Origin of the sequence: Pseudoalteromonas sp. SR43-2 (assembly GCF_014163885.1) — a bacterium.
Taxonomy (GTDB): Bacteria; Pseudomonadota; Gammaproteobacteria; order Enterobacterales; family Alteromonadaceae; genus Pseudoalteromonas; species Pseudoalteromonas distincta.
The window spans coordinates 230,243-287,913 of record NZ_JACJED010000003.1 but is presented as its reverse complement, the minus strand read 5'-3'; the positions used below and the strand labels follow the sequence as shown (position 1 = coordinate 287,913).

The following is a 57,671-nucleotide window of genomic DNA, read 5'->3' as shown; positions in this document are numbered from 1 at the left end:
TACGCTTACTGTTAGACACCCAGACGGTACAATAGATAACAAAGTAATTGGTTCAATGATCGACTTTTTGTTTGCTCCAGAGGACAAACAAGCGGTAATTAATAAGCTAGCGCACAGCGATACTAAAATTGTGTCGCTTACTATTACCGAAGGCGGCTACAACTTTAACCCTGCAACGGGCGAGTTTGATTACAGTAATCCAGATATTATTAACGACATTAATAACCCGAACGACCCAATTACAGCGTTTGGTTACATTACTGCTGCGTTAAAACTGCGTAAAGAGCAAGGTTTAGGCGCATTTACAGTGCAGTCGTGCGATAACATTCAGCACAACGGTAACGTAACACGCAAAATGCTTTTAGCCTTTGCTACAGAGCAAGACAAAAACCTAAGTGAGTGGATTGAGCAAAACGTATCGTTTCCAAATGCGATGGTTGACCGTATTACACCGGTATCTAAAAAGAGTGATATTGATTACGTGGTTGATGCATATGGTGTTAGCGACGAGTGGCCAATTACTTGTGAGTCGTTTACACAATGGGTAATAGAGGACACATTTAGTGACTCTCGTCCAAATTGGGATTTTGTTGGTGCTCAGTTTGTTACTGATGTAACGCCTTATGAGACCATGAAAATACGTTTACTTAATGCAGGTCATTCTGTACTTGGTTTATTAGGTTCAATCCATGGCTATGGCACTATTGATGAAACGGTATCGGATGAATTATTTGCCACATACCTACGTGCTTTTATGGATAAAGAAGTAACGCCAAATCTTGAACCACTTGAAGGCATTGACCTTGAAAGCTACAAAGATACGTTAATAGAGCGTTTTGCTAATCCTAATATTAAAGACAGCCTAGCGCGTATCTGTAGTGAAAGCTCAGCTAAATTGCCTAAGTTTTTAATTGCCACAATTAACGAAAACCTAGTACAAGGTCGAGATGTATCACTGGCAACGCTTGTTATTGCTACTTGGTGTTTATACAGCGATAAAGGTTTAAGTGAAAACGGCGAGCAACTTGAAATTCAAGATGCGATGCACAAAGAGCTTAATTCTTACGCGCAAGAGACTCAAACTAGCCCGATTGCATTTTTAAAGTTAACGAGCTTGTTTGGTAAACTTGAGCATAACGAAACGTTTACTGCTGAGTATAAAAAGTCGGTTGCTGCGCTGTATGCACCTAATAGTAAAATTAAAGCCATTATGCAGGCTGTACTTGATCAAAAGAGTAACTAATTATGAGCATTTTAATTAATCATAAATCAGGCGAAAACGTAAGTGTTAGCTGTTTTGGCGAAGTACTGTGGGATTGTTTTGATTCAGGTAAACGCTTAGGTGGCGCGCCACTTAACATGTGTGTGCGTATTAACTCACTTGGCATTAAAGCCGACATGATCAGCGCTGTTGGTAACGACGAGTTAGGCGCTGAGTTACTAGGCGAAATTACTAGCAAAGGCGTAAGCTGCGAATACATTGCTATTAATAGTGACAAAAAAACTAGCACGGTTGAGGTAACGCTCGCCAGTGGTGGCTCTGCAAGTTATGAAATAGTGGCAGACACTGCGTGGGATAATATAGCGCTTACAGATGAGTTGCTTAGTAAAGTTAAAAGTAGCGATGTATTTGTATTTGGCAGCCTAATTGGGCGAAGCGAAGCGTCTTTAGCAACGTTAAATCAACTAGTTGATGTAGCAAACTTTAAAGTATTTGACGTAAATCTACGTGCACCGCATTACAAGCTAGAAACACTTGTAGATTTAATGAATAAAGCAGACTTTATTAAGTTAAACGATGAAGAGCTATACGAAATTGCAAAAGCGATGGGTTGTAAGTTTCATTCGCTTGAACAAAATTTAGCGTTTATAGCACAGCAAACAAATACCGATTACTTATGTGTAACCAAAGGTAGCCACGGTGCTTTATTAACAATCAAGGGCGAGAATTTTTATAATTCAGGTTATTTAATTAGTGTAATTGACACTGTTGGCGCAGGGGATTCGTTTTTAGGTTCGTTAATTTATCAGCTTTGTAGCAACGACGACGCGCAATATGCCGTTGACTTTGCATGTGCCGTTGGAGCAATGGTCGCCGAAAGTTCTGGTGCAACACCTACTTTAACGCATCAACAAATTAGTGAGTTTATGAACCCACTTTAAAAAAACATTGTGTGTGAAAGCGGTTATACGTAAAAGTTTAACCGCTTTTTTTGTGCCTAAAATAAGACATAGGCGATAAGTGAGTGTTAAGTGCGCAGGTTGCATAAATAGTGGCTTATATCGATTATTGTATTAGCTAAACGTCTTATTGTTTGAGGGTTAAAGCTTTGTTATCGTTCGTCGATTATTCACGGATTGAAAAGGCGGGGCGACACACAATGCGCTCTATAACTAAAATACAAAAAGAGAAACGTGCTATATGATCATCTTTTTTATCTGCCTCACTATTTTAATACTGGGCTATAAGTTTTACAGCCCATTTGTTGAAAAACAAGCCGGTTTGGATTCAACTGCTGACACACCACAAAAACGCTTTAGCGAAGGTGTTGATTACGTAGCTATTCACCCTGTAAGAGCATTTTTAATTCAGTTTTTAAACATTGCTGGCGTAGGCCCAATATTTGGCCCGATTTTAGGTGCTTTATACGGACCCGTTGCACTAGTATGGATTGTACTTGGTAATGTTTTAGGTGGCGCTGTACACGACTTCTTCTCAGGTGTAATGAGTATAAAAGAAGACGGTAAAAGCCTACCAGAAATCGCAGGCCATTATTATAACGTCGTATTTAAAGGCTTTATGCTTGTATTTACTGCCATGCTACTGTTTTTTGTAGGTGTAGTATTTATTATGAGCCCTGCAGGTTTGCTAAGTAACCTTGATTTTTTTGAAGGTACAATACTGGCAAATAACACCTTTTGGGTACTTGCTATTTTAGCGTATTACTTTTTAGCGACCTTGCTACCAATTGATAAAATTATCACTAAGTTTTACCCAATTTTTGGTGCGCTAATGATTGTAATGACGGTGGCAATTGCTATTTCATTACTTATTAATGCGCCGCACTTACCGGTACCAAGTGACTTTTTAGCTTACTTTGAAGCTGACCACGCACATGACTTTTTAGAGCCAAACCCAGATGGATTACCAACATGGCCACTGTTATTTATAACAATTACCTGTGGTGCTATTAGTGGTTTTCACTCTACTCAAGCGCCTATTATTGCGCGTTGTTTAACTAACGAAAAATACGTACGTCCAGTTTATTACGGCGCTATGATGTGTGAAGGTATTGTAGGTTGTGTATGGGCACTTGCTGGTATTGCAGCGTTCCCAGATGGTTACGCGGGCTTAAAAGCATTGCTTGACCAAGGTGGTCCAGGCTTAGTTGTTAACCATGTAGCTAACAGTTACTTAGGCGTATTTGGCGGTATAATGGCAATTATTGCAGTAGCCGTATTCCCAATTACTTCTGGTGATACAGCGTTCCGCTCATTACGTTTAACTGTTGTTGATGCGTTTAATATTCCGCAAAGCATACGTAATCGCTTACTAGTGGCGGTGCCTATACTTGCTATAGCGTACTTTATGACGAAGCTCGATTTCTCATTAATTTGGCGCTACTTTGCATTTTCAAACATGCTGCTTTCTACAAGCGTATTATGGCTTGCCACTAAGTACTTGTTTGACCGTGGTACATTCCATTGGATTGCCAGTGTTCCTGCTGTTATAGCAACAGCGGTAACGGTTTCTTATATTGGCACTGCAGCAATTGGTCTTAACTTATCAAGCGATTTAGGTAAACCTATTGGCGCTGTAGTAACAGTGATTGGCTTAATTGTTTTAGCTATTGTGCACTCTAAGCATAAAGTTAAACCAACAGCGGTTTAATAATCACATAAGTTATTTCAAGCATTAAAAAAGCGAGTTATTGATTATCAATAGCTCGCTTTTTTTGTGTACTAAATTTAGGTATTACTGAGTTGCAAGTTCAAAGTAACTATTATCATCGAGCGTTTTGCTTATCATCATAGCGCCCTCAAGCAGGCTCACTGTTTGAATAGCTGCTTGAGCGGGGTTAGGCTCACCATTAGTTAAGTGTGCAGCGCTAAGCCATATTAAGTTTTGATTAAAAAAGCGCTTTACTTCAAGGCGTACTTTATCTGGAAGGCTATCGCTTTCGGCTCCTAGCAACCCGCATAAACACATTTTTTTATCGGTTACTAATGCACGTCTAAAAAGCTGAGTGTACACATCAATAGGATTTTTACCGCTTGCTTTAAGTTCGCTTGGCTCGCCTAACGCTGCTAAAAAAGAATTAGTATATTGATGAGCAAGCTCTGCACCTAAATCGGCCTTAGTCGGAAAGTGATAGTGCACACTGGCGCTTTTAATGCCGACTTCGCAGGCTAGCTCTCTAAAACTAAAATTACTGTACCCGCCAAGTCGCACCTTGTTTTCAGCGGCTTTTAATAAAGCTTCTTTTTTACTCATTTTTAATATTTCCTATCTGCAGTAATACCAGTTTTATTAAAAACATGATCATTGTATCGCATTAAATAACACACTAACTGCGTTAAAAATTATTCATACAGAACAACTGCATGTCATAATTTTCGTCTTTTTCATTGCGCTATATTCTTAGCGTAATAATGGATCACTTATTTAATGCAAATGGTACAGCAAAATTATCGACCAGTAGGTAGTTATTTACAAGCGTTTTACTATTAAGCAACCCCCTAATTTTATTATGAATTAAGTTAAATCCCATAAATCAGAAAAATTTAAACGTTGACTTAAATTTAGTTTAACATTATAAATTACCTATCGGTAGGTAGGTTACGCCGTTAATCCACTTCTAAACAATAAAGATAGAGATTGCTATGAAAATTTATGATGTAGAAAACTTTCCAAATCCACTTCGTGTTCGTATCGCTTTAGCTGAAAAAAATGCCACTTCAAATGTTGAGTTTGTACCTGTTGATTTATTAAATGGTGAACACAGAACAAAAGCCTTTTTAGCTAAAAACCCCTTAGCAGGTGTACCCGTATTAGAGCTAGATGACGGCACGTTTATATCAGAAAGTACCGCTATTACTGAGTATATTGATACCGCATTTGAAGGCCCATCTTTAATGGGTGAAACCGCAAAAGAGCGTGCAGTAATTAACATGATGCAAAAGCGTGCAGAATCTATGGTGCTTGACGCTGTGGCAACTTACTTTCATCATGCAACTGATGGCTTAGGTCCTGAACTTGAAACATATCAAAATGTGGCTTGGGGTGAAAAACAAGGCGAAAAAGCGCGCCAAGGGTTTAGCTATTTTAATGATGTACTAGCGCAATCGGCGTTTGTTGGCGGCGAGCAGTTTAGTATTGCTGATATTACATTGTATGCTGGGATGGTATTTGCTGGATTTGCACAAATAGCAATCCCGAATGAGTTAACCCATTTAGTTGCATGGCAAGAAAAAGTAGCAAAACGCCCAAGTGTTGCGGCTTAATTAGGTTATTAGTTTAAAATTTAAGTGAAGTTACGCTTAGGAGCCAAATATGAAAATAGCTGCCGATTTTAGTAAACGAGTTGTGGTACATAGCGAATCCCTCCCGTGGGTTGCATCGCCGATGGCGGGCGTTGATAGGCGAGCGCTCGATAGAGTGGGCGACGAAGTTGCTCGCGCAACGACCATTGTTCGTTATGCACCTGGCAGTGAATTTTCGCCGCATGTACATACAGGCGGTGAAGAGTTTGTTGTGCTTGAAGGGGTATTTCAAGATGAGCATGGTGACTTTGCGGCAGGTTCTTATATCCGTAATCCACCGCAATCAAAGCATAAGCCGGGGTCTGAAAATGGCTGCGTTATATTTGTAAAGTTATGGCAGTTTCAGCCAGATGATCGAACCCACGTGCGTTTACAAACAAACTTGATGCAAAGTACGGTGCATCCTAGTTTTAAAAATGTTGCCGTAACCCCTTTATACAAAGACGACTTTGAAGAGGTAAGCTTGTTGCACTTTAAGCCCAACGCCTGCATGGTTATAAACGCAAAAGGCGGAGCTGAGCTGCTAGTACTTGAAGGCTCATTTGATGAGCAAGCCGATACCCTTGTAAAAAACAGTTGGTTAAGAGTGCCTATTAATAGCTCCGTTAACGTTAAAGCGGGGAGTAATGGTGCAAAAGTATGGCTTAAAACGGGTCATTTAAATGATGTAGAAAACCAGATATCTCGCGTACAAAATGCGTGATTGAGTCGTTTATTTGAGATTATTTATTAATTTAGTTCAAGACTATTTATTGATTTAGTTCAGGACTAATTAATTTTAGAAGGTGTACTTTTACCACTCAGCCTATTTAAGGAGAGCAGTAATGGTACACACAACACATGGTTTATCTATTGGTCTTGAACGTGCCGGAAGAGAGTTTTTTTTAAAACTTAAAGCCGTTGGTACGCTTACTCACGACGACTACAAAATAATTACCCCAATGATAAACTCAGCTCTTGGCGAAGTTAAGCACCCAGTGGTGAATGCATTAATAGACGGTAGTGAACTTGAAGGTTGGGAATTACGTGCAGCGTGGGATGACTTAAAGTTAGGTGTTAAACACTCTAAAGAATTTAAAAAAGTAGCTATTTACGGTAATAAAGAGTGGCAAGCTCGAATGGCAAAAATAGGTAACTGGTTTATATCGGGTGAGGTTCAATACTTTGAAAATGCTACCGCTGCCATAGATTGGTTAGACGAATAATAAATCCCTTCTTTCAAAAAATAGCGCTTACAAAGCGCTATTTCAACTCTCAAATAAAGGACTTATAGCGAACGTTTAATAGTTTTCGCTTATTGTTAAGTATCAATCTTATCAAAATACGTTACTAAGCTATCAATAAATGAACGAAGTGCAAGAGACTGATGTTTCCTGGAGCGGTAAATACCGTATATGCTCAAAGTTTGTGGTTTAAGGTGTGGTAGTAAATGTATTAACTTTCCATTATTTATATATTTCTGCGCAGCAAACTTAGGTTGTAGAGTTATTCCTTGATTATTAAGAGCAGCTTTTAACAGTAAGCTCGAATCATTAGCACTGAAGTTACCAGCAATCGCTACAGATACGGGTTTTTCAGGGTGTGAAAAATGCCACATACTTTTTTCAAACCGTGAATAGTTTAAACAGTTATGGCGACTCAAATCATCCGTAGTTATAGGCTTAGAGTTTTTTTCTAAATATTCTGGGCTTGCACATAATACTGAATGGCATTTCCCAAGTGGGCGAGCAATTATATTAGGATCTAAGTCATTGGTAATTCTAATTGCTAAATCTATTCGCTCTTCTACCAAATTTGTAACGTGATTACTAATTTGTACATCAATACTGACTTCGGGATGAGCGTGTAAGAATTGTTGCAACATATCTGGTAGTACATCATGTGCTAAAAAAGGCGAGCACGACAACCTAATTTGCCCGTTTAATCTGTTATTACTTTCTATTGGCGCACTGATGTTTTGGGCGATGGCAATGAGCTCTCGGCTATGATTAAGTACTTTTTCACCCTCTGACGTGAGTGTTATTTTTCTTGTTGACCGATGGAGTAGTTGGGTATTTGCCCACTTTTCCATTTGATTCAAATACCGTGTAACCATAGATCTAGACATATCTAAAGCACGGGCAGCACCGGCTAGACTTTTCTGCTCTACAATTTTTATAAATACATCAGCTGCAATAATTCTATCCATTCACTTTGCCTATATGTTCGATTTATGCAACAGATAGTTGCATTCTGCCTAGTTTTTCATTCTTAAATTGCAACATACAATAGCCTCATCTTAACGAAATAACAAACAGGCTACTGAGAATGAAAAAAGTTAAACACGTATTAGCAGCAACAGCTTTATTAGCAAGTACATTAATGCAACCGGTATTAGCGCAAAGTGAATTAGATGTTGATGTATATAACCCACAAGACAAAAGTATTTTTGCTGTTTCATCAAGCATTATAAGTGGTGATAACGAAGTGTTATTAGTGGATGCCCAATTTCAGCGTAATGATGCACAAGCATTGGTTGAAAAAATAAAAGCGAGCGGTAAAACATTAACAGCTGTTTATATTAGTCACAGCGACCCTGATTTTTACTTTGGTTTAGATGTAATTAAAGCTGCTTTTCCAAAAGCAAAGTTATTAGCGACTAAATCAACAGTAGAGAATATTAAACGCTCAATGCAAGGAAAGTTAAATTATTGGGGGCCTATTTTAAAGAGCAATGCACCTAAAGAACTTATTTTGCCAGAAGTAATGCTATCAAATAGCCTAACTATAGATGGGAAAGAAATTATTATTAAAAATTTACAGCATGATCCAAAGCATACTTACCTTTGGATCCCTTCTATAAAAACAGTGCTGGGTGGGGTTGTAGTATTTGATCAAATGCATGTGTGGTTGGCCGATTCGAGCACTGCTGCAGAGCGTCAAACTTGGCAGTCAACATTAGATAACATCGAGAATTTAAAACCACAGACTGTTATTCCAGGTCATTTTTTACAGGGCAGTAAACAAGACCTTTCTGGTGTGTCATTCATGAAAGGATACTTAAATAAAGCGGATAGCGCTGCAAAAAATGCAAAAAACTCAACTGAATTTGTAGAGATAATGACTCAAGCTTACCCTGATTTAGGCGCAAGAAGCATTTTAGAGTTGGGCTCAAAAGTGGTTATGGGTGAGATGCAATGGCACTAAGTGCCCTTGCATTAAGCAATTATTTAGATAGGAAATATTAATGAAAAACGTAACGTTACATATAATTGTTGACCCTTTATGTGGTTGGACTTACGGCAGCGTGCCCTTGATCACCGCTGCTGAAAATATTGATGGTTTAATTGTAAAAGTACACAGTGGAGGCATGCTAACAGGTGATAATGTAAAATTAGTGACTCCTGCATGGCGTGAATTTGCACTTAAAAACGACAGTGTCATAGCGAAGAAAACCGGTCAGGTATTTGGTAGTAACTATACTGATGGGCTTTTAAAAACCAACGATATTATACTCAACTCGGCTCCGGCTATTACCGCTATATTGGCAGCGCAAAAGCTTGGTATATCAGGTGGGGAAATGCTTAATAGTATTCAACATGCTTATTATGCTCAGGGTAAAAACATTATGCAGCTGCATGTACTGACTGATATTGCATTGGAGCTGGGTTTAAACAAGGCCTTATTTGAAACCCACTTTAATGCGCTAGAAGGCGGTGCAACAGATCAACATATAGCACAAAGCCGAGGCTTATTGCACAATATTCATGGGCAAGGTTTTCCTAGTGCAGCATTTGAATTTAACACAGGTAAGTGGCAAAAAGCCGATATAGCCCATTATTATGGAAAAACTGAGCAGTGGGTTACCTACTTACAGCAATCAGTTGCGCTAGTATAGTGTGATGAAATTTCTAAATAATAAAGCTGTTTATATTACAGCTTTATTGAGCTTCCTTTTTATAGTGCAAGGGTGTGCAAAAATGAACAACATAGACATAATTAAAAGTACGTATGAAGGCAAAACATCACAAGAGAATGGGCAAAATTTAGTTGCTCATGCAAGTGATACTATTACTTGGAAAGAGGCTGACGGTTTTGCTTATGCTGGTACATACCATGGTATGAATGACATTACTGAACATGTTTTTCAAAAGCTTGCAAGCGAGTGGTATAACTACACGTTTACGCCACAAAACTACTTATCCCAAGATGATACTGTTGTAGTGTATGGCACGTACTCTGGTACTTATATTAAAACGGGTAAAAAAATGCAAGCTAGGGTCGCGCATATTTGGCAGCTTAAAAATCAAAAAATAACGCACTTTGAACAAATAGTAGATAGTAAAATGGTGTTTGATGCTATGCAGTAACTACGCGTTACTGCATATATTTGAACTTAAAAAACATTAGGCCTATTAAAGTACATCAGCCAGCACAGGTAATGCCGGAAATGCCCCTTTAGCTAAACACGCTTTAGAGCCACATTTAAGAGCAAAGTTCAGAGTGCCTTTTACGCTCGCTTTATCATTTAGTTTATCTGCTAGTGGTAAATCACTTCCTAAGTTATTTAAGTAGTATAAAACCCCCGCTATAAATGCATCACCTGCGCTTGTTGTATCTACGGCGTTTATTTTTGGTGCCGATTCGTTAAGTGTAAATGCGCTGTGGTAAACCGTGGCAGGCTCTGGTCCATCGGTTAAAAACACCAGTTTTACTCCGGTATTTAATAGCATTTGAATGTAATCATCGCTCGTTGTATCGCTATGCTGAGCTAAAAAATTAAGCTCATCACGCGAGAGTTTTACTATGTCACAATAGGTGTAACAGGCTTTTACATTGCTTGCTATATCGTTTGTGTTTTCCCACAAGCTGTAGCGTAAATTCACATCAAAACTGACGAGCTTATTATTCGCTTTTGCAAGTTCTAGCGCTTTAACCGTTGTGTTGGCAATTGCTGATTCGGTTAATGTGTTTGAACAAAAGTGTAGTGTGCTTATTTCTTGCCAATTTATATGCGCTAAATGCGCCTGGGTTAATAGTACATCGGCTGTATTATGGCGATAAAAGCCAAAACTACGCTCGCCGGTTTCATCAAGGCTTACTATAACCATGGCGGTTTGTGAGCCTGCAATGGTAAATAAATAGTCTGTATTTACATTGTATTGCGCTAATGCATTACTTAATTGATTGGCGAAATGATCGTCCCCTTTACCTCCACAAAATGCAGCCTCTGCGCCAAGTTTTGCGTAGCCAACAGCTACATTGGCAGGCGCGCCACCTGGTATAGGTAAATAGGCTGAGTTATTAGCATCTTGTGGCAGCATATCAATTAATAGCTCGCCTAAGCACAGGAGTTTAGTCATTTGGAATATCCTAAAAAGCCTAGCAAGGCTAGGCTAAAAAACGTGAAGGGTGTTATTTATTCATACTTTAAAAGGCGCTACAGTGACTACTCACCGCAGCGCAATACACACATTTAGTTAAAAGCGTACTTTAAAGTTACCGATGTTGTGCGGCCGTTAATAGTACGGGCACGAATAATGTTATTTTCAGGTACTGAACCTTCTTCTGCTTCTGTAATACCTACTGTATCAAATAGGTTATTCACATTAAGCGCAATATTAAGGTTTTCAGATAAGTCATAGCTTACAAAGCCATTTACCTGTGTGTAGCCGTCAAATTGTAGATCGTTATTATCTTGAGCGTATGCATCGGTAGTACCAATGAAACTTACCCCTGCAGCGCCTTTTTCATAGTTGTAACGTGCCATTAATGAGTAAATTAAATCGGCTTGACGACGTGGTGTATTACCTACAACATCTGGGTTAAGCGCATCTTTTGCTATTTCTGCATCGGTCCAGGTTAAATTACCGCGAAAATCCCATGCATCAATAAAGTAAGTAGATTCTATTTCAATCCCTTTTGCTTCGTATTCACGGTCAAAAAACGTTTGTGATGTTGCTTCAAAATTTTGCTCTTCAGTTTCGGCAAAAAACGCAGTAGCAAACACTGATAATGAATCAAAGCGCTTTTTAACACCAAACTCAAACTGGTTTACTTCATCAACAGCGTCTTCTTTTGCAACAGAGCCGTCGGCGCGTACTTTACCAAATAAAAGACGGTCAGCATTTGCACGCCCACCTTTACTAATACGTGCAAACGTAGCAAGGCTTGGATCAATTTGATAATTAGCACCAATTGAATAAGAAGAATAGTTCCAGTCGTAATTTACTGGGCTGGCGTTGGCAGTATCAATACCTGCAACGTTTTGTTCCGGGATTGATATTTCACCGTCGCGGTTCATATCTACAGTTGATGTTACAGCACCTGCATAGTTACCGCGAGCTTCGCCACTGTCGTAACGGGCACTTGCATCAATGCTTACGTCGCCTAATTTAGTAGAGAATGCAACGTATGGTGCACGGGTGTCGTACTCTGTGTCGTAATCACGTTGGCAACAGTTTCCCCAGTAAGGTGTGCCATATGCATATAAACCATTTTCCGAAAACTCAGTACCGTCAGCTGCAGTAACATTTAATAATGCTGCATTGTCGCCTTTAAGCTCCATAAGGTATGAATTCCATAACCACGACATAGCAATGTTTTGTGTTGACGCGTAATAACCAAAAGTAATGCTGGTGTCATCATCAAACGATTTAGTTAGTTTAAAGTCGTTAACTAATGAATCGAAGTCGTTCATTGTTACGTCAAAGGTATGAATTCGCATAGCGAGGTCGTCGTTAAATGCAGCGCCCGTGTTTGCGTTACTGAGTGTTGCGCCTACACCACCAATGCTCTGTGCAATAGATGATGCGCTGCCAACCTCAGCAGGAATAAGCGAGTTAAAGTTGCCGCTTATTGATGATTTACGAAAACGGTTTTCGATACGCCAATCGTTATCTAAATCAAATACAGCTTCAAACCCAACAGAGTCAACTTTTGGATTCATACCATCGCGAATATCGCCGCTGCTGATTTGGTTTTCACCATTTAAACGCACTGTTTTAGTAAATAATGCTGAGTGAGGTGTGTCTGATTGCGCATCAAAGCCAGCAATAGAGTCACCATTTGAGTACATTGGCATAGGAAGGTAGCCAACACTCTTATCGTCTAAGTGTTTGTAATAAAGGCGAACGTAACCGTTGTCGAAATCTTTAGTAAGATTAGCTTTTATTTGGCCACCTTTATTAGACGTGTAACCTGTTTCGCGCGGGCCTTCGCCTTGTCGAACAAAGCCACCAACATGAAAACGCACGCTATCGGTTAAGTAAGTGCCGTATTCAAAGTCTGTACGAACGCTGTCGTAATCTAAGCCAAGTGTTGTAGATACACTGCCAGATTCGTTTTCGCCATTTTTAGAGATAAAGTTAATAATGCCACCAGGTGCATTACTTGCTGCAGTAGATGCTGAGCCACCACGAATCGATTCGATAGTTTGCACAGTGTTATCTAATCGCATAAAAATATCTGAATTACCAAAAGCGATATCACCGTATTGCAGTACAGGTAAACCATCTTCTTGTAATTGTAAAAATTTTGCACCGCCCGAAGCAACTGGCAGGCCACGAACAGCAATATTTGCATTGCCTTCGCCACCTGTAGATTCTGCACGAATACCAGGGATGATTCTAAAAGCCTCGGCTGTTGAGCGAGGAGTAGACACCTGAACTTGTTCAAGTGATACGCTACTAACTGATACGCTTGAAGCCATGATTGTTGTTCGGCGTGGTACGCCGGTTACAACTATTGTTTCAAGACCTTTGTTTTGTGATGCTTCAGGTGTTGCTTGGTCTGTTTCTTGTGCGTTAACGCCTTGACTTACGGCAAGTGCTAAAGCGCTGATTAAATATAAAGGTGTATTGTGTGTAGTCATGTGAACGCCTCGTTGTGTTGAACCCAGTAGGATTTGTTATTTTCACTTAATCGATTAAGTAAAAATAACAAATATTTTACAATAAGCAAATTATTTTGTGTTTAATTTGCTCTTTTATTATTCATATATTGATTTTAAAAGTATTTTTTATTGTATTGAGATACAAGTTTTTAAGCTGTTGGGTTATTTTCTTGTAAAGCACTCATTGATGGGTCGCGTAAATAATTGAACAACATAGCTACAAATAAAATCACGGCAAACCCTGTTGCTAAGTAAAAGCCATAGCGCACATGGCCAAAGTAATCGCTGATCATACCCATAAATAAAGGAGCTAAAGCAGCCGATAATGCGGTAAAAAATAATATAACGCCGGCTACGGCTCCATGGCGCTCAGCAGGAAAACACGATATACCTTTAGAGTTTAAAGTTGGGTAAACCATAGACATAAATAAACCTGAAAGAGGTAGTAACCCTACAGCCCAGTCAACGCCACCAATAAGTGTACCCACATAACAAAGCGCAATACCTAAGCTTAAATAAGCCATAACACCTTGCCAGCTATAACGATTTAGTAACCATACGGCAATAAAACGACCTGCAGCACGTAGTATAAAAAATATAGTAAGTGCATAAGTGGCAAGGAGTGGCCAAGAGCCTGTGTAGTCCTTTAATAGCGTTGGCATCCATACATAAATAGCCACTTCAGTCGCTACATAAAGTGCAATAGCTAAAGAAAAACCAAGTGCATAAGGGTTTTTTACCATTTTCATGGTGGTGGCCAAAGAGGCTGGCTTTTCTGTTGTTTTAACTACGTCAGGGTAGTCTGCGCGCCATGCTAATAAAGCAAGGATTAAACACATTACGCCCGCAGTAATATACAGGTATGTCCAACTAACGTTTTGCACTAATAAAACACCAACTAGGGCAGGGCCTACAATAGCGCCAATGCCAAAAAAGCCCTCAACCTTGTTCATGGTTTTAGTATGGTCGTCGTTACTATGTGAAATATCGCCAAGCAATGCCAGTGCGCCGGTTTTAAATAAACCAATGGCCAGGCCTATGCAGCAAAGCAATACTAAAAAGAAGGTAAAGCTGGTGCTAAATGCAAATAAAAAACAACTCGCAGAAAATATTAATAGACCTAGCATAATGGTTTTTTTACGGCCAAGGCTGTCAGCTAAAAAGCCTAAAAATAATCCACTAAAGGCAATGAGTGCCATAGGAGCGTAATGAAATGCACTAGCTTGAGTCATGCTCAAACCGAAATCTTTTATAAGTTCGGGGATTATCATGCCGACTGCGTCAGAGGTCATGGCAAACATAAAAAACATCATGTATGTAAGCCAGCGTATTTGTTGCAGTGGGTCGCTGCTTACGTGTGTGTGTGATTTTATCATGTGTTTATTCCTCGTTAAATTCTCTATTAATACTTCGTAAGTCAGTCAGTTGCTTACTGTAGTATTACGTGAGACACGAAATTTGTATGTAAAATTATTAAAAATTACTTGTAAATTCTTACTCGCTAGTTAAAGATATATCTTAATCGATTAAGTTTCAACATGGTAATCACACAATGATGAAGAATAAAGTTCAATTGATCACATATGCTGATCGAATCACTGGCCAAAATATAGGCGCGCTAACCACACTTTTAAACGGCCCTTTAAAAGGCGTATTTGGTGGTGTGCACTTATTGCCATTTTACAATCCTATTGATGGCAGCGATGCTGGCTTTGACCCTATTGATCATAGTGAAGTTGATTCTAGAATAGGCACTTGGGAAGACATACAAGTATTAGGTAAAGATCTCGACTTAATGGCTGATCTAATTGTTAACCATGTATCGGCACAGTCTTTTCAGTTTCAAGATGTATTAGCGAAAGGTAAGCAATCAGAATTTTGGGATTTGTTTTTAACCAAAGATGATGTATTTCCAAATGGTATGAGCGAAGCTGAGCAAAAAGCAATTTACCGCCCACGCCCAGGTAGTTGCTTTACGCCAATGCAGTGCGGCGACGGCCAAACGTATGATTTTTGGACCACTTTTACCGATAACCAAATTGATATAAACGTAAAAGTAGAAGCCGGTGTTGCGTATTTAAATAACGTACTTACTAAATTTTCGGCTAACAATGTAAATATTATTCGTTTAGATGCGGCGGGTTACGCCATTAAGCAAGCTGGCACTAACTGCTTTATGCTTGATGAAACGTTTGGCTACCTAGATAACTTATCTAAGCAAGCAAACGATTTAGGCATGGAAACCATTGCAGAAATTCATAGCCATTATCAAACTCAGGTAGAAGTGGCAAAACGCGTAAATATGGTTTACGACTTTGCGTTACCACCGCTTATTTTACACAGCTTATTTAACAACGATGTAGATGCACTACTCAAATGGTTACAAATTTCGCCACGTAATTGCTTAACCGTACTTGATACACACGACGGTATTGGCATTATTGACGCAGGTCCAATGGGCGACAAACCAGGGCTATTAAATGCACAGCAGATTGATAACCTAGTAGAAACTATGCACGCTAACAGCAACAACCAAAGCCGCCAAGCTACGGGCGCTGCGGCGAGTAATGTCGACTTATATCAAGTTAACTGTACGTACTACAACGCATTAGGCGCTAAAGACTTTGATTACTTACTGTCGCGTGCAATTCAATTTTTTGCACCAGGTGTACCACAAGTATATTACGGCGGCTTATTTGCTTGCGAAAACGACATGGAATTACTGACAAATACAAATGTAGGCCGTGATATTAACCGCCCATATTTAGATGCAAATATAATCGACAAGGCCTTAAATAAGCCTGTAGTAAAAGGTTTAATTGAATTAATTAAAATTCGCAATTCACACCCTGCATTTGCAGGTGAATTTAGCGCCCAAGGTGAAGGCAGTATGTGTTGTTTATCGTGGCAACTAGATGAGCAAACTATTTCACTTACTGTTGATTTTAAATTACGCCATGCACTTATTACGCAAGTAAACGGTGATGAAGAAACAACGATTAACTTAAATTCATTTTTAGCTTAATGTTAAAAGAGTAATTTACAAACGTCATGTAAAGCAAAAGCCAAGCTACTTAAGCTTGGCTTTTTAACACATAAAACTATTACAAGGTTTGTAAGCTAACTACTCGCACCAATCTCTAATTCGTAACTGACTTCCTTAGTTTTTTCTTCTTTAGAAATAAATAATTCAGCGGCTATAACGCCTTTTTCTTGGCTGTTTTGATGAATAGTGGTGAGGCGAGGTACAAACCGGGCTGCTTCATCAATACCATCAAAGCCCACAATACGCAGTTCTTCACCTATTTTTATGCCTTGTTTTATTGCTTCTCGCATTGTGGCAAGGGCAATTAAATCACTCATACAAATAATAACGTTAGGACGAGGGGAGGCACTTAAAACCTCTTTGGCAGCAATAATTGCAAAACGCTCGCTACTTTCAGGAATGTTCCAAATGCGATCGTCAGCCACCGTAATATTTGCCTCGCTTAAAGCGCGTTGATAACCACGTAAACGTTGATGCGAAATAGATTGTCCGGTTTCAAATTCGTGATGCTCATACACGCGGCATAATACGTTTTCATCAAGTAACCTAAGCCCTAATATAGCCACTTTATCGCTTTGATTATGTAGTACGTGTTTAGCAATTTCGTAACTTGCTTGCTCGTTATTAATATTTACAGAGGCATTGCGAGCAATATCAAAATCAATAGTCACTACATGTTTAGACACTGTTTTTAACTGCTCAACTAACGCGTTATTACGAGGGCGGCCATAACAAATAAAGCCATCTACAAAGTCGACCACGTTATTAAGGTTATCGCTATTACCTGAAAACAATAAAATATTAATACCATTTTTTTCAAGCACCGAGGTAACACCGCGCATAAAGCTACTAGCCACAGGGTCCGACACCATGTATTCCACACTATCGGGCAACACTAAAGCCACAATATTAAATGTGCCGTTACGCAATGATTGCGCGGCCTTATTAGGCCCGTAATAGCCCAAAGTTTTACACGCTGCAAGAATATCGTCTCGGCGTTTAGCCGATAGCTGATCAGGGCGGTTAAACGCATTAGATACTGTCGCGTTAGAAACACCTAACTCTTTAGCAATACTTTTTAGGGTCCAGCGGGTTTGCTTACTCATACCAATTCTTTACTCAATACTCATGTTAATAAACTAACATATTCAGGGCGTTAGCAAAGGGCAAATTTGCAAAATAGTCTTAATTGTTGGTGATTACACTTAAACTAAAAAGCCTAACTGCTTTAAAGCTATGCTAATACAGTGCTATATGACTTAAATAACATTATTAATTTTTGTGACACTTGGCTGATTGACGATTTTTAATTGAGGCGCTAACTTCATCTATAATTTGTGTTTACGCTTCTTTTATTAGGGCCTTATATAGGCTAAATAAGTGATTGCTAAATTAGGCTATGTATATCCACACACAGCCTAATATCACCTACAAGTCTCTTAAAGCTTGCTGAATAGGGGTTTTAAGTAATTTAACTAAAGGCGACAAAGTTGCAGTTACACACAATATTAGTGTGGTTAAAAGTGCGATGAATAATGCAAGTAAGTCAAAGCCAAGTAAAGTTGATCCAATCAATTTATAAAAAATAAAACACGTAATGAGCGCCAATATAAAAGCAAAGAGTATTTGTTTGCAGCGATTAAAAACGATAAAACCGTCAGTAGCCCCTATAGCTAACAATACACAAATAGATTGTTTATCTAGCCTAAGTTGCGCGAGTACTTGATACCATAAGCCACTAAAGATCCCTGCAAGAATGATCAGTGTAATTATTAATCCAAACCAAAGTAAATCAGTTGATTGTTGATCAAATTTGGCCAAAATATCTGCTAATGTTGCTGCTTTATGGATATTAATATTTGAGGCTTGTTCGCTTAACCAACGATTAAAGTCACTGTTGTTACTAAGTGCGTCAATGTTGCTTGATAGAATTGAAAAATTTTTTAACACTTCCTCATCATATATATTCAAGGGTAAATATAAAGTGGGCATAATGCTTTGCCTGCGACCCCAATGAGGAATATCCTCACCGATCCCAATAATTGTGAGTTGCTGGTTTTCTAAACCGTAACTAATCGTCGTGCCAATGAGTGAACTCAGCTCTTGCGTACTACTTAAATGCTTAGCAAGGGCGTGGTTGATGATCACACCATTTTGCCAATTAGCTAATTGTTTCCCTTGAACATCCACATCAAGTAAATCAAAAAAATGGCTACTCACATAGCTTGTTTTGATATCCATAGCTTCCTTTGCACCTTGCCCAGCAAGCGTATACTGTTGTAATTTTTCAAAAGGGGATGACAAAATTACTGCTTGCGGGTCTACTTGCTGTATCTTATTTAAGGCTTGGCGCCAAGAAATCGCAAAGTGTCCAGAGTCTACACTTACCTGAGCAACAGATAAGTTAATATTGCTGTGTTTATATTTTTGCCACTGAGAGAGAGCAACATTACTCAGCGCATAGGTGGCTGTTAGAGCAACGCTTAATTGAATGACTAAAATTCCTCCGGCTAACGCCTTTTGAAACAACGACACTCGCGTATTTGCCATACGAGTAAACAATGATCCTTTGAGCAAATTTACAAGGGGTATGAGTGAACATAAAATTACGCTCACAGTTATCATTGCGATTGCACTGATAAAACTTACACTATCTACAGACAAGTATTTATCAGTAAATAATAATTGGTAGCTGGTACTGCTAGTTATTAACTGACTAAGTAAGTATAGACTTAATACACTAAGCAAACTTATTACCACGATTTTCAGACATGAAAAAAGGAGCGCAGGTCGAATAAAGTCGTTCGATTGTGCGCCTAACAACTGTAAGGTTTTATACTCATCGGCAAACACAATTGCTTTACTGCTGGAAATTGAAAACAAACTAAATGTTAAAATAAAAAACAGTGTAACAATTAAACCTAATAATAACTGCCATAGTAGTACCATATGCTGATATGATTTAGGGTCAAAATTTATGCCCGAAAAAATAACTAGCGGCAATGGTGATTTACCAAAAGACATACCTTTAACACTTAAATCTATACTCTCCAATTGTTTTTTTGTTTGCTCAGGATCAAAAGACATTTTTGCAGAGAACACGCCATAATATAAAGGTGCAGCTTGTAAAAATCGGTCTACCATTGAGTCATTGGTAAAAGGAGTGGAATAGCGCAAAATATCTTCTGGTAGCCATACATCGACATGATTAACTCCCACTTGATTATATTTTTTATTTAAAACACCAAGAATTTGTATACCTCGCTCAAGGCGTTTATAGGAAAGTATTTTTCCTTTAATATTGGCATCACTTTTGAGTGTTTCTCGCCAAAACTTTTCAGTGATCCACGCACCAGACACTTTGTTATTTTTTAGCACGTCAATCGCTAAATTGTCGGCCATATTAGGTGAAAAAATAGCACTTCTGACATTGCTTAACTTTGCGTTATCAACCGAAAAGTTGAACTCTTTAAACACGAGCCATGACACATCTTCAACCATTGGTAGTGTTTTTAGCTGATCAAGCGCTTGTTTACTAACTGCACTTAAACGGTTATCTTCACTTAATCTACCTAATGTATACAAAGGCTTATTTGTATTGGTCCAGCTTGGGTTTTCATAAAAAAGCATACTGCCTAAGCGCAACGCGATACTTAAAAGGGCGGCGGTTAAAGCAAAGCCTAATAATAATATAGCCAGTTTTAAATATTGCCCACGCCAACGTCGCCATTGTGTCAACAGCTCAAAGCCTAGATTACTTACCATCATAATCTATCCGCCCATCTAAAATTCTGATCCGGCGCTTGCAGCGTTGTGCAACGCTTACATCGTGTGTAACGACTATGAGTGTGCTGCCTTTATCACATAGCGTCTGTAATAACGCAATTACTTCATCACCCGTAGCTTGATCAAGGTTTCCCGTCGGTTCATCCGCTAATATCAGCGCAGGTTTATTTACCAGAGCCCTTGCAATGGCAACACGTTGCTGTTGGCCACCCGAAAGCGTATCTGGCGTGGTGGCGTGTTTGTCTAGTAACCCCACATCATTAAGCGCCTCTTTTGCACGGTCAATGTACTCACTAGATTTTATGGCTTTATTAAAGCGCATAGGCTGCACTACATTCTCCAGCACTGTCATACTGGCTATTAAATTAAAGTTTTGAAATATCCAGCCTATGTGGGCATTGCGCACCAAACTCTTTTGTTTACGGGTCAACGCTGTAATGTTTTCACTACGCAGTAAATAGTCACCAGCCGTTGGTTCATCGAGTAAACCAATAATAGATAATAGAGTTGACTTACCACTACCAGAAGGGCCCAAAATGGCGATTGATTCACCATCATTAATTGTTAAATTAATGTCTTCCAATACAGGCTTGGCATTGGCTGAAAATGACTTTGATACTTGCTCTAACGTAATTAACTGCTCCACTGTGCGCTCCTTAGCTGGGGTTGTTGTTTTTATTGTTATACCTATTTTTATTTTTACATCGCTTTTATAATTCAGTTAAATCATTTGGAAGTGTGCTTAATACTAAATCCCCTTCATTTAACCCAGCTAAAATTTCAATATATTGCTCACCCTGTAAGCCTATTGTTACTTCTTTAGCAAAAATTTCTCCCTCTTCGTATATATATACATTTTGTGTTAGTTGGCGAGGGTTTAAATAAATGGGTTTGGCGATACGTAATGCGTTTGCTTTGTCTGCTACTAATACGTTGGCAGCAATAGATAAGTTACTGATTGCAGATGTAGGTACTTGCTGTATAAATGCAGCTTCTAGTTTTATTTGATTCGCCTCAATACTTGGAAACACCCGCACAACTTTTGCGTTATATAAAGTACCTTTAATTTCAACCTTCACAGGCATGCCTATTTTTATAGTATCAGCTGCGCTTGCGGGGGCGAGTAATTCGGCATAAAGGCTATTTTTATCTGATAGTTTAGCCAGTACCGTTCCTTTACTCACGGCTTGCCCAACATCAATTTCATCAAGCAACTCTGTTAAAATACCACCTTGTGAGGTTTTTATTTCAAGATTTTGTACATCACTGTATGTGAGGGCGAGCTGTTGTTTTTCAGATTCAAGGGTTAGGTCTAATGCTTTTTCCTCATACTCACGCGCCGTTAAAAAAGCTTTTTCACTGCGTTTTGTTAAATCTAATTTTAAGCGAATTTGTTCAAGCCGCGTTTTAGCTTTTAAAAAATCAAGCTCACTTAGTAGCTGTTGTTTATGTAATACATCTAAAGTGGCAATTTCTTGCTCTGCAAATTTTAGTTCGCTTTGCGCCATAGCAACGTCGTTAGCCAGTTGCGTTGCTTCGCGCTGTAATTTAGCTAGTGCTGATACATGCATTGCTTGTGCTTTTTGCCAGTTTAATTTTGCTATATCGTATTGGCGTAATAACTGCGGGTTAGATAACGTAAGTACAACGGTATTGCTGGCTAAATGACTACCCGGCAGCACATTTAATTGGCTTACATGGCCATCAATTTGTGCCACTAAACTACTTGACACGCGGGGTTTTAACCGACCAAACACGGCAACTTGCTGCTGTACTGCACCTTTTTCTACCGCTGAATATTTGATTTCGTAAGCTTTATCACTAAATAATACCGTCAGCACAAGCCAAATTGTTGCCACTAATAACAATACACCCAAAGCAAACAGTAAAACAGTTCGCGATTTTATTAAGTTAGAATCTTGCTTTGGAATAGTTAACATTTATTGCCCTTTTAGCTACTAAGCACGCATGGCGCTAAAAAATTAAACACTATTGCGGGTTGAATCCTATTAATGGGATCTCAATTAAATACCACGGGATAGTTGCATGCTTTTTCAGAGTAAGTGCAGCACTTTTTCGTCTTTTATTGGCTTCGATTAATAATTTGGTAAAAGCTCCACCTTCTGAATACAGATAAGTGCCGTCTTTTGGGTCAGTTGGTGTATCAAAGTATAAATACAAATAGTGGGCGTTTGCAGGTACTTGTATATTTGTAAAAGCGAGAAACTCTTCACGGGTGATATTAACGTTGAGTTGCTCATTGTTTAAGACACTTTTTAAATCAGGGGCGACTTTAATTGCTTCTTCATAACTGAGCCAATGCGTGTTGCGAATATCAAAAAGGTAGCCGGTTTGGTAAGTTGCGTAACCGCCAGCATTTAAAAAAAACTGTTCGAAGGTGTCAAAGCGCTTGGTAGTACCGCGTTGCCATTGTTCTAATTTATTGGCTTGGTCAGTAAAGCTTTTCATTTCTTCAGTGATCTGTATATCGGCAAAGCTGCTTGTATGGGTAAAAAGCAACCCAGCAAAGGCAAGTTTTAGAAGGTGTTTTATCATTTTAATCTCCATTTAAAATATCAAAACTCTATTGCGGCTTAAACCCGATTAATGGGATCTCAATTAAATACCACGGGATAGTCGCGTGTTTTTGCATGGTCAGTGCAAAGCGTTTACGTCGCTCATAGTTTTTTATTAATAGTTTTTCAACTGCAGGGTCGACAGAATATTGTTCAGCAAACATATACGTCTTTTTTTTGGCGTCAACAGGTCTATCAAAATATAAATATACATAGAGGGTGTTTGTAGGTACTTGTATATTTGTAAAAGCGAGTAATTCTTCGGTGGTGATATTAATTGTATACTCTTGGTTAACTATTAGGTCTTTTAAATCAGGGGCAACTTTAATGGCTTCTTCATAGCTGAGCCAATGATTGTTTTTGATATCAAATAAGTATCCAGCTCCTGTGTAAGCACTGCCTCCGGCATTTAAAAAAAACTGTTCAAAGGTATCAAAGCGCTTAGTTGTACCACGTCGCCATTGCTCTATTTTATTGGCTTTATCTGTAAAGCGGATCATTTCTTCAGCGTCGTTAACCTCGGCAACACTGGTTGTATGGGAAAAAAGCAGTGCAGTAAAGGCAAGTTTTAGAAGGTGTTTTATCATTTTAATTTCCGTTTAAAAACAGTAACGACTGCATACACACCAATACTCACACTGCTTACGAATACACCAATAATTACTTTTTTGATGGTTTTAGTTATTATTTAATCTCCATATAAAATGTAAACCCTGAATTGGGTACTTTTTATATTATCGAACTGTTTTTATTTTGTAAACATAATGTTTTTTCAGGTTGTAGGAAATTATTTTTTGTTTTAACTAAACGCGTTCTATTTGATGAGGTTAAAATTTTTGCGGCTTAAGCCCGATTAATGGGATCTCAATTAATATTACTTTGTAAAGACACTCAATTGTTTTTCAAGCCAAAGCATAAATGCACTTACTCGTTTAGGTAAGTGGTGCCTATTCGGGTACAAAATATTGATTGGTAGGTCGGGCATCGCGTATTGAGGCAAAACTTGGACAAGTTCGCCAGATTCAAGGTATTTACTTATACCGTGAATAGGTGATTGAATAAGCCCGAAACCACTCAGTACTGCGCTTAAATATGCCTCTGAGGAGTTAACAGTAAGCTGGCTTTTCATCGTTATTGATTGCAATTGATTATTGCTATCTAAATATTCGAAACCCGGATCAGGGATACCAAGTGTTTGACTGTAGCGAACAATGTAATGACTTTTTAAATCGTTAAGAGTTTTAGGTAAACCATGATTTTTTACATAATAACGGCTTACGCAATTTAAAACTTTAAAGCTACCCAAACGTCGTGCAATTAACGATGAGTCGGTAAGTTCGCCCACTCTCACTACGCAATCAAACCCTTCTTTAATGACATCTACTCGTCTATCGGAGCTGCCAAGTTCTATTTCAAGATTTGGGTGCATTTTTAAAAACGAACTTAAGTTTGGAATTATGGTATCTCGACTAACAGCTTGTGGCATATCTACACGTATTCGGCCTGTTAAACCTTTATCTTCACTTACAAATAAATTTTTTAAATCGTCAGCGTCGCTAATAATTCCCAGTGCACGTTGATAAAATAGCTCACCGTCTGAAGTCATATTTACAGTGCGTGTAGTACGGTGTAATAAACGCGTATTTAATGTACTTTCAAGCATGGTTACTGCTTGCGATACACTTGACTTAGGAAGATTTAAGCTTGTTGCTGCTTTAGAAAAACTACTGAGTTGCGCTACTTTAATAAAAATACGTATTGCGTTTAGGTCTTTCATAACACTGTTTATTGTTCGTTTATTTTGAACAGTGTAACTCTTTTCAGCCTGTTTATCTTTGTTGCTTGAAAAAATATACTGGCTTGGAAGTTATTTAACTCCCCGCTTTTATTTTCAACAGGATATAACAATGAACAAACGAATTGCAGTGATCACCGGTGGTAATCGTGGGCTTGGTAAAAGCACGGTGCTTTGCCTTGCAAAGCAAAATATCGATTGCATTTTTACTTACCGTCGTCATGAAAAAGAAGCAAAAGAGGTTGTAAAGCAAGTACAGGAGCTAGGCTCTAAAGCGATTGCATTGCAATTAGATGTAAGTGATATGCTCGGCTTTGAGGATTTTGCACAACAACTACAAAATGTCCTGCAGACTCATTGGCAACAAAGTGAGTTTGATTACTTAATTAATAATGCAGGGGTGGGGCTTACTAGCAGTTTTGCAGACACAAGTGAATCAACTTTTGATACGTTAATAAATATTAACTTAAGGGGAGTATTTTTTGTTACCCAAACATTGTTGCCCTTTATAAAAAACGGTGGTCGTATTATTAATTTATCAAGTGGTTTAACGCGTTTTTCATTACCCGGTCATATTACTTATGCAATGACCAAAGGTGCAATAGAAGTAATGACAAGGTATTTAGCTCAAGAACTTGCACCTAAAAATATTACGGTAAATGTTGTAGCCCCTGGTGCAATTGAAACCGACTTTGGTAATGGTGTCGTTCGTGATAACGATGAAGTAAATGCGTTTATTACATCACAAACGGCAATGGGCAGGGTTGGTGTAACAGACGATATAGGGCCTATGATTGCTAACTTATTAGCGGACGAAAACCGTTGGATGACAGGTCAACGGCTTGAGGTATCGGGCGGTATGTATATATAATCATACTAACCGGCATGAATCTTTGAGCAATTTAGTGAATTAAATTGCACTATAACGTCGCTGAAATTTTTATTTAGAACAACTAGGTACAAAAATTTTTGTCTAGTTCTAGCGTAATTTTCTTAACGTTAAGTAGTCCCTATATATAAACAGATTGGTACCATTTATTAAAAATTATAACTTGAGACAATAAAAAAACCGCTCAGTGAGCGGTTTTTTGCATTTTTTACTAAAGGAAATTTAGTTAGAACGTGTAACGAGCACCAATTGAGTAACGAGGACCGTATTGATTAGCAAATAAGAACTGCTCTTCGTAACGTCCGTAACCTTCTTCAGTGGCATTATTTAAGTTTATGCCATCAAAAAATACCGTTACGTTTTCGTTTACATCGTAGTTAACGCTCATATCCCACTGGCCATACGCTTTAGCATATTGCGGAGGCGCATCAGCTGAACCTTGCGCTTGGCCTACACCAATTAGATACGAGTCGCGCCATGCGTAAGTAATTTTAACTGATAGGCCGTCTTTTTCGTAAAAGCCTTGGAAGTTAGCTGAGTCACTTAAGCCCGTAAGCGGTGCTTGTTGATCAAGGCTTTCGCTATCAAATTCAACGTCGCCATCTACAAACGTTGCGTTAACACCAACACCAAAACCGGTTTCACCAATTAAGTGCTGAACAGCTACTTCAAAACCATCTACCGATTTACTGTCGGTGTTTTGTGGTTGGCTAATATTCCATGTAATTAGCGGATCGTCGCTGTTTGGTTCAATAACGCCATTTGCATTGCCGTAACCGCTGGCAATCATTTGTGCAAAAATAGCGTCGGTTGTTGCTTGCTCACCACGTGATTCAATATCGCTTACGGCTTGTAAGTAACGAGGGCCGTTTAAAATATCGTGCAAGCCATCAATAGTAGTTTGCGTAATGGTGGTTTGAATAAAGTTATCAACGTCTTTTTTAAAGTAACCAACAGATGCGTAGCTGCCTTCTGCGTAGTAATACTCAAGTGATAAATCAAGGTTTGTTGATTCAAACGGCAATAAGTTTGTATTACCTTGGCTACCTGTGCGAGAACCTGGTTTTGGGCTGCCTGTTAAGCTGCGGCCACCGGCTAAATTACCTAGTGGTGCACGCGACATTGTTTTACCCCAAGATACGCGGGCTACTACGTCTTCAGTTAAATCAACACTTACGTCGATTGAAGGCAGTAAAACATCGTAATCACCTTGTTGCTCTAAGAAGTTATCATCGCCGCCAGCAGCGTATTGCATGATCCACTCAGAAGCGCTGATCCAATTAACTTGATCTTCAACGCGTTGACGTACAGTACTGGTTACGTCTGTTTGCTCATAGCGTAGGCCTGCATTTACTTTTACGTAGTAGTTACTTACGTCAAATTCCCAGCTTGATTGAACGTAAAAGCTATTAGTGATTTCTTCTACGTAGCTTTCGCTGTCAATACCATCCATATATGCATTTGCGGCGTATGCATCGCCACCGGTTACATCAGCTGTTAAGTAAGCAATTTGGCGCGCAACAGCTTCGTCAAAATCGTAGGTATAGTAGTAACCAGGTTGTAAGTCGCTGCCGCCGCCTTCAAATTGATCTAAAAGGCCCGATGTATCGTGGCGAGTGAACATGCTATCTGGGAATATTTCTGTATACGATGGGTTAAAGCCTGGACCACCTACTAAACCACTCCATGCGGTGTAACCACCGGTGTTTTGTTCTGTACGTGATGCGCCAAATTTTACTTTAACTAAACCAATGTCATAACTTTCGTTATACCATGTTGTATGTAGCTGTAATTGTTCAATGTTTGACTCACCCGGTGAGTGAGTAAACTGACTAAAGTTTGAATCAATTTCGCCAGGCGTTAATTCACTTGTGCCATTTAACCAATTAACTTGTGCACTGGGTACTTCGCCCGTGCGGTAATCATAAATTTTATTAGCTAGCTGATCAGAACCTAAAATTACTTGGCCGGCACTTCCCAGCCCATTGTCGGCGCCGTTATCAGTTTCGTTTTTAGAGTCGTGGTAATCAAGCTCTACGTGCCACGTGTCACTAATTTCCCAATCTAGGTTTAAACCAAGTGAGCGTGCTTTTACTTCTGTAGTGCCTTTATTAGCAGTGAATGACGCATCGTTACCGCTAATATCAGCATAAACAGCTGTACCATTTTCATCTAGTTCGTAGCCATTTATATTGCTACCAAAGTCGTTCCAAATACCCCAACCAATACTCTGTGAACCTGTAACTGCTTTACTTGCTGTGTAATCAAGTGTTGCTACAAAGCCATCTACCGGTGCGTATTGAAAGGTAACTTGTCCGTTTGTACGTTCACGTTCTACATCTTCAATAGAGTAGTTCATGTCTTTAGGGAAATAGTAGTTACCTGCAGGGTCTGTGCGGTTATCAACGACGTTGCTGCTATCTAATTCAGGTAAGTCTACGTTTGCCTGCCAGCCTTGAATATTTGCACTTTGTTTTTGAAAGTCACGCTCTTGGTGCGAAAACGAAAAACCAAAGCCAAAAGTGTCATCTACAAAAGTATTGCTGTAAACAGTAGAAAACTCTGGTGTTACGTCATTGCCAGCTTCGTTTGACGAATCGTGGTTTGCTTTAACGGTAGCTGAAAAGTTTTGACCCGGCTTTTGAAAAGGGCGTGCAGTAGAAATATTTACAGTTGCACCTAAGCCACCGCTTGGCACGTCTGCACGTGCTGTTTTAAACACTTCAAGGGCACTTACTCCCTCAGAGGCGATGTTTTCAAGGTTATACGAGCGTGTATAACCTGTGCCCGGCATTTGGCGGCCATTTAAGGTTATTAAGTTAAACTCAGGGCCAAAACCACGTACTGTAATTTGGCTACCTTCACCGTTTGCACGGCTCACCGATACGCCGGTAATACGTTGTAATGATTCTGCTAAGTTGGTATCTGGGAATTTACCCATTTCTTCAGATGAAATAGCATCTACAATACCAGAAGAGTCGCGTTTCATATCCATAGAACGAATAAGTGAACCGCGAATACCTTTTACTTCAATAACTTCTACATCAGATGAAACGCTTGTTTCTGCTTCTGCCGCAATAGCTGTGTTTAATGTGCTCGCAGCAATGATGAGAGACACAGAAGCCGCAAGTTGGCTCTTTTTAAAATTGAATGTGTTCATAATAGCTCTGCTTTATAAAATGTTGTTGTGTAGCAATAGGCGCTAAGCGCCTATTGCTGTGTGTTTTATGGATTTGCAATAATCACGTTGTCTATACGGTAAAGCGCGCCATCGCCCATGTCCCAGCTAGGAAAAACCATAATTACGTTTAATGCGCTAATGTCTAAGCCTGCATCAAACAATTGCTGAAGAGGGAAGGTGTATGTTTGCCATTCGCCCGTTACAGGTACTTGGCCTTCAACACTGCTAGATAAAGCAAGCTCTACGGCACTCGATGTACCAATTGATTCAATTTTAAATAGCCATTGTGCGTCAATATCTGAAGGCGCTGATACAACTTTCATATCAAATTGAACTACACCATTTTCAAGTATTGCAGAGGCATCAAACGATACGTCTTCATCAGCAATAAAGCCCATTACTGTAGCAGTAGAACCAATGCTAAATTGCGCTACTGCGCCATGCGCGTCATCATCGGTTTCTGTTGTTGGTGTAGAGCCACCACAACAATCCCAAATACTCCACTGCTCGGCCGCTGCATCTTTAAATACAGTAAGCTCACCCGTTGCAGCTGGCGCTGCATTTGGATTATAAATCTTAACGTTATCTACACGGTAAACAGAGCCTTCACCTGCCCCCCACGCTGGGAAAATCATTAATACATCTATAGTACTTACATCTAAGCCAGCAGCTGCAAGATCAGAAAGTTTAAATGTATATGTTTGCCACTCGCCAGTAACTGGTGCTACGCCTTCAACACTTGCCGTTAATTCAAGCTCTACTGCAGAATCGCCGCCATTCGACTCAACTTTAAATAACCACGGTGTAGCTGGATCGCTAGGAGTAGAGGTTACTTTTAAATCAAATTGAATAACGCCTTCATCTAAAATGCTACTAGCGTCAAACGATTCGCCTGCGCCACCTGACGATGTGCGGCTATTAAAGCCCATCACAGTAGGCTCTGCACCAATGCTAAACTCTGCAGTTAGACCATGTTCTTCATCATCCATAGCTTCAACAGGGGTTGAGCCACCACAACAATCCCACATTGGCCATGCTAGATTTTGCTCATCAGTAAAAATAGTAAGTTCAGGTGATACGCCTAAGTTATCTTGAGTAATCTCAACATCGTCAATTAAATAAACAGCGCCTTCACCTGCGCCCCATGTTGGAAACACCATGATCACATCAATTGCACTGATATCTAAATCTGCAGCATCTAAATCTTTTAGTAAAAATGTATAAGTTTGCCATTGGCCAACAACGGGGCTTACGCCTTCAACACTGTCTGTAATCGGCATTTCTACTGCGCTAGAACCTTCATTACTTTCAAGTTTTACAAGCCAAGCTGCATCAGCTGTGCCTGGTGCATTTGTTACTTTCATTTTAAAGCGAACGTAACCTTCATCCAGCATTGGAGATGCATCAAACGGGCTGGCTTTTCCTGCTTCGTCAGTAATAAAAATTTCACGGCTAATAAAGCCCATTACAGTGGGTTCTGCACCTACTACAAATTCAACTACATCACCTTGGGTTTCATCTGCAACAATAGCGGGAGTAGAACCACCACAACAATCCCATGCAGGCCAATTTGGATTAAATGATTCACCAAAAATAGTTAGTGGTGTTGCAATGCCTGTCGAAGGTGGGCTAGGAATTGGTGCATCGCCTTCAAGCAAAGCATCGTCTAAGCTATTGTAACCTGGGCGAATAGTTTCACAGCCTTTACCTGTTTCAGGGTTTGATGCACATTGATAAACACGTACGTAATCAATAGCAAAGGTTTGGCCGTTTTCAAATGCGCTAGCGTCTACACCTAAATCATTTACGTTTTCAGGCCAGTCACCGCCTACTGCTAAGTTTAATAGTAGGTGAAAGTCTTTATCAAATGGTGCGCTATCCCAATGCGTTGTAAGTTCGCCAGAACCTTGTTCAAAGTATTCTGCAAACCAACCACGATGTTTTAGGCCTACAGCCTCACCACTTGCATTAGTACGAACTTCTGATTGACGCTGAGTTGCATAAAGGTAACCGTCTACGTACCAGCGAATTTCGCCTTCTTGCCATTCAACAGCATACGTGTGGAAATCATCTGCCGGGTTAGTATCTTCAGGGAATTTGTATTCTTGCCCTGTGTAGCTGTTATCTGGCCACGCACGTCCGTAATGAAGTGTGCCGTGGATACTAGACTCTATACCGCCATCTTCATCTGGTGTTTTAAGGTTTACTGATTCTAAAACATCTATTTCGCCAGAACGAGGCCAAGTGCCGTAAACTTCATCAGTTGGCAGCATCCAAAATGCTGGCCAGCTACCTTGTCCTGATGGAAGTTTGGCGCGCACTTCAAAGCGACCATATGTAAAGTCGGCGTTGTAACGCGTATTTAAGCGCGCTGAAGTGTAAGGTTTTTCTGCACCTTCTTCAGCGGGTAGGGCAACAATGTTTAACACACCGTCTGCAATAAATGCATTTTGCTCACTGTCGGTGTAACACTGTTTCTCGTTGTTACCACCGCCATCGCAGTTTAATTCATAGTTCCATTTGTTTGTATCAATGGCTGAGCCTTCAAACTCGTCGCTCCAAACCATTTGCCAATCTGATACTGGCTCAGAGGCATCTACATTTTCAAAATTTGATTTAGTGGCAGAGTCACCACCACAGCCAGCTAACGTAACTAAAGAGATAGCGGCAAGTAAACGTGTAATGTGCGTTGTTTCAATGTTCATAACTGAACCCCGGTTTCAACAGATTATTGTCAGATTAATTGTTTTTTGAGCTTTGTTTTTCATGCTGTAAGCGCTTACATTTTAGATTGTGTTTTGTAAGCGCTTACAAATAATATTGTGGAGTACGCAAATGGTCAACATATTTGTTTATTTTATTTACAATTAGTTTACGGTAAGAGGCGTTTTAGTGTTACTTAATTGATAATAGGCTCTTTAATAAGAGCCTATTAAATATAGGGCTAATTCGAGAATATACGCAGTTTACTTATTTTTAAATGGCATGATCAATAAACCCCAAAGCGAGGCGTTTTGCTTTTGGCTTGGGTATTCTTTTAAGCCAATATTTATATCTGCGTCGGTTTTTTTAGCTTTATCTTTATAGCTACCAAATAATTTATCCCACCAAATTACACTAAAACCATAGTTTGAGTTAGTTTCACTAACCACTTGGCTATGGTGAATTCGATGCAATATTTGCGTCATTAATATTAAACGCAGTGGTTTTTCAATGGCATTAGGTAGGCGTATATTTGCATGATTAAATAATGCTAAACCATTAAGTGCTATTTCAAATATAAGTACCGCAATGGCAGGTACGCCAAGAGCAGTTACTGCAATGAGTTTTATAAGTATGCTCAGTACAATTTCGATAGGGTGAAAGCGCAAGCCCGTACTTGTATCTACGTGTGCATCGGCGTGGTGAACGCGGTGCAAACGCCATAATATAGGCACTTGATGAAATAATCTATGCTGCCAATAAATTAATATATCGAGTAAAAGTATGCTCAATATAATAATTAAACTGCTTGGTAGGGCTATTTGATTAAATAAGCCAATGCCGTGCTCTTGATTGTAAAGTGCAACAGCGGTTAACCCAATAGGGACCACTAAGCGCGCAATAACTGATGATGCAAACACTAATCCAAAATTAGCAAACCAACGTGTACTGCTTTTAATAGGTGCTTGGCGAGCAGGCTTTTGCCATTCAAGCAGCATCATTATAATTAAAATGCTAAAAAAGCAGCCGAGTCGCCACCATACTTCATTAGTCATTTATTACCTCAGAATTTGCACTGTTAGGCACGTTTTCAGCTGCTTTGTTAGCATCGGCTTCTTGTTGCTTAAGCGTGTGATAACCGCCATGTATACGGGTAAAAATAGTTATGCCACATGCAATAGCAAAAATGCTCGCCATAACTGCAAAGTGCTGCGGCCAAATACAAAATGCAATAAATAGCGCTATTGTTTCAGTGCCTTCGGTTAAACCGTTTAAGTAGTAAAAGCTTTTGTATTTAAATTGCGGTTTTTCGAGTTTAAATTTTTCTGCGGCAATCGCAAAAGCTAAAAAGCTTGAGCCCGTACCAATAAAAGTGGCAAGTAATAACGATCCCGCTATCGCGTTTTGCTCAGGGTTTGCCAAAATAAAGCCAAGCGGAATAGCCGCGTAAAATAAAAAGTCGAGTGTGATATCTAAAAAGCCACCCGCGCTTGAACTTTGGTTTGCATAGCGTGCTAATGCGCCATCAAGTCCATCTAAAATTCGATTTAAAGCAATGGCCACTAATGCGCCGTACCACATTCCAAACGCCAGTAATGGCACAGCTAATAAACCAACTAAAAAGCCTACAACAGTGAGCTGATCGGCGGTTATGCCGCGTTTATGCATAAGCGTAACCACAGGTGTTAAAAGTGGCTTAATTACAGGGGTGATAAATTTGTCTAGCATGTTTATTGCCTTATGCGTATTAAAGCCACGGATTAAAGTGCGCTATTTAAAGTAATGAGTTTGCCACTTGCAGCGTCGGCATCGCTATGGTCATGAGTTACCATAATTGCAGGTAGCTTATGATCGCGTATTTGGCTAAACACGAGTTCGCGTGTATCAACACGCAGTTGGGTGTCGAGTTTGCTAAAGGGTTCGTCAAGTAAAATGGCTTTAGGTTCGCTCAGCAGCATACGTAATAATGCAACACGGGCTTGTTGCCCGCCCGATAAGTTATCGGGGTGACGATTGCCCATATCTTTAAGACCTACTTGCTCAAGTGCGTGTTCTATTTTTTCAAGGCGTTGTTTTTTATTACCTTTTGGCATTGCAAAGGCAATGTTACCAGCAACAGTTAAATGCGAAAACAATAAAGCGTCTTGATAGAGCACTCCAATATGGCGCAAGTGTGGAGGGGTGTTATCGATATTTTGACCATTAAGCCACACCTCTCCATTGGCCTTAAAGCTACTTGGTAAAGTACCCGTAATCCAATTTAATAAGCTTGATTTACCACTGCCTGATGGCCCCATAATGGTAAGTATGTCACCGCCATTAACTTGCTCGTTTAAGCTAAGTAGCAGCTCATTTTGGCGATAAAGCTGACAATTTTTAATTTGTAACGATGACTGCATTAAAAAACCTTAACCCTGATGGTGTTAAACATGGGTGCTTTAAATATGTGCACTTTTAAGCACGTGCACTTTTGAAAAAATATTTAGGTAAAACCCATGCCAGTATAAATCCAATAAGTGGCAACGCCATTTGCATAATAGCGTACACGGCACTGGTGCGTCTGCTTGCGCCATTGGCAAGCGTAACGGCTTCGGTTGTTATTGTGGCTATGCGCCCGCCGCCAGCTAAAAGCGTGGGGAGGTATTGTCCAAAACTAATTGCTAAGCCCAGTGCGGCTGCAATTAAAATAGGGGCAAACAACTGAGGTAGTTTTACTTTAAAAAACACCTTGCATGGCGCTGCGCCTAGGCTTGCTGCAACATGAGCAAAACGAGGATCTAAGCGCCTATAACTGCTCGCAAGTGACAAAAACACATAAGGCAACACAAACAGTAAATGCGTAAGTACCACATTAAAAAATGCGGCTTGGTTATTTACCAATTGTTGTATCCATACTAGCCCAAACAAAAAGGCAATACTGGGTACTAATAACGGTAAGTAAATAATTAAACTGGTAAAACGAGAAATCGGTTTGTCACTCAACTGCTCTGATTCTAAACACAACAAGGTAAGAATAATGGCAAATAATGTGGTTACTAAACCGATTGCTAGGGTATTAAAAAGCGGGCTGCTCATTTGCATTAGCGCACTTTTAAAATGCAGTAGTGTAAATTGCTCAGGCATTGCATCTGGAAAGCGCCAAAAGCCTGCAACCGACCACATAACTAAACCAATAAGCGACAACAGTATAAAGCCAATTACTAATGCGGTGAGTACTACCGTTATTTTTTGCCAATAAAATCCGCCGTATTCGCGCACTCCATTAGTGAGTGAGTCGCTAAATAGCACTTTTACGGCCTTTTCTGCGCCAAGCCAAAGGGCTAACAAACCGCCTGTAACAGCCAGTTGTAATAAAGCACCTGCTGAGGCTTTAATACGCAGGTTTAAATCAACATCGTTAAACCAATGCATTATTGCAACGGCCAACGTGGGTGGTGTATTTGGGCCTAAAATGAGTGGCATTTCTACACTGGCACTTGCATAGGCAAGCACTGCTAAAAGGGGCAAACGCAGCAGCGGATAAAGACTTGGCAGTATTACTTTAAAAAAGGCGGTCATTGGGCAATAACCCAAGTTAAGCGCAACCTTATGTTGTTGGCGTAATTTTTTGCCAAGCTCAGGTTGTGCAAGTACGCCCAGTGCCATTAGTAATAAAAAGGGAAGCTCTTTGAGTGTTAAGCCTAAAATAATACTAATACCGAATGAATCGTGCGGAAACATGCCGTTTGGCGCAAGTTCCCAGCCGCTTAACCAAGGCGACGCTAAGCGTGAAATCATACCTGAAGGGGCAATTAAAAACCCTACTGCAATAGCCGCGGCGGCATGAGGTATCACTAATATAGGGCTCAATAAACGCTGAATTCGGTTAAGCCACGGGCTATTAAAAAACGCAGCTAAAATCATTAAAGTAATGATAAATGCAAGCAGAGTACTTATTAAGCCCGTTGCAACGCTTAAGGTAACCATTTGAGTAAGGCCAGGTGTTTGCCAAAGGGCATTAAAACCTTGCAAGCTAAATGTAGTTTGCTCAAGTACGGGCGCATAACCAAAGGCAGGCAGCAATACGCTAATTAAGCCACCAAGTACGGGTAGTATAAGTAAAGCGAGTAAAAATCGCGGGCTAAATTTTACAATGCGCGTAAACATATCGGTGCTGCACTGCGTTGTTGCTTTGGTATTAATCGGTACACTTTTTGAAATAACACTCATTGGCTTACTCCATAACGAGTTTGCCAACCTTGCATAATGGCGTTTACCCAGCTTGGATGAGGTTCGCTCAATGTGCGTTTAATACTGTTTAAAGGCAGTGCACTTGGATGCGGTTTAGCTGTTTTAAATAAAGCTTGCTGATCAGGCGTTAACGTTGATTGAATAAGTACGCTTTTATCGCCCCATATATGCGCTTTTTGTTTTTGAGCTTGCGCCTCAGGGCTGAGTAAAAAATTAGCCACTAATTGCGCACTTTGCTGGTGGCTTGCATTGTAAGGGATTGCCACAAAATGGGTATTACTTAAACTGCCATCACTCATTGCGTAACTGCGAATGCTGTTTGGTAAATCATAGCGTTTTACAGCTGCGGGTACTTCAGGTGCAGAAAAAGTAAAGGCTAAACTCAACTCTGTATCGTCTACTAAGCGGCGCATTTGAGCACCACTTTGCATAAAATGAGTGCCACCACGCCAAAGAGTTGGGTGTAATTTATCTAAAAAGTCCCACAGTGGGTTTAACACTTGCGCTGTATTTTTAGTTGTAGCTGGTTGGTTTAGCTGCGCTTTAATATTTTCGCTGCTTTGCTGATGCAGTACAACTAAGGCGTATTTTAAAAAGCTCATACCTAAAAAGTCAGGCGGCTTTGGGTAACTAAAGCGACCAGGGTTTTGCGCGCTCCAGTTTAATAATTCGTTTAATGTAGTAGGCAATTTATTGTTTGCCTTACCATTTATTGCAATGCTGTCGTAATAAAATGTAAGTGACGCTTGCCCCCATGGAGCCTCCATCCCATTGGTAGGTAAACCAAAGTCAAAGGTTACAGCAGGGTTGTTAGCCGGATCGGTTAATGCAAAGTAGGGGAGTTTATTTGCCCATTGCTTTAAAAGCAGAGAGTGCTCACTCATGGTGGCAAAGTTAGCCCCGTTGATCCACATTAAATCTACGCTGCCTTGGTTGTTATTGTTTGCTGATTTTTCGGCAAGTACACGACTTACTGCTTCGCTGGTATCACTTAATTTTACATGCACTAGGTTAATGTTGTACTTAGTTTTAACTTGCTGCGCTGCCCATTGAATATAGGCATTTATTTGCGCGTCGCCGCCCCATGCATAAAAGTAAACATCTTGATTACTACCAAGTGTTTGAACTTGTTGCCAGCGAGCTCCCTGTTGTGTGTTTATTACTAAATTACTTTCACTCTTTGAGTTGATAACGGGATTAGCAAACGCAGTGCTCGAAAAAGCAGCTAAATTTGCGATTACACAAACGCAAAACGCGACACAGCAAAAGCTGTATCGCGCCAGTGTTTGCCAAAACTTAATGGCGAACATTTAAATCCCAGTTGTAGTCTAAAAATTTAACTTTCATGTCATCATTTTTAAGTGCTTTTTGCTGAGCGGGTATCAGTTTAAGTGCATCGCTATATTGCAGGAAAAACTGCTGTAGCGTGTTTGCACCTCTAAAACCGTTTTCAAAGTCATCGCCGTACCATTTAAATATTGAAGACACGCTTAGCGTATTTTCTTGAGCCATATTACGTGTCATATCTGATAAAAAGCGCACCGTTTGCTCTTGCAGTTGGCTCTCTAAATCAGTGGCTGTATAGGCTTCTTCTCGAAGCGCTGGGCAACCAATACTCGCGCAATTTACTGCAAAGTGAATACGTGGGTCGTTGTATCTACCGCTGCCACGTATTAAACCATGCTCTATATCATCAAGGCTGCGAGTTTTGCCAAGTAATGGCACAAACTCTTTACTCCATGGTGAGCTAAAAAAGCTCCCTAAGTCTTTAATTGACTTAATATCAGGGTACTTAGTCAATATAAGTTCAACAGTCCACGCATTATAAGCATTGATTAAAAAAGCGAGTTGCTTAGGCTTTTCCCAAGCGTCAAATTCGCTTTGCGTTACAGCCGTTAACGAATCTAAATACGTTTTTAGCTGTGCATGCTCACGTTTTACAGCAGCGTAATCAACCTCAGTACTGTGATTATGATTAATAGCGACAACATGCTTATTTAACAATGCATTCCAGCTGTCGTGCATGTTTTGGGCTTGGGCCGAAAATGACGTTGCAAACGATGTTACAACTAAAGCCGAACTAAGTAGCAATGCTTTTAGAGGTGTTTTAAACATATTAGCCTCTGCGCCAAGTGTGGTATTTTTCAAGCAAGTTAAGCACTTTTTCAGGTGCATGAGCGCGTTTCCACTCACCTGCTGCGTATTTGTTACCTTCAGCCCAAGTAGGGTAGCTGTGTATAGTACCGAGTATTTTGTTAAGGCCTAAACCGTGTTTCATTGCCAGTACAAACTCAGCAATTAAATCGCCAGCGTGTTCAGATACTACGGTAACACCCAATATTTTGTCTTTGCCTTTGGGTGTAATTACTTTAATAAAGCCTTTAGTGGCGCTGTCGGTAATTGCACGGTCTAGCTCTTCAAATTCAAAACGAGTGATTTCGTAATCTATGCCTTTGTCTTTTGCGTCTTGCTCGTTTAAGCCAACACGTGCTACTTCTGGGTCAATAAACGTAGTCCACGGAATAACACGGTAATCTACTTTAAACTTTTTAAGGTGACCAAATAAGCCATTTACCGCTGCGTACCAACCCTGATGAGCTGCCACATGTGTAAATTGGTATGGACCTACAATATCGCCTGCTGCAAAAATATTAGGGTACAGTGTTTCTAGGTATTCGTTAGTTACTACTGTGCGGTTTGTTTCAATGCCAAGCTCTTCAAGGCCATAACCTTTAAGGCGTGCACTTCTACCAACGGCACATAATAGCTCGTCGTATTCAATATCTATTTCTTTGTCGTTATGTTTAACAACAATATATTTTTTACCATCGCGAGCTTCACAGCGAAGTGCTTGGTGCGATGTTAAAATATTAACACCACTTTCGGTTAACGCTTCGTGAGCAAAAGTAGACACTTCAAGATCTTCTTTGATCATGATGCGCTCCGCCATTTCAATTTGCGTAACGCTTGAACCTAAACGTGCAAAGCTTTGTGCTAATTCGCTCCCAATTGGACCACCACCAAGTACTACAAGTTTTTTAGGTGCTTCGTCTAGCTCTGCAAATTTATTCCACAATGTATCGCTTGTTACATAGCCTGTTTCTTCAATACCAGGTAGTGGCGGTACAAATGGGCGTGCGCCAGTTGCAATAACAATGGTGCGTGCCGTGAGTGTTTGCGTGCCACCGTCGTTAAGTTTAATTTCTACAGTCCACGGGTCTATTAATTTACCGTAACCTTTTACAACATCTACGCCTAGGTTGGTGTAACGCTCAACGCTGTCGTGCGGTGCTACATCGGCAATAACTTTATGTACACGTGCCATTACTTTTTTGAACGAAAACTGCGGTGTCGCATTTTCTAGGCCGTAGTTTTCACCATGGCGAATTTGTTCTGCAATTTTAGCGCTTTTAATGACTGCTTTACTTGGAACACAACCATAGTTTAAACAGTCTCCACCCATTTCGCCCGCTTCAATAAGGGTTACTTTTGCTTTAACAGCAGCGGCTATATAACTTGTTACCAAACCACCTGCGCCTGCGCCAATAACAATCATGTTACGGTCGAATTTTTTAGGCTTAGTGTAGTTTTTGTATACGCGACGCTTTTTAAACACGTTTAAGATTCCTTTTGCAATGAATGGGAATATACCCAATAAAGCGAATGATAAGATTAAGTTGAATGATAAAATTCCAGATAAGCTCTCTATTTGCGCCAGTTGTGTACCTGCGTTAACAAATACAAATGTACCGGCGAGCATACCTGCTTGGCTTACCCAGTAGTAAGTCCAAGACTTTATTGAAGTAACACCCATTAGTAAGTTGATTAAAAAGAACGGAAACACCGGCACTAATCTAAGCGTAAATAAGTAAAATCCACCTTCTTTTTCAACGCCTGCATCAATGGCGGCTAATCGCTCAGGAAAACGTTGTTTAATAGTGTCACGTAGTAAGTAACGCGATACTAAAAAGGCAAGTGTTGCGCCAATAGTTGAGGCAAAAGATGCAACCAATAAGCCTTCAACTAAGCCAAACAATGCACCTGCGGCAAGTGTTAAAATAGCGGCGCCTGGTAAAGAGAGAGCAGTTACTACTACGTATAGTAAAAAGAACCCACCAATAACTAGTAACGGTGACTGCTCTTTGTATTGGTTAAACTGATCCATCGACCCTTTTAAGCCATCAAGCGTAAGTAGTTGGTGTAAGTCAAAATGAAAGAACAGACCGACGGCGGCCGCTGCAATCAATAATAGAAATATTTTTTTAATCATGTTCTCTCTCTTAAAAACTATGCGTAAGGGTTAACTTGGCGTTAATTGGCAACTCAGGAAAAGCTAAAGTTGCACCAAAGTAACCGCCTTCAAATACTGGGCGCCAGTTTTTTTGATTCGTCACGTTGTTCACATCTAATCGTAACTTGGTATTAGGCGTAAAAGCATAGCTAGTATTTACGTTTAGGGTGTACTGATCACGAATTTTTACTGTCGCCAAAAAGTCTAATGGGTAACTCTTTGTATATAGACCTGAAAAACCCGTTTGCCATTTCGAATTAATTGAATAATTTCCGTTAAAGCTGAAAGATTGCTCAGGGATGCCCTGAACTTGGCGGTTTGAAGGTGCAAACGCGGTAAAGCTAGGTGCGCCAACACTGGTACCTGAAATAATATCTGGACGTGAGTTGTCAAATGCATCTGCTACTTGCGCTGAGTCTTGGCTACTTGCAGAATTATCGTAGCGAGCGTCAATATAGCTGTAGCCGGCACTTAGCCAATAAGGGTAAGCATCATAAAATACTTGGCTTTCAAAGCCGGTAGTACGAATGCCGGTATTACTACCATCACGATTACGTAAACTACGACGTTGGCTGAATACTGCTCCATCGGCGTACCAATCACTGTCGGTTGGTGCGTATTTCAAACCAAATTCAACTAAGGTATTTTCGGTTGAAAAGTTTTGTGCGCTAATCGTGTTATCACCACCAAGAGATGTGCCGCCAGCCATACTATTTGATGTGGCTTCGTTGTAACTTGCTGCACCATAAGTGGTGTAATCACCATTTAATCGGTAGTTAAAGCTTACTTGCCCCGAATGTAGCTTATCGTTAATGCTGTCGCTCGCTGCAATTTCACCCTCTGGTGCTATTGGGTCGTGCGCGTCTACGTCATAAAAATCTATGCGGTAGCCAACACTTGTATGAAACTTATCTGTCCAATCTGAATCTTGCTGAATAGCAAAACCCGTTTGCCATGAGCGCGAATCGGTAGTGTCTGATAAGTTAAAGTCGCCGCTGCCATCGTTATTAATATCGTACTGACCACCAGGGGATACAAATACACCTGGACTAATTTCAATTAAACGCGCTTGTTGTGCATCAGTTAAAGGAATGCGGCGATTTGAAATTGGGCCAGTTAAATCAATAGGTAAGTCGGCTTCTGTTGTAAATTGGCTGTAGCCTAGCACGCGGTTGTAACGCACATCAAAAGCAAAAATTGTTTGCTGCTCGTTGCTCCATTGGTAGGTCAATTCGGTACGGTTTTGCGCGGTATCGGCACCATCTATAATTTCAACAAAGCTATTTTGTGCAATTTCTTCGCGTTGTAAGTGCTGAAAATACGTAATGTTTTTTATAGATGCATTGTTTGAAAGTTCACGCTTATAAATACTGTGTAGTAAATAAGTAGTGGCTTCGTTTTGATTGTCAGGGTCGGTAAGTACTGTACTACGGTCTATTTTTACTTGCCCAGTAGGTGAAACAATAGAACCAGCTGCAGGTACTGTACTGCCATTGGCTTGCACGCCTTGGCCGGTAATATAAAGGCCATCATCAATTAAGGCTTGAGTAGGGCGGTTAATACCTGCGTTATCGGTAAATTCAACTTGGTATAACTCAAAGTTAATATCCCAGCTGCTCTTGTCATCAGGTAACACCCTAAGTGCTGCATATAAGCTGTCGCTTTTCGTGCCCGAAAAGTCGTAGTAACTGCCGTTATCAATGTGTTCAGCGCTTACTCTAAAACCTACTTTGTCTTTTACTATAGGTGCACTGTAATCAACTAAAACGCTGTACTGATCCCATCGTCCTGCAGATACCGTTGCTTTGCCTTTACTGTCGTCAGTTGATGCTTTTTTAGAATGTAAGTTTACAAAACCACCGTTGCGTTGGCTTGAGCCAAATAATACCGGTGGCGCGCCTTTTACTACATCTATTTGTTCTATAGAGTTGAACGATAACGGCACACCAAAGCCATTATTACCTGCTTGGCGGCGTGTACCATCTTGGAAAAGCTCACCTAGTTGCCCACGAATAGTAGGTAAGCTTGGTGCCCCAAAACCACTGGCTGAATAGGTATTAGGGCTTACTGCAAGTACATCTTGTAAAGTCGTAATATTGAGTTGTTCTATTAACTCGCTTGAAATTGGTGTTACTGAACGGGCTATATCTCGTAGAGCTAAGTTGTCGCCAAAAGGGCCGTCTACAGTGACATTTTTAACCGAAAGACCTTGAGATTTAATAACTTGGCCTGCCACCTCAATACGCTCAATTGCGCCTTCTTTTGCTGATTTTGATTCTTCGGCTGCAAAAGCATTAAGTGGTGTATTTAATATGGTGGCTAGGGAAAGTGCTAAATATGCGTGTTTCAAACGTTTTCTCTCTACGGTTAAAATGTTGTTGGCGATAAAGACCGAAAGGATTAAAAATAACTTTCAGTAAAATTTTGATTCTTTTTGTTTTTTAGAACATAACAAAACAGATGCATTACAAAGTTGGTAATTAAGTACTATTGTTTTATTAGTCGATAAAATATTAATAGGGCGATTGTATTAGAGTGAAAGTAAATGTTTGCTTTTAATAGGATTTATTAATTATAGACTACTTTCAACCTGCTAACATTTTAAAAGAGTTAACTTTTATGCAGCATTTTTAAATTACTTAAATAAGCTTCACTTTTAGTACTGCATGGCTTAATTAATGAATTTAATTAAAAATTTTTGAAATAAAAAATAACTTATACGGTCTAGCTTACTTCTACGTTTATTAATATTCATTTAAGGAAATTTTATGACAGGTTCAATGAATTCTGATGTGCAAAACCGTTTGCAGTGGTCACTTTTATCTTTGCGTTTAGGCGTGTTTATTGTAATGGTTATGTGGACATTCGATAAGTTTGTTAATCCTGGGCATAGCGCACGTATTTTTGAACATTTTTACGGTATTAGTGGCTCTACAGATATAGTGGCTTACATTATTGGTGCGGTGCAGTTAGTGCTTGTTTTAGCATTTTTAGCAGGTATTAAAAAGCGTATAACGTACGGTATCATTTTTGTAATGCATGGCTTATCTACGCTTTCTTCTTACAACCAGTACATAGATGGCTTTAATAACTTATTATTCTTTACTGCATGGCCAATGTGGGCTGCGTGTTTTGCACTTTACTTATTACGCGACCAAGACGTGAAATTTACTGTAAAGTAATAAAGTACATGTAAAAAATTGGTTATAAGCCATAAGGCTTATAACCAATAAGTACACAGGGAGTGTGTGGAAGTCGGTTTGCGTGTTATGCAACTAATGCATTGCGTCGTTGTATTGCTCAGCAAGGCTCTCTTTTTGCCCTTCGGTAAGTGCTTTACCCGCTAATTGAAACACTTCGTGTTCTTCTTCACTTAAATGATGATGTACCAAATGGTGTAGCTTTTTAGCTGCAACTAACCATGCAGACGAGCTCATTTCGGTATCTTCAAGTTGTTCAATTAATTCATCAATTTCGTGATGTTCAGCTACGCTGTGGCGCGCTTTTTCATGAGTTAAGTCATCAAACATAAGTGGGTTATAAAAGTAACGTTCTTCAAATTTTGCGTGATTTTCTAATTCTGTTTTTAGCTCATCCATTAGCTTGTGGCGCTGCTCTGTGTCGCCGTGTGTTTGAATAAGCGCATCTACCAATTCTCGTTGTTTGTCATGGTCATGACGTAGTGCTTCAAAAATATTCATAACTAGTCCTTTTACAATTTATTTGCTTATATCATTAACTAGCAAACTAAATGCCAAATATTAAGTTATTGTATTTTAATAAATTTAATTTAATTTTTTATTCTTTGGCTGCGATCACTGTAAATTTTACAGTGATATGAATGCAATAATTTCAGGCTTTTGCGTAGTTCAATTATAAAAGTGAGTATAAATTCCTACAGAACCTTACAAATATTTACTGGTTGTTTATTTTATAGCAGTGATAAAGTGCCAGTGTTATTTGGGTACAACCTATATATTACTCTCACATATAAATGCAGGTAGCACGTTAACTTGATAGGATAGTTTAAGGATGAACATAAAAAGCCCCGTCGCCGCATTACTACTGTGCGCTTTACTGAGTGCATGTAGTGCAGCCCCGCGTTCTGACCCTAACTTATGCATTGAAGAGGCCGAAATGGTTGATCGAAATGGCGCTCAAACAAGCTCACAGGTTTACAATCAATGCATTAGCGCACAAATTAAAAAGGATGAAAAAAATGATACTTTTTTTGATGCCATCGGTACGTTCTTTTTTGAATTTTTTGTAATGGTGGTAGAAAAGTAAATAGGCTAACTTGCAGCTGTAATTTAAAGTAAATAAGTTGCGCAAAAATAGGATTAGTTATGAAGCAATTATTGATAGCAATTCCACTTTTTTTATTACTGAGCGCTTGTGCGGCAAAGCCTTACGCAGGCTCGGCAAAATGTATGGAATAAGCAGATATTGCATACGAAACCGATACACGTAAAAATGAGACATTAGATAATGAATGCAAAGCTGCAAAAGTAAATACGCCTAATAAAGAGCTTGAGAATCATGGCTTGGTTGATAGAAGCCTTTTACAGCTAATCGTTAGCTTTTTAAATGGCGTATTTTAATAATAAAAATATAATTAAATAAGGTATGTATGAGGGAAGAACTAAGAGCAAAAATAATTACTGTGTGCGATAAAAAAATAGCAGCTAAAGGCGAAAATGTAGGGCTTTCTTTTTATGCATTTTTTGCCAATAAAAACGACGACCCAGAGCTACTTATGGAGGCCGCTACTTGGTGGATACACACTCATAAATTAGATCATTTTGTAAAAGCACATAAAATTAAACAGATGGTTTTAGATGGACTTTAGTCAATTAACTGAGCAAGTACTTTTAGCTGTATTTATCTAATCAACAACGACTTGGTTTCTTCCGTTTTCTTTTGCTTTATAAAGTAATTTATCTGCATGCTTAATAAGAACATCTAGTGTGCTTTTTAAGGGGCTACTTACAGAGGCTCCCACACTAAAAGTGATTTTTGTATTACTAGGAAGGTCTTTTATATTACTACAATGCTCGGTAAACCTAGTGGCGAGCTGGTCAAAGATATCTCGAATAGCTAGTTCGTCAACCGAATTTAGTGCAAACAACCATTCTTCGCCGCCGTAGCGGCCAAACTGATGATCACCACTTAGTGTTTCTTTTGCAGCCTTTGCAAAGGAAATAAGAACTAAATCCCCAACATCGTGACCAAATTGGTCGTTAACTTTTTTAAAGTAGTCTAAGTCAACAATTGCTATCGTCATTTTACCTTCATCAAGCTTTGCTTCTGCTGCGCGCATTATTCCTCTGCGATTAGGGCTATTTGTTAGATAATCTGTTAATGAAATATTGTGATATTTTTGACGTTGTCGAGCTTGCCGATAAAATAAAAATAATGAAGCAATCACTAAAATAAACGCAATAGCAGCGCTGAGTCGCCAAATTATTTTTTGTTGGTACTCTTCTTTAGCTTGTAGTTCACTAATATCTTTTGCGTACTCTAGTTGCTGTATTTTCTCTTCTTTTTCTTTTACTTCAAACTGTACCTGTAGTGTTTTTATATTACTTTCACTGGTAGCTTCGTAGTGTTTTTTTGTATAAAGGAGCTTTTGTTCAATTGCTTCAAAAGCCTCGTTAGTGTAGTTAAGGCGTCGCTTTAGCTCATAGCGTTTACTTAAAAAATCGGCTTTATAAATACTGCGGCTGAATTTATCTAAGTTTAAAAACACCTCATCGTTTGCTTCATTTGCTTGATCAAGTAAATCTAGTTTTATATATATGTCAGCTAACAAAATGAGCGATGCGAGTTGCATGTCGTGTACACCTGCAGAACGAGCAAGCTCAATGTTCTCTTTAGTTAAAGTTAAAGCTTTATCGTAGTTTGCTTGTAAGTACTCAATGCTAGCAATTGAGTATTGGGCAAAGGTTAAGCCTTTTTGCATATTAGCTTTTTTAAAGTAGAACAATGCTTTGTCTAGGTATATTAAGGCATCTTTAGGTTTTTTTATCTCGAGCAATATATTGCCTAAACTCCAATATGCTTTTGCAGTAAAAAGCCCGTCTTGTGTTTGCTCATATGCCGCAACCGCTTTTTTTGCATAATATATGGCTTTGTCTTTTTCGTTTAGATAATTATATGCATCGGCTATTTTTCTAAAAAAGTATCCCTGAGATGCTGAGTCGTCATCTTTTAATGCTAATTCTAGCCCTTCTAGTGCAACATTTAGGGTCTTTTTCAATGCATCAGTATCGGTGTAATAGTAAGCAAGTGCTCGTAAAATAATAATTTTTTCTTTAGATGAATGATGTTGCAAGCTCTCTTCTAATTTTGTGGCTAGCGTGTGTGCTGGAGCTGGGTTTGCATCCCTCGCTAGAGACTTGAGTTGTGATTCGAGAAATAATAAATACACACTTTTTTGGTTTGGTAACTCTTTGTTCTTTAAGTAATAGGATAAGTGAGTATTTAATGCTGCGTATTTTTCTTGTCTAAAAAGTAACTCCGCATACAAAGCGGCCGCTTCTAGATGAAGCTTTTCCCAATTTTGATCTTTGCTTATTTTAAACGCTTGAGTGAGTTTGTTTTCATTTTCAAGATAGTCTAATTCATTTAGTTTTATGTTTTTAATGAGTGTTTGAGTCGTGTCAAAGTCTAGCGCATGTGAAGTTGCATTTAATGAATCGCCGTTAGCAGAGGCAAGTTTACTAAAAAGTAAAAATAAAAGGAGAACAATATACTTTGCCCATAAAGTATTACCTAAAATCTTTATTTGTGTATTGTTAGCCATGTTAATCCTTTGCTGACTTATTTTTATTATTGAAATACTTATTCACATTGCTTAATAAACTTGGGTTTGAACAGTTTTTTATACTTCTCATTGAAAAAACAAGACCACAAACGATATCAATTAAATTAATAAAAACCAACACATTGAATAATATAGTCGTTGTAGCTATGTGTTTTTATTAAAAATCTGCAGCTACTTCAAACTCTAATCGCTCGAGCGTAATAGGGTGAGTAAATGCTAAGTATTCTGCGTGTAAATGTAATCTATCGGCTTTTTGTCCGTAATGTGTGTCGCCTATAATTGGCATGTTTAAACCTAAACTGTGTGCGCAATGCACTCTTAATTGATGAGTTCGCCCTGTTTTAGGGTATAACTGTAATCGGGTAATGTTGTTGTTACGCTCTAAAACCTGCCAGGTAGTAAGTGATGGCTTACCGTGTGTGTAACACACCATTTGGCGCGGTTTATCATCAAAGTCGAGCACTAAGGGTAAATCAATTACTCCGCTATCCTCAGCTACGTTACCATTAACTAATGCGACATAACGTTTATCTATGGTGCGTTCAATAAACTGCTTTTGCAGTGCTTTGTGCACGCGTTTATTAAGCGCAATCATCAATAACCCAGAAGTCGACATATCTAATCTGTGAACAATTAGTGGGCCTGATGCCTCTGGAAACTGCGTTTTGATTCGCATATAAACTGAGTCATCAATATTAACGCCAGGCACTGATAAAAACTCAGCGGGCTTATTTACCACAAGTAAGTCGTCATCTTTATAAACAATACTTAAATCTTTACCCTGAGCTGGGTTAATAAGTAGCGGGTTATCTTCAACATCTAAACCCTTTAGCATGTGCCCAAGTATTGGTTGGCATTTACTGTAACAAGAAGGGTAGTAGTTTTTATGCTGCCTAATTGCTGATTTAGGTGCTGCTCCCCACCAAAACTCAGCCATAGCAAGTGGCTTTAAGTCATGTTTATAGGCGTATTGTAATAATTTAGGCGCTGCACAATCGCCAGCACCCGAAGGAGGAGTGTGCTCAGGTAATGCTGCGAATATGGCATTTAAGTCTGTAGTTTCACCATTTGCATTTAAAAACTGGTACTGAGCAAATAACTTTTTTTGTAAGCTTTTAGAAAGCGTTTTACGGCGCTTTTTTAAATGAGCAATTTCATCAGAAATATTGATGTGTGTTTGCTGCAGTGACTCGATTATATTTTGCCAATAGGCTTTAAGTGCCAGCAGTTGCTTTTTTTCTACGATGCTTTGCACTGCAAGCTTATTTTTTAACTGCTCAAAATCACTTTCGCTAAGTTCTAATTCACCTTCAGTACGTTGTATTTTTCGTTGCTGACGACCGGCTTGCATTACTGCCTGTTGAGCTAATAGCGCTTGCTGGTAGCTCTTTGTTGCATCATCAAGTTTGCTATTAACTTCAAGCAGTTGTTCACTATTTTCTAATTGCTCAATTTGAGCATTAATATCGTTAATTATTTTACTTTGAGCCAAATAGGTATCGTCTTGAAGTTGCATGCTAGAAACAGGCGGCACAAAGCTAATATTGGCTTTATCACCTTCAATTTGTCCCGAATAAGCACTTAAAAAGCCTAATTGTTGCTTAGCATTTTGCACCACTAAAACCCCAAACATTTTACCTGCATTTTCTGCTTTTAAATGCGTTAACGTTTCAAGTTGTTGCTGTAATTGTTTAGTGGCTGCTACAGCTAATGGTTGCGGCTCGTAATAAAAAGGAAAAGTAAACTTTTCAGGAAGCGCGAGAGCATCAATATTTTGAGAAAATAATGTAAAGCAAGAAGCAGAATTTGGCATAGAAGTAAGAGAAAAGCATTCAGTAAAATAATTGAGCGCATAATAACATATTCATAGTTAAGCCACTAAAAATCTCGCACCCGCATATTCATAAACACTTTAAAGCGGACATTCATGTTTTATGTATCAGTATGGGGGCGCAGCAGACTTAGGCGTTTGTTAGTAAAGTCTCAGTAGTAATATATCTATCATTATCAAAATATTTAAGCTTATCGATTCTCAATAATTGAGCGCATTTCGAAACGATGACTTACCTGATAGATCAGAGACGAAAAATCAATTTACAGAATAACTGAATATTTAGGAGTTCTATATTATGAGTCAAAATATCGCAAGTTTTATCACTAAAACCCTTGAACGAGCTGGCGTAAAACGTATTTGGGGAGTAACTGGCGATTCACTTAACGGCATTAGTGAAAGTCTGCGAAAAATGGGAACAATTGAATGGTTAGGTACGCGACATGAAGAAGTTGCCGCATTTGCAGCTGGTGGCGAAGCCCATTTATCAGGCGAGCTTGCGGTGTGTGTGGGTTCTTGCGGGCCAGGTAATCTTCATTTAATTAATGGCTTATTTGATTGTCAGCGCAATAATGTACCAGTATTAGCAATTGCCGCACACATTCCTTCATCTGAAATTGGCAGTAGTTATTTTCAAGAAACCCATCCGCAAGAATTATTTAAAGAATGCAGTGTGTATTGTGAAATGGTGTCGAGCCCTGAGCAAATGCCATACCTGCTAGAAACCGCAATGCGACAAGCAATATTAAACAAAGGCGTGAGTGTACTTGTGCTACCTGGTGATATTGCATTAAAAGATATGCCTAAAGCTATCAAACCAAAATGGAACGTGCCAAAGCCAGCAACGTATACCCCCGCTTTATCTGATATTGAAGCAATGGCGACTCATCTTAATAAAAGTAAAAAAGTAACCTTATTGTGTGGTGCTGGTTGTAAGGATGCCCACGACGAAATTGTTGCGTTAGCCGAAAAATTACAAGCACCGATAGTGCATGCCATGCGCGGTAAAGAATTTATTGAATACGATAATCCTTATGATGTTGGTATGACCGGATTTATTGGCTTTGCATCGGGCTATCATGCAATGCAAGAAGCCGATACGTTATTAATGATTGGTACTAGTTTTCCTTATCGTGCTTTTTATCCTGAAAATACCACCATATTGCAAATTGATAATCAGGCTGCGTCACTCGGGCGACACGTTCAAATTGATTGTGGCGTATTAGGGGATACTAAAAATTCAGTGACCACACTGCTTGATTATATTAAAGGTGAACGGAGCAGTTCGCACTTACAAAAATGTGTTAAAAACTACAAAGAGTCTCGACAAGATCTCGATGAACTTGCCAGTGGTAAAACCTCGCAAAATTTAATTCACCCGCAATACTTAACGCGTTTACTCAACGAGCAAGCAGCTGACGATGCTGTTTTTACTTGTGATGTAGGTACGCCAACAGTGTGGGCTGCGCGTTATTTATCAATGAATGGTAAGCGTCGCTTAATTGGCTCGTTTAATCATGGCTCTATGGCAAATGCGATGTCGCAGGCAATGGGGGTTCAATCTGTTGATAGAGACCGCCAAGTCATTGCAATGTGTGGTGATGGTGGCTTTTCGATGTTAATGGGGGATTTAATCTCACTTAAGCAGCTTAATTTACCAATAAAGATTGTTGTTTATAATAATCGCTCACTTAGTTTTGTGGCTATGGAAATGAAAGCCAGTGGGTTTTTATCAAGCGATACCGATTTAGAAAACCCAAGTTTTGCTAACATTGCACAGGCCTGCGGCTTAAAAGGGATTCATGTGGATGACCCTGAAAAATTACCATCGGCAATGAACGAGATGATGAACCACTCAGGACCTGTTGTTTTAGAAGTCGATACTGCAAAACAAGAGCTTTCAATGCCACCGCAAATCAAATTAGAGCAAGCAAAAGGCTTTAGTGTTTACATGATGAAGGCGTTAATAAATGGCAAAGGAAACGAGATTGTAGAGCTTGCCAAAACTAACTGGTCACGCTAAGTGAGTTACTTCCCTATTGAGTACTTTTGCTCAATAGGGAAGTATAAAGCAATAATGTCCTCTATTATTTGCTTATTGAAAATGTATACCTTTCACGTAATGTAAAAAACGTCTGACATACTTTCTTAAATATTAATAAACCATAGTGATCTCTTGTAACTTGTTGAACTAAAAGTAAAATAACATGAAGTTTGTATGGAGTAGGTAATAGTAATAACCTATAAGGTCAATTACGTGTTTATAAAAGTAGGTATAGAGCGTTGATTAAAATTGAAGACTTTTCTTTAGCATGGTGCTGGATTAGCTCATCCTATGGTGATTTTTCTAAAGATACACTAAATAAACTTATTCCGTTGAACGAAGATCAAGCAAGAGCATTAATTGCTACTACACCTATTAACTTTCCGGTCGGAGCAAAAAGATTCGACTCCACACAAGGGAGTGAGTTAACACGCCAATGGTTAAAGGGCTTAGTAAATGATTCGCAAACAGTAACAATTTGCTGGGATCAAGAAACAGCGCTTACCCTACCTTGGCTAGTTTTTTTGATTACTATGAGGTTTTTGAGTTTGACTCAAGTGCAATGTAATGAGCTAAAACACTTAGCATTGGCCTCAATTGCTACTTGGTAGTTGTTTTTAGTTTAACGTTTTACTCGCTTTACTCAATTAAAGTAAAGCGAGCGCTCAGTATCACTTACAAACTCTTTTTAGGCGGAAGAGCTACGTTTGCAAATATTAGCCCTGCAACAAGTGACATAAATATTAAAAACGTTTGCTGGCCTATATGCTCTGCGTATATAAAGTCTTGGCCTTCAATGAGTGAGTTTAAGCCAATATAGGTTTTGCTACCTGGTACTAATACAATTAAGCCTTGCATGGCCACAATAGAGGCTGGCGCATTAGCAACGCGGTTAAACAAGTTACTAAATATACCCACCGATAAAGCACCTACAAACGTACCTAACGTGTAATCAAGGTACATAGCCGAGCCAATACTGGTGCCATAGGCTATAAACCCTGATGCAATAGACCAAACAGCGTGCTTAAGTTTGGTTCTAAAAATAACGATTAAGCTGCTACAAAGTAAAAATATAGCCAGCCATGCGGTCCACTTTGGTAATGGTTCAGGTTGTACAAAGTCAGCTTGCCCAAAGAGTGCAAAGCCAATACCTATGCCTATAAAACCGCCAAAATAAAGTTTAAATAACAGCATAAACGAGTCCATGACTCTTGCTGTACCCGACACTAAATGCCGCGCTGCAAGCTCTGCTAAGCCAAGCGCAAGTGCTAAACCTGGTATAAATACAATAATGGCCGAAAGTACCACCAAGCGTATGTTTATTTCAGGTGTTATATACACGCTTACTGCACAGGCAAGTATTGCTGATATTATGGCCACTAATGGCTCAAGCATATGGGCTACGCGTTTTGAGCGTCCCGACCAAAGCACAAACAAATAAACAACTAAAGTAAGAAGCGATGACCAAATAACATCAGTCCAGCTAGTACCCATTAACATTGCAAACGCACCACCAGAAGTTGCAAAGGCAACGCCCGTAACAAGTTTATTGTATGGGTTTGGCATGTCGTAGATAGCATCTAGCTGGGCGTCAACTTCTTGTAAAGTTAGCTTGTCGTCAAGCATTTGGTTTACAAGGTCGTCGGTGTCGGCAAGTGAGCCTAAATCGTGATCGCCAGGGTCTACACGAGCAACATGAGTGTACTCGTCTTCGTGGCCATCAGTCCAAATAACAAACGTTACCGAAGTTGGCGACATAACAAACGACGATTTAAGTCCTAAATATGTAGCCACTTCCATTAGGTGGGCTTCTAGTCGGTAAGCAGGCGTACCATACTTGTGAAGCATTTTACCCAATTTAACGATAAATTTGCGTTTTTCTGTAAAGGTTGCAGTTTTCAAATCTTTTTGGACCAAATATTGCGATAACTAAGCTAAAAATATAGACAATACAGCTAAAACTGCCCACGTTTGATGGGCGCGATTTTAAACACTAATTGGTGTGTGTCTAGTCATTTTTAATCTAATTTTTTATTTTTTTCAGCTATCCATTGCGACATGTATTGAGTGCTGCGCATTGTATGATGTTTGAGCATTTGGCCTGTAAAGTTTTTTTCGCGATGAGCCTCTAAATCACTACTTATTGAATCAATTTTTTTAATTAACACCGCGCTCAATTGAGCTTTATCGTAAAGCGTATTAAGGAGCGTGTTGCCATCTTGCTGCACTTGCTCAAAGTCACTTTGATTGGTGTACATTTCAACAGCAGCGTTGGCAAAATCGTCGGCGGTGTTGGCTATTTTACCAGGCCATGGTAAATCGTTATGCATGCCCTCTGCGCCAATATTAGTGGTAACGCTGGGTGTTTGCATAATCATGGCTTCAAGTAATTTACCTTTAATCCCTGCACCAAAACGAAGTGGTGCTAAACATACGCGTGCGCTTTGCATTACATCAAACGCATTATCGGCCCAGCCTTTTATTAAAAACCCTGTTTTAGGGTTATTTAATGCCGTGGCTTTTGGTGGTGGGTAGGAGCCATAAATATGTAGTTCTGCTTTTGGGAGTTGCTTTCGAATAAGTGGCCATATTTTTTGTAAGTAAAGTACAGCATCCCAGTTGGGCGCGTGTCTAAAGTTACCTATGGTCATAAAGTGCTGGCGCTGCTCAAACGTTTTTGTACTTGTAGGTAATGAGCTTAAATCGACCATAAATGGTAAATGGTGTAATAAGCTTGGCTCTATTTTAAATACGCTGTTTAGTAGGCTCATTTCATAACTTGAAATAATTAAGCTTAGGTCGCAGCGTAAAATAGCGGCAATTTCGCGTTTTGCTATGTCTGAGTGTAAATCGCTGGTTGTAAACTCGCGCTCACCTTTAAACGCTTCGTGGCGTGCATTACGTAGGCATTGTAAATCTTCGGTATCGAGAATTTTAATGGCATTTGGGCAATATTTATCGACGCGCCAGCCAAATTGTTCTTCCATCATAAAGCGGTCAAACATGACTATATCTGGGTTATAGGCTTTAACGTATTCGTCAAAGCTATCGCAGTTTAGTGCAATGCTTTGGCTGGTTATACCAAAGTCGTCAAGGTTTACCATGTGTTCGGTGCGCTGCGCGGGCGTTGCAAATTCAACGTCCCAGTTTTGCGCTCTAAATGCATTTAATAACGACATCATGTGCGTTCCCGCAGCAGACGAATTTGGCTCTGGCCATACGTAGCCAATTACCAGCACTTTTTTCATTGGCTAGAATCTCTAATTTGTAAGTTTACATTTACCAGTGTTTTTACTGGCGGGGCTGTATTTTGTAGTAGCTCTTGGAGTATTAAAAGGCACCGCTTAGCTATATCAGTTGTACTAATAGCCACGGTGGTTAAGTGATTATTTATAACCGCGCTATTAGGAATGTGGTGGCAACTCACTACTTTTATAGAGTGATGAGTTAATGAGTTAATGGCGGCAATAACACCTTGAGCAATAATATCGTTTGCACACACCACTGCGTTTAATGTGGGGTTGTGTTTATATGCTTCTATAAATGCATTTTTAGCGCTAAGGGCTGTGTTTACTGCGCAGTCAATGGGTGCTAATGGTGTAATGCTGTGCTGCGCGCATGCGGTATTAAAGCCACTTTGGAGTGCTTGTGAATCACTTAAAGTAAGTTCATTGCCTATAAATGCTATGTTTGTCACGCCTTGTGCGAGTATATGCATACTGGCTACGTGGCTGGCTTTTTTATAATCGGGAAGTACGCATGGCGCTGCGCTAAAGGGCACTTCACTCATTAAGGTAATTACTTTGTGCTGCGCGCTGAGCGCATCAAGCCATTTGGGGCAAGTATTAGCAACGGGGCAAATAATAAATGCAGCCGCGTTGTATTCTTTCAAGTTTTTAACTGCGTTTGCTTGTAGCTCAAGACTATTATTACTGCTTACAATCATGGCTTGTAAGCCATTGTCGTTTAACAAAAGTTGTAAGCTGGTAGCAAGGTGTGCAATAGCTGGGTTAGTTAAATCATTTATTACTATGGCCACTAAGTTAGAGCGTTTTGAGCGCATAGCAGCGGCATCACGATTATAAACGTATCCTAGCTCATCTATCGCTTTGAGTATTTTTTGTTTACTTTTATTGCCCACTTTATCGCTTTGGGTAAGTACCAAGGATACGGTTGATTTTGATACACCAGCACGCTCTGCAACATCAAAAATGGTGACTGATTTGGCTTTGTTATGCATTGTATTTTAAGTACCGCAGTGGTGAATAAATAGCGCTGTAGTTTAGCTTAATCAGCACTATTAAGTCATCTTTTAGAGGTGTTTAACTTACCTTAATACTTTATGAACAAAGCAAAACGTGTTTATATACGCCTATAAGAGTAAAAAATAACAAAAGGATAAAAACATGAGCGCTTTTAGGCTGTTAGTTGCCTTTATTTGTTGTGTGGCATTGGTGCCAACAAGTTACGCCGAGCAGGGCTATCAAACCCCATCACCTGAACTTGCAGCATTGGTTGACGCTAAGTTAGCACCCACTAGTTACTTATCGAGCGATGGCCAGTGGCTAGCGCTTTTTGAACGCAAACGTGTAGTAACCCTTGATGAACTTGCAAAAGAAGAGCTTAAGCTTGCTGGTATTAAGCTAAACCCCGCTAATTTTTCGCGCTCTCGTGTGAGTGCCAAATTTAGTGCCGTGGAGCTAAAGCATGTTCAAAGCGGGTCGGTTATTAGCATTAACAACTTACCTAATGGCATTATCCGCTCACCTAAATGGTCATCTAATAGTAAATATTTAGCCTTTGTTGTTGAGCAACCAACCCAAGCCAACTTATGGCTTTACAGCGTTGAAACCAAACAAGCAAAAGAGTTAACTAGTGCTGCGTTAAATTCGGTACTAACTGCATCGCCATATAAATGGCTGCCAGATAGCAGCGCCATTATTGCAAATCTTGCTGTTAATTTTGGTAAACCAAGGCTTGAAAATAACAGCCAAAATGTAGTGCCTGTTATTCAACAAAGTACTGGCGAAAAAGCACCAGCACGTACTTACCAAAATTTATTAACCAGCCCGTTTGATGAATCACAGTTTAAGTTTTACGGCCAAGGGCAATTGGCTTACATAACGCTTGATGGCAATACTCAAGCAATAGGTAGCCCTTCTTTATTTAAATCGTTTTCGGTATCACCTGATTCTACCAATATTTTAGTTGCCGGTATTAATGAGCCGTTTTCGTATCAAGTGCCTTACAGCCGCTTTGCAAGCACGTGGCAAATATGGGGCATGCGCGGCTATGCATTAGCAGAGCTGGCAAAACAGCCACTTGCCGATAATATTCCACAAGGCTACGACAGCGTACGCACTGGCCGCCGCGATTTTGAATGGCGAGCCGATCAAGGCGCTGAAGTTATTTGGGCAGAAGCACAAGATGGCGGTGACATGAAAACCGACGTTGAGCATCATGATTATGTTTACAGCTTACGTGCACCATTTAAACGCGAGCCTAAATTATTTGCCAAAGTAGAACGCCGTTATGCGGGAATGGAGTGGGGCAACGAAAACGTAGCAATGCTGACAGACTGGCGCTTTAGCGATCGCCAAGTACGCACCTTTGTTGTACAACCACGAGATGCCGACAAAAACCGCGTGCTATTTTCAGAGCGTAGTTACAACGATGCGTACAAAGACCCGGGTAATGCAATTTACGAGCGCAACGATTTAGGTGCAAACGTAATTAAAATTGTAGGCGGGCGTTATATTTACCTGCGCGGTAATGGTGCTTCAGAGCAAGGTAATGTGCCGTTTTTAGATAGGTACGATGTTAAAACAAATAGCAGCAAGCGTTTATGGCAATCAGAAGCGCCATACTACGAGCGTGTTCGCGCACTGCTTGATGACGAAGGTGAGCGCTTTATTACTATTCGCGAATCTAAAACTGAGCAACCTAACTTTTTTATACGTGATTTAGATAACGACACGCTAACGCAACTAACGACATTTGAGCACCCATACCCTGCATTTAAAGGCGTAACTAAAGAGCAATTACGTTATAAACGCGACGACGGTGTTGAGCTTTCGGGCACGCTTTATTTACCACCAGGGTACGATAAAACACAAGGCCCGTTACCGGTACTTATGTGGGCTTATCCACTTGAATACAAAGATAAAGCCGTTGCATCGCAAGTACGCGAATCGCCTTATGCATTTACTTACATTGGTTATTGGGGCCCAATGCCTTACCTTGCCAAAGGGATTGCCGTGTTTGACGACCCTAAAATGCCAATTGTAGGTATTGATGGCAGCGAGCCAAACGATAACTTTAGAAAGCAGTTAGTATCAAGTGCGCAAGCAGCTGTTGATGTATTAGTTAAAAAAGGTATTGCCGATAAAAACAATATTGCCATAGCAGGGCACTCATACGGTGCATTTATGGTTGCTAACTTATTGGCTCATAGCGATTTATTTAAAACAGGTATTGCCCGCAGTGGTGCGTATAACCGCACATTAACGCCGTTTGGTTTTCAAGGAGAAGAGCGTGATTTTTGGCAAGCACAAAGTGTGTACGCTAATATGTCGCCGTTTTTCCATGCTGAAAAAATTAACGAGCCAATGCTAATGATCCACGGTCAAGAAGATCCTAATTCGGGCACTTTCCCTATGCAAAGTGAGCGCATGTACGCAGCTCTAAAAGGTTTAGGTAAAGATGCTCGCTTAGTAATGCTCCCTTACGAAGCACATGGTTACCGTGCGCGTAAAAGCTTATTACATGTGTTGTGGGAACAAGAACAGTGGTTAGATAAGTATTTGTTAAATGATACAGCAGAGCCAGTAGAGGTTATTACTGAACCCGTGGTAAGTGCTGGGCAATAGATGCTTTTACATATGCGGTGGGGTGCAAGAAGACCCACCCTCAATCTCACGGAACCTTCCCAATGCAAAGTGAGCGCATGTACGCAGCTCTAAAAGGTTTAGGTAAAGATGCTCGCTTAGTAATGCTCCCTTACGAAGCACATGGTTACCGTGCGCGTAAAAGCTTATTACATGTGTTGTGGGAACA

Annotated in this window: 45 protein-coding genes (1 of these 45 cut by a window edge); 17 read left to right on the top strand and 28 right to left on the bottom strand. The window is 39.7% G+C overall.

The annotated features are described in order from the left end of the window. The 3 genes from H5120_RS04235 to H5120_RS04225 form a co-directional block, all read left to right on the top strand. Positions 1-1,243, top strand: the 3' portion of a protein-coding gene (locus H5120_RS04235) for a mannitol dehydrogenase family protein (protein WP_182673699.1). It extends 281 nt beyond the left edge of the window; 1,243 of the gene's 1,524 nt are visible here — the last part of the coding sequence; its start codon lies off the left edge, out of view; it ends in the stop codon at positions 1,241-1,243. A 2-nt stretch (positions 1,244-1,245) separates the two neighbouring features. Beyond that, complete coding sequence (locus tag H5120_RS04230) at positions 1,246-2,163, top strand: carbohydrate kinase (RefSeq protein WP_182671987.1); 918 nt, start codon at positions 1,246-1,248, stop codon at positions 2,161-2,163. Between the two features lie 259 nt (positions 2,164-2,422). Next, complete coding sequence (locus tag H5120_RS04225; protein WP_182673698.1) at positions 2,423-3,892, top strand: carbon starvation protein A; 1,470 nt, start codon at positions 2,423-2,425, stop codon at positions 3,890-3,892. Positions 3,893-3,976: 84 nt separating this feature from the next. On the opposite strand, the gene H5120_RS04220 is transcribed toward H5120_RS04225, so the two are convergent. Continuing rightward, positions 3,977-4,495 carry a TetR/AcrR family transcriptional regulator gene (locus H5120_RS04220; protein WP_182673697.1) on the bottom strand — a complete coding sequence of 173 codons (519 nt, stop codon included), beginning with the start codon at positions 4,493-4,495 and terminating at the stop codon, positions 3,977-3,979. 389 nt (positions 4,496-4,884) lie between these two features. Here H5120_RS04220 and H5120_RS04215 point away from each other — a divergent pair, with 389 nt between their 5' ends. The 3 genes from H5120_RS04215 to H5120_RS04205 all read left to right on the top strand — a co-directional run bounded on the left by H5120_RS04215 (position 4,885) and on the right by H5120_RS04205 (position 6,749). Further along, the gene (locus tag H5120_RS04215) at positions 4,885-5,505 is read left to right on the top strand and encodes a glutathione S-transferase family protein (protein ID WP_182673696.1); all 621 of its coding nucleotides are present in this window, start codon (positions 4,885-4,887) and stop codon (positions 5,503-5,505) included. Positions 5,506-5,554: 49 nt separating this feature from the next. Further along, complete coding sequence (locus H5120_RS04210) at positions 5,555-6,247, top strand: cupin domain-containing protein (RefSeq protein ID WP_182673695.1); 693 nt, start codon at positions 5,555-5,557, stop codon at positions 6,245-6,247. A gap of 121 nt (positions 6,248-6,368) precedes the next feature. After that, entirely contained in the window at positions 6,369-6,749 is a 381-nt protein-coding gene (locus H5120_RS04205) for an STAS/SEC14 domain-containing protein (RefSeq protein WP_002960091.1), read from the top strand. Positions 6,750-6,844: 95 nt separating this feature from the next. Here H5120_RS04205 and H5120_RS04200 read toward each other — a convergent pair whose 3' ends face one another. After that, positions 6,845-7,732, bottom strand: coding sequence for a LysR family transcriptional regulator (locus H5120_RS04200; protein WP_138490298.1), 888 nt, complete (start codon positions 7,730-7,732; stop codon positions 6,845-6,847). Between the two features lie 119 nt (positions 7,733-7,851). On the opposite strand from H5120_RS04200, the gene H5120_RS04195 reads away from it, so the two are divergent. The 3 genes from H5120_RS04195 to H5120_RS04185 all read left to right on the top strand — a co-directional run bounded on the left by H5120_RS04195 (position 7,852) and on the right by H5120_RS04185 (position 9,893). Then, positions 7,852-8,730, top strand: a complete 879-nt coding sequence (locus H5120_RS04195) for an MBL fold metallo-hydrolase (RefSeq protein WP_182671991.1) — start codon at positions 7,852-7,854, stop codon at positions 8,728-8,730. Between the two features lie 40 nt (positions 8,731-8,770). Continuing rightward, positions 8,771-9,421: a DsbA family protein gene (locus H5120_RS04190; protein WP_182673694.1), complete on the top strand. Its 651-nt coding sequence runs from the start codon at positions 8,771-8,773 to the stop codon at positions 9,419-9,421. 82 nt (positions 9,422-9,503) lie between these two features. Continuing rightward, complete coding sequence (locus tag H5120_RS04185; RefSeq protein WP_149603532.1) at positions 9,504-9,893, top strand: nuclear transport factor 2 family protein; 390 nt, start codon at positions 9,504-9,506, stop codon at positions 9,891-9,893. A gap of 45 nt (positions 9,894-9,938) precedes the next feature. Here the strand turns inward: H5120_RS04185 and H5120_RS04180 are convergent, their stop codons facing one another. The 3 genes from H5120_RS04180 to H5120_RS04170 form a co-directional block, all read right to left on the bottom strand. Continuing rightward, the gene (locus H5120_RS04180) at positions 9,939-10,886 is read right to left on the bottom strand and encodes a carbohydrate kinase (RefSeq protein WP_182673693.1); all 948 of its coding nucleotides are present in this window, start codon (positions 10,884-10,886) and stop codon (positions 9,939-9,941) included. Positions 10,887-10,999: 113 nt separating this feature from the next. After that, a complete protein-coding gene (locus tag H5120_RS04175) occupies positions 11,000-13,396 on the bottom strand; it encodes a TonB-dependent siderophore receptor (RefSeq protein WP_024596984.1) in 2,397 nt (798 codons plus the stop codon). 170 nt (positions 13,397-13,566) lie between these two features. Further along, entirely contained in the window at positions 13,567-14,793 is a 1,227-nt protein-coding gene (locus H5120_RS04170) for a sugar MFS transporter (protein WP_182673692.1), read from the bottom strand. Positions 14,794-14,969: 176 nt separating this feature from the next. Here H5120_RS04170 and gtfA point away from each other — a divergent pair, with 176 nt between their 5' ends. After that, positions 14,970-16,442 (top strand): sucrose phosphorylase, encoded by a 1,473-nt coding sequence (gene gtfA / locus H5120_RS04165; RefSeq protein ID WP_182673691.1) that lies wholly within the window; start codon positions 14,970-14,972, stop codon positions 16,440-16,442. A 95-nt stretch (positions 16,443-16,537) separates the two neighbouring features. On the opposite strand, the gene H5120_RS04160 is transcribed toward gtfA, so the two are convergent. The 7 genes from H5120_RS04160 to H5120_RS04130 all read right to left on the bottom strand — a co-directional run bounded on the left by H5120_RS04160 (position 16,538) and on the right by H5120_RS04130 (position 24,602). Next, entirely contained in the window at positions 16,538-17,569 is a 1,032-nt protein-coding gene (locus tag H5120_RS04160; protein WP_182672865.1) for a LacI family DNA-binding transcriptional regulator, read from the bottom strand. Between the two features lie 322 nt (positions 17,570-17,891). Next, positions 17,892-20,231 carry an ABC transporter permease gene (locus tag H5120_RS04155; protein WP_182673690.1) on the bottom strand — a complete coding sequence of 780 codons (2,340 nt, stop codon included), beginning with the start codon at positions 20,229-20,231 and terminating at the stop codon, positions 17,892-17,894. Next, the gene (locus tag H5120_RS04150) at positions 20,218-20,895 is read right to left on the bottom strand and encodes an ABC transporter ATP-binding protein (RefSeq protein WP_182673689.1); all 678 of its coding nucleotides are present in this window, start codon (positions 20,893-20,895) and stop codon (positions 20,218-20,220) included. Before H5120_RS04150 ends, H5120_RS04155 begins: the two co-directional genes overlap by 14 nt. Before the next feature lie 64 nt (positions 20,896-20,959). After that, positions 20,960-22,189 (bottom strand): efflux RND transporter periplasmic adaptor subunit, encoded by a 1,230-nt coding sequence (locus H5120_RS04145; protein WP_024591919.1) that lies wholly within the window; start codon positions 22,187-22,189, stop codon positions 20,960-20,962. 49 nt (positions 22,190-22,238) lie between these two features. Then, positions 22,239-22,805, bottom strand: coding sequence for a hypothetical protein (locus H5120_RS04140; protein WP_182673688.1), 567 nt, complete (start codon positions 22,803-22,805; stop codon positions 22,239-22,241). Between the two features lie 28 nt (positions 22,806-22,833). Continuing rightward, a complete protein-coding gene (locus H5120_RS04135) occupies positions 22,834-23,412 on the bottom strand; it encodes a hypothetical protein (RefSeq protein WP_182673687.1) in 579 nt (192 codons plus the stop codon). 287 nt (positions 23,413-23,699) lie between these two features. Beyond that, positions 23,700-24,602 (bottom strand): LysR family transcriptional regulator, encoded by a 903-nt coding sequence (locus H5120_RS04130; RefSeq protein ID WP_182673686.1) that lies wholly within the window; start codon positions 24,600-24,602, stop codon positions 23,700-23,702. A 130-nt stretch (positions 24,603-24,732) separates the two neighbouring features. On the opposite strand from H5120_RS04130, the gene H5120_RS04125 reads away from it, so the two are divergent. Continuing rightward, on the top strand, positions 24,733-25,491 hold the full coding sequence (locus tag H5120_RS04125; protein WP_182673685.1) for an SDR family NAD(P)-dependent oxidoreductase: 759 nt from the start codon (positions 24,733-24,735) through the stop codon (positions 25,489-25,491). A gap of 244 nt (positions 25,492-25,735) precedes the next feature. On the opposite strand, the gene H5120_RS04120 is transcribed toward H5120_RS04125, so the two are convergent. The 10 genes from H5120_RS04120 to H5120_RS04075 form a co-directional block, all read right to left on the bottom strand. Beyond that, positions 25,736-28,669, bottom strand: coding sequence for a TonB-dependent receptor (locus H5120_RS04120; RefSeq protein WP_182673684.1), 2,934 nt, complete (start codon positions 28,667-28,669; stop codon positions 25,736-25,738). A 65-nt stretch (positions 28,670-28,734) separates the two neighbouring features. Continuing rightward, positions 28,735-31,395 (bottom strand): glycoside hydrolase family 16 protein, encoded by a 2,661-nt coding sequence (locus H5120_RS04115; RefSeq protein ID WP_182673683.1) that lies wholly within the window; start codon positions 31,393-31,395, stop codon positions 28,735-28,737. Between the two features lie 261 nt (positions 31,396-31,656). Beyond that, on the bottom strand, positions 31,657-32,448 hold the full coding sequence (locus H5120_RS04110) for a sterol desaturase family protein (protein ID WP_182673682.1): 792 nt from the start codon (positions 32,446-32,448) through the stop codon (positions 31,657-31,659). Continuing rightward, the gene (locus H5120_RS04105; RefSeq protein WP_182672875.1) at positions 32,441-33,121 is read right to left on the bottom strand and encodes a CDP-alcohol phosphatidyltransferase family protein; all 681 of its coding nucleotides are present in this window, start codon (positions 33,119-33,121) and stop codon (positions 32,441-32,443) included. The genes H5120_RS04110 and H5120_RS04105 overlap by 8 nt, the downstream gene beginning before the upstream one ends. 32 nt (positions 33,122-33,153) lie before the next feature. Beyond that, positions 33,154-33,792, bottom strand: coding sequence for an ATP-binding cassette domain-containing protein (locus tag H5120_RS04100; protein WP_182673681.1), 639 nt, complete (start codon positions 33,790-33,792; stop codon positions 33,154-33,156). Positions 33,793-33,847: 55 nt separating this feature from the next. After that, a complete protein-coding gene (locus tag H5120_RS04095) occupies positions 33,848-35,602 on the bottom strand; it encodes an ABC transporter permease (protein WP_182673680.1) in 1,755 nt (584 codons plus the stop codon). Next, positions 35,599-36,933, bottom strand: a complete 1,335-nt coding sequence (locus H5120_RS04090; protein ID WP_182673679.1) for an ABC transporter substrate-binding protein — start codon at positions 36,931-36,933, stop codon at positions 35,599-35,601. The genes H5120_RS04095 and H5120_RS04090 overlap by 4 nt, the downstream gene beginning before the upstream one ends. Beyond that, complete coding sequence (locus H5120_RS04085; RefSeq protein ID WP_182673678.1) at positions 36,920-37,738, bottom strand: DUF547 domain-containing protein; 819 nt, start codon at positions 37,736-37,738, stop codon at positions 36,920-36,922. Before H5120_RS04085 ends, H5120_RS04090 begins: the two co-directional genes overlap by 14 nt. A gap of 1 nt (position 37,739) precedes the next feature. Further along, positions 37,740-39,893 (bottom strand): FAD-dependent oxidoreductase, encoded by a 2,154-nt coding sequence (locus H5120_RS04080; RefSeq protein WP_182673677.1) that lies wholly within the window; start codon positions 39,891-39,893, stop codon positions 37,740-37,742. A 10-nt stretch (positions 39,894-39,903) separates the two neighbouring features. Beyond that, positions 39,904-42,264 (bottom strand): TonB-dependent siderophore receptor, encoded by a 2,361-nt coding sequence (locus H5120_RS04075; RefSeq protein WP_182673676.1) that lies wholly within the window; start codon positions 42,262-42,264, stop codon positions 39,904-39,906. A gap of 418 nt (positions 42,265-42,682) precedes the next feature. On the opposite strand from H5120_RS04075, the gene H5120_RS04070 reads away from it, so the two are divergent. Continuing rightward, on the top strand, positions 42,683-43,096 hold the full coding sequence (locus H5120_RS04070; protein WP_002960120.1) for a hypothetical protein: 414 nt from the start codon (positions 42,683-42,685) through the stop codon (positions 43,094-43,096). Positions 43,097-43,189: 93 nt separating this feature from the next. On the opposite strand, the gene H5120_RS04065 is transcribed toward H5120_RS04070, so the two are convergent. Then, positions 43,190-43,615: a hemerythrin domain-containing protein gene (locus H5120_RS04065; RefSeq protein ID WP_182673675.1), complete on the bottom strand. Its 426-nt coding sequence runs from the start codon at positions 43,613-43,615 to the stop codon at positions 43,190-43,192. 331 nt (positions 43,616-43,946) lie between these two features. On the opposite strand from H5120_RS04065, the gene H5120_RS04060 reads away from it, so the two are divergent. After that, positions 43,947-44,201 carry a hypothetical protein gene (locus H5120_RS04060; protein WP_182673674.1) on the top strand — a complete coding sequence of 85 codons (255 nt, stop codon included), beginning with the start codon at positions 43,947-43,949 and terminating at the stop codon, positions 44,199-44,201. A gap of 343 nt (positions 44,202-44,544) precedes the next feature. Next, positions 44,545-44,763: a DUF6500 family protein gene (locus tag H5120_RS04055; protein ID WP_007377212.1), complete on the top strand. Its 219-nt coding sequence runs from the start codon at positions 44,545-44,547 to the stop codon at positions 44,761-44,763. A gap of 36 nt (positions 44,764-44,799) precedes the next feature. Here the strand turns inward: H5120_RS04055 and H5120_RS04050 are convergent, their stop codons facing one another. Next, positions 44,800-46,719 carry a GGDEF domain-containing protein gene (locus tag H5120_RS04050; RefSeq protein WP_182673673.1) on the bottom strand — a complete coding sequence of 640 codons (1,920 nt, stop codon included), beginning with the start codon at positions 46,717-46,719 and terminating at the stop codon, positions 44,800-44,802. 178 nt (positions 46,720-46,897) lie between these two features. Next, entirely contained in the window at positions 46,898-48,553 is a 1,656-nt protein-coding gene (locus H5120_RS04045) for a pseudouridine synthase (protein ID WP_182673672.1), read from the bottom strand. Between the two features lie 316 nt (positions 48,554-48,869). On the opposite strand from H5120_RS04045, the gene poxB reads away from it, so the two are divergent. Continuing rightward, the gene (gene poxB / locus H5120_RS04040) at positions 48,870-50,594 is read left to right on the top strand and encodes a ubiquinone-dependent pyruvate dehydrogenase (protein ID WP_182673671.1); all 1,725 of its coding nucleotides are present in this window, start codon (positions 48,870-48,872) and stop codon (positions 50,592-50,594) included. Between the two features lie 260 nt (positions 50,595-50,854). Further along, a complete protein-coding gene (locus tag H5120_RS04035) occupies positions 50,855-51,226 on the top strand; it encodes a hypothetical protein (RefSeq protein WP_259396304.1) in 372 nt (123 codons plus the stop codon). A 64-nt stretch (positions 51,227-51,290) separates the two neighbouring features. Here H5120_RS04035 and H5120_RS04030 read toward each other — a convergent pair whose 3' ends face one another. The 3 genes from H5120_RS04030 to H5120_RS04020 form a co-directional block, all read right to left on the bottom strand. Next, on the bottom strand, positions 51,291-52,517 hold the full coding sequence (locus H5120_RS04030; protein ID WP_002960134.1) for a threonine/serine exporter ThrE family protein: 1,227 nt from the start codon (positions 52,515-52,517) through the stop codon (positions 51,291-51,293). A 116-nt stretch (positions 52,518-52,633) separates the two neighbouring features. Continuing rightward, positions 52,634-53,863 carry a glycosyltransferase gene (locus tag H5120_RS04025; RefSeq protein ID WP_182673670.1) on the bottom strand — a complete coding sequence of 410 codons (1,230 nt, stop codon included), beginning with the start codon at positions 53,861-53,863 and terminating at the stop codon, positions 52,634-52,636. Continuing rightward, positions 53,860-54,855 carry a LacI family DNA-binding transcriptional regulator gene (locus H5120_RS04020; RefSeq protein WP_182673669.1) on the bottom strand — a complete coding sequence of 332 codons (996 nt, stop codon included), beginning with the start codon at positions 54,853-54,855 and terminating at the stop codon, positions 53,860-53,862. The genes H5120_RS04025 and H5120_RS04020 overlap by 4 nt, the downstream gene beginning before the upstream one ends. A gap of 166 nt (positions 54,856-55,021) precedes the next feature. Between H5120_RS04020 and H5120_RS04015 the strand changes: the two genes are divergently transcribed. Then, complete coding sequence (locus H5120_RS04015) at positions 55,022-57,484, top strand: prolyl oligopeptidase family serine peptidase (protein WP_182673668.1); 2,463 nt, start codon at positions 55,022-55,024, stop codon at positions 57,482-57,484. The last annotated feature ends 187 nt before the right edge of the window (positions 57,485-57,671 follow it).

Excerpts from the sequence above, each read along its gene's own strand:
- H5120_RS04045 (WP_182673672.1), bottom strand. The coding sequence starts at position 48,553 with ATGCCAAATTCTGCTTCTTGCTTTACATTATTTTCTCAAAATATTGAT.
- H5120_RS04020 (WP_182673669.1), bottom strand. The coding sequence starts at position 54,855 with ATGCATAACAAAGCCAAATCAGTCACCATTTTTGATGTTGCAGAGCGT.
- H5120_RS04175 (WP_024596984.1), bottom strand. The coding sequence starts at position 13,396 with ATGACTACACACAATACACCTTTATATTTAATCAGCGCTTTAGCACTT.
- H5120_RS04145 (WP_024591919.1), bottom strand. The coding sequence starts at position 22,189 with ATGTTAACTATTCCAAAGCAAGATTCTAACTTAATAAAATCGCGAACT.
- H5120_RS04135 (WP_182673687.1), bottom strand. The coding sequence starts at position 23,412 with ATGATAAAACACCTTCTAAAACTTGCCTTTACTGCACTGCTTTTTTCC.
- H5120_RS04110 (WP_182673682.1), bottom strand. The coding sequence starts at position 32,448 with ATGACTAATGAAGTATGGTGGCGACTCGGCTGCTTTTTTAGCATTTTA.
- H5120_RS04225 (WP_182673698.1), top strand. The coding sequence starts at position 2,423 with ATGATCATCTTTTTTATCTGCCTCACTATTTTAATACTGGGCTATAAG.
- gtfA (WP_182673691.1), top strand. The coding sequence starts at position 14,970 with ATGATGAAGAATAAAGTTCAATTGATCACATATGCTGATCGAATCACT.
- H5120_RS04065 (WP_182673675.1), bottom strand. The coding sequence starts at position 43,615 with ATGAATATTTTTGAAGCACTACGTCATGACCATGACAAACAACGAGAA.
- H5120_RS04215 (WP_182673696.1), top strand. The coding sequence starts at position 4,885 with ATGAAAATTTATGATGTAGAAAACTTTCCAAATCCACTTCGTGTTCGT.
- H5120_RS04140 (WP_182673688.1), bottom strand. The coding sequence starts at position 22,805 with ATGATAAAACACCTTCTAAAACTTGCCTTTGCTGGGTTGCTTTTTACC.
- H5120_RS04080 (WP_182673677.1), bottom strand. The coding sequence starts at position 39,893 with ATGATTAAAAAAATATTTCTATTATTGATTGCAGCGGCCGCCGTCGGT.
- H5120_RS04185 (WP_149603532.1), top strand. The coding sequence starts at position 9,504 with ATGAACAACATAGACATAATTAAAAGTACGTATGAAGGCAAAACATCA.
- H5120_RS04105 (WP_182672875.1), bottom strand. The coding sequence starts at position 33,121 with ATGCTAGACAAATTTATCACCCCTGTAATTAAGCCACTTTTAACACCT.
- H5120_RS04130 (WP_182673686.1), bottom strand. The coding sequence starts at position 24,602 with ATGAAAGACCTAAACGCAATACGTATTTTTATTAAAGTAGCGCAACTC.
- H5120_RS04205 (WP_002960091.1), top strand. The coding sequence starts at position 6,369 with ATGGTACACACAACACATGGTTTATCTATTGGTCTTGAACGTGCCGGA.
- H5120_RS04060 (WP_182673674.1), top strand. The coding sequence starts at position 43,947 with ATGAACATAAAAAGCCCCGTCGCCGCATTACTACTGTGCGCTTTACTG.
- H5120_RS04200 (WP_138490298.1), bottom strand. The coding sequence starts at position 7,732 with ATGGATAGAATTATTGCAGCTGATGTATTTATAAAAATTGTAGAGCAG.
- H5120_RS04190 (WP_182673694.1), top strand. The coding sequence starts at position 8,771 with ATGAAAAACGTAACGTTACATATAATTGTTGACCCTTTATGTGGTTGG.
- H5120_RS04050 (WP_182673673.1), bottom strand. The coding sequence starts at position 46,719 with ATGGCTAACAATACACAAATAAAGATTTTAGGTAATACTTTATGGGCA.
- H5120_RS04210 (WP_182673695.1), top strand. The coding sequence starts at position 5,555 with ATGAAAATAGCTGCCGATTTTAGTAAACGAGTTGTGGTACATAGCGAA.
- H5120_RS04195 (WP_182671991.1), top strand. The coding sequence starts at position 7,852 with ATGAAAAAAGTTAAACACGTATTAGCAGCAACAGCTTTATTAGCAAGT.
- H5120_RS04180 (WP_182673693.1), bottom strand. The coding sequence starts at position 10,886 with ATGACTAAACTCCTGTGCTTAGGCGAGCTATTAATTGATATGCTGCCA.
- poxB (WP_182673671.1), top strand. The coding sequence starts at position 48,870 with ATGAGTCAAAATATCGCAAGTTTTATCACTAAAACCCTTGAACGAGCT.
- H5120_RS04070 (WP_002960120.1), top strand. The coding sequence starts at position 42,683 with ATGACAGGTTCAATGAATTCTGATGTGCAAAACCGTTTGCAGTGGTCA.
- H5120_RS04095 (WP_182673680.1), bottom strand. The coding sequence starts at position 35,602 with ATGAGTGTTATTTCAAAAAGTGTACCGATTAATACCAAAGCAACAACG.
- H5120_RS04055 (WP_007377212.1), top strand. The coding sequence starts at position 44,545 with ATGAGGGAAGAACTAAGAGCAAAAATAATTACTGTGTGCGATAAAAAA.
- H5120_RS04090 (WP_182673679.1), bottom strand. The coding sequence starts at position 36,933 with ATGTTCGCCATTAAGTTTTGGCAAACACTGGCGCGATACAGCTTTTGC.
- H5120_RS04125 (WP_182673685.1), top strand. The coding sequence starts at position 24,733 with ATGAACAAACGAATTGCAGTGATCACCGGTGGTAATCGTGGGCTTGGT.
- H5120_RS04155 (WP_182673690.1), bottom strand. The coding sequence starts at position 20,231 with ATGATGGTAAGTAATCTAGGCTTTGAGCTGTTGACACAATGGCGACGT.
- H5120_RS04220 (WP_182673697.1), bottom strand. The coding sequence starts at position 4,495 with ATGAGTAAAAAAGAAGCTTTATTAAAAGCCGCTGAAAACAAGGTGCGA.
- H5120_RS04085 (WP_182673678.1), bottom strand. The coding sequence starts at position 37,738 with ATGTTTAAAACACCTCTAAAAGCATTGCTACTTAGTTCGGCTTTAGTT.
- H5120_RS04230 (WP_182671987.1), top strand. The coding sequence starts at position 1,246 with ATGAGCATTTTAATTAATCATAAATCAGGCGAAAACGTAAGTGTTAGC.
- H5120_RS04015 (WP_182673668.1), top strand. The coding sequence starts at position 55,022 with ATGAGCGCTTTTAGGCTGTTAGTTGCCTTTATTTGTTGTGTGGCATTG.
- H5120_RS04115 (WP_182673683.1), bottom strand. The coding sequence starts at position 31,395 with ATGAACATTGAAACAACGCACATTACACGTTTACTTGCCGCTATCTCT.
- H5120_RS04170 (WP_182673692.1), bottom strand. The coding sequence starts at position 14,793 with ATGATAAAATCACACACACACGTAAGCAGCGACCCACTGCAACAAATA.
- H5120_RS04025 (WP_182673670.1), bottom strand. The coding sequence starts at position 53,863 with ATGAAAAAAGTGCTGGTAATTGGCTACGTATGGCCAGAGCCAAATTCG.
- H5120_RS04160 (WP_182672865.1), bottom strand. The coding sequence starts at position 17,569 with ATGAGTAAGCAAACCCGCTGGACCCTAAAAAGTATTGCTAAAGAGTTA.
- H5120_RS04100 (WP_182673681.1), bottom strand. The coding sequence starts at position 33,792 with ATGCAGTCATCGTTACAAATTAAAAATTGTCAGCTTTATCGCCAAAAT.
- H5120_RS04120 (WP_182673684.1), bottom strand. The coding sequence starts at position 28,669 with ATGAACACATTCAATTTTAAAAAGAGCCAACTTGCGGCTTCTGTGTCT.